Consider the following 54392-nt stretch of genomic DNA (forward strand, 5'->3'; position numbering starts at 1 on the left):
GCGTAGTCAGGATCGTCACGGTCGATGCCCAGTTGCGCGATCATCAGGTTGGTCTGCTTGGACGGAAACTCGATGTGGCCGACGCTGGCCTTGGGTTCAGCCGGTTGCGCGATTTTCGGCAGGGCGGGGCCTTTGGGCAGGGCAGCGGAAACCTGCGCTGCAATGGCTTCGGCTTCGGTGCGGGACAAGTCCCCCACCAGTGCGATCACTACGTTCCCGGCGGCGTAGGCTTTCTGATGGAACGCGCGCAGTTGCTCCAGGGTGATGGCGGGAATGGTGTCCGCCGTGCCGTCGCTGGAGTGCGCGTACGGGTGATTGCCGTACAGGCGATTCATCAACTCGACGCTGGCCAGTTTGCCGGGGTTCTGTTTCTGGTACTCGAAACCGGCGAGCAACTGGTTCTTGATGCGGGTAAAGGAATCAGCGGGGAACGTCGGTTTGCCAACGACTTCAGCGAACAGCTTTAAGGCCGGCTCGCGTTTGTCCGCGGCGCTGAGGCTGCGCAGGGAGGCGACCGCCATGTCTTTGTAGGCCCCGTTGCCGAAATCGGCGCCCAGGCCTTCGAAACCCTGGGCAATCGCGCTGACATCTTTACCGGCGACGCCCTCGTTGAGCATGGCATTGGTCAGCGTGGCCAGACCGGGTGCATCGCCATCCTGGCTGCTGCCGGCGGCAAAGATCAAGCGCATGTCGAACATCGGCAGCTCACGGGCTTCGACAAACAACACCTTGGCGCCTTCGGCGGTGTTCCAGCTCTGGACATCGAGTTTGCGATGGCTCGGCGCCTTGCCATTGAGCTCGGTCAGTGATTGCAGTTTCTGGCTGGCCTTGGCTTTATCCAGCGCTTCACTGGCAATGGAGTCATCAGTCTTGGCGAAATAGAACGCGGCAGAGCCGATTAACATGGCAGCGATCAGGCCCAGCAGGGCCCGGCGCGATTTTTTACGCTCACTCATGAGTCGTCTCCTCTGGCAGAACATGGGCGACGCTGAGACGTTCGCGGGTGAAATACAGCTTGGCGGCTTTCTGGATGTCTTGCGGGGTCACGCTTTCCAGTTCGGCGAGTTCGGTGTCCATCAATTTCCAGGACAGGCCGACGGTTTCGAGTTGGCCGATGGCGGTGGCCTGACTGGTGATTGAGTCACGCTCATAAACCAGGCCGGCGATGACCTGCGCCCGCACGCGTTCGAGTTCTTCGCTGGACGGCGCGGTGGTTTTCAACTGTTCGAGCAGCTTCCACAAACCGGCTTCTGCCTGCTCGATGGTTTTGTTTTTCTGGCTGTTGGGTGTTGCCGACAGCGTGAACAGGCTGTCGCCACGGGTGTAGGCGTCGTAGCTCGACGAAGCGCCGGACACCAGCTCTTCGCCACGCTCCAGTTGGGTCGGGATGCGTGCGCTATAGCCACCGTCGAGCAGGGCGGATATCAGGCGCAAGGCATTCACCGAGCGTTTGTCTTCGGCGGTGGCAATACTCGGTACGTTGAATGCCAGCATCAGGCTGGGCAGTTGGGTCTTCACGTGCAGGATGATCTGGCGCTCGCCGGGTTCGGCCAGTTCCAGCGGAATCTTCGCCGGCGGCACGTCGCGTTTGGCGATCGGGCCGAAGTAACGCTGGGCCAGGGCTTTGACTTCATCCGGGGTCACATCGCCGACCACTACCAGCGTGGCGTTGTTCGGCACGTACCAGGATTCATACCAGTGGCGCAGCTCTTGGACCTTCATGCGGTCCAGATCCGCCATCCAGCCGATGGTGGGCGTGTGATAGCCGCTGGCCGGGTAAGCCATGGCTTTGAAGCGCTCGTAGGCCTTGGACATCGGTTTGTCGTCGGTGCGCAGGCGGCGTTCTTCTTTAATGACTTCGATTTCCCGGGCGAACTCATCGGGCGGCAGACGCAGGCTGGCCATGCGGTCGGCTTCCAGTTCGAAGGCCACGCCCAGGCGATCGCGGGCCAGTACCTGGTAATAAGCGGTGAAGTCGTCGCTGGTAAAGGCGTTCTCCTCGGCGCCGAGGTCGCGCAGGATCAGCGAGGCTTCGCCGGGACCGACTTTCTCGCTGCCCTTGAACATCATGTGCTCCAGGGCGTGGGACAACCCGGTCTGACCCGGAGTCTCGTAGCTGGAGCCGACCTTGTACCAGACCTGTGAAACCACCACCGGCGCGCGATGATCTTCGCGCACGACGACCTTCAGACCATTGTCGAGGGTGAATTCGTGGGTGGGTTGCGGGTCGGCGGCCAGGGCCGAAAGGGGCAGGCAAACTGTGCTGAGCAGCAGGCCAGCAGCGCGGCGGGCTAGAGCATTCATTCGTTTTTAAACCTTTGGGGCTGTCCGCTTGGTCTTAGCCTAGGCGGGCGAGGAGGTGCTAGGATACTGATCCGTTTTAGCGGCGGCCACGCCTATCAGGCCTTTATGCTTGATCAGGTTGATTGGGTTTACGACGGAAGGTGGATATTTATCAACTGAATTCCGCTTTTTCGCCGATTTTGCTGCTTTAGTCCTATGAGAAGTCGATTTCATGAGGCGCCGATGAGCGCCTCGACAAAATGTTGCGCGTGAACAAGCTGGGTCAATCGCAGTCTGTTCTGCATCGAATATTTATTTGCCGGGGCGCCCGTTGGCGCGTCGCTACCGTGAGATAGCCGTCCCCCATGTTTGGTTCCAACGACGACAAGAAGACCCCAGCTGCGGCTGGCGAAAAGAAAAGCCTGTTCGGATGGCTGCGCAAAAAGCCGCAGGAACCCGCCGTCGAACAGCCACAGCCAATTCCTGAACCAACGCCAACGCCAGCGCCCGTTGTGTTGCCAATCGCCGAGCCAGTGCTGCAACCGGTTGCCGCGCCTGCTGACGAAGCCCCGACCGAATTGCCACAGACCCCGGTCGCTCAGCCCTGGCTGACGTTGCCGGTGGCGGAAGAGCCGGTGGCCCTGGTCGAAGATGAGCAGGCGCCACACGTGACGCCGCCGATTCCTGTGCACACGCCAGTGGCGCAAGAGCCGGTTCGGGCGCCAGTGATTGAGCCGGTGGTTGCCGCGCCGGTTGTCAAAGCGCCAGAGCCTGCACCTGCCGTCGTGCCGGTCGAGCCAGTCCGTACCGAAGAAACCAAGGCCGGTTTCTTCGCCCGCCTCAAGCAAGGCCTGTCCAAGACCAGCGCCAGCATCGGCGAAGGCATGGCCAGCCTGTTTCTGGGCAAGAAAGCCATCGACGATGAGCTGCTCGATGATCTCGAAACCCGTCTGCTGACCGCCGACGTCGGGGTCGAAGCCACTTCGGTGATCATTCAGCGCTTGACCCAGAAGGTCGCGCGCAAGGAGCTGGCTGATTCCGATGCCTTGTACAAGTCCCTGCAAGCCGAGCTGGCGGCCATGCTCAAGCCCGTCGAGCAGCCGCTGAAAATCACCTCGCAAAACAAGCCGTTCGTGATTCTGGTCGTCGGCGTCAACGGTGCCGGCAAGACCACCACCATCGGCAAGCTGGCGAAGAAACTGCAGCTGGAAGGCAAGAAAGTCATGCTCGCCGCCGGTGACACCTTCCGTGCCGCAGCGGTCGAGCAATTGCAGGTCTGGGGGGAGCGCAACAAGATTCCGGTGATTGCCCAGCACACCGGCGCCGACTCGGCTTCGGTGATCTTCGACGCCGTGCAGGCCGCCAAGGCCCGTGGCATCGATGTGTTGATCGCCGACACGGCCGGTCGTCTGCACACCAAAGACAACCTGATGGAAGAGCTGAAAAAAGTTCGCCGGGTGATCGGCAAGCTCGACGCCGATGCACCGCACGAAGTGTTGCTGGTGCTCGACGCCGGCACCGGCCAGAACGCCATCAACCAGGCCAAACAGTTCAACCAGACCGTCGAGCTGACGGGCCTGGCACTGACCAAGCTCGACGGAACCGCCAAGGGCGGGGTGATTTTTGCCCTGGCCAAGCAGTTCGGTCTGCCGATCCGCTACATCGGTGTCGGTGAAGGCATCGACGATTTGCGCACTTTTGAAGCTGAACCCTTTGTCCAGGCACTGTTTGCCGAGCGGGAGCGTTCATGATTCGTTTCGAACAGGTCGGTAAACGCTACCCGAACGGTCACGTCGGCTTGCATGAGCTGAGCTTTCGAGTGCGTCGCGGTGAGTTTTTGTTTGTAACCGGCCATTCCGGTGCCGGTAAAAGTACGTTGTTGCGCCTGCTGCTGGCCATGGAGCGACCCACCAGCGGCAAGTTGCTGTTGGCCGGGCAAGACCTGAGTACCATCAGCAACGCACAGATTCCATTCCTGCGCCGGCAGATCGGCGTGGTGTTCCAGAACCATCAATTGTTGTTTGATCGCACGGTGTTCAACAACGTCGCGCTGCCGCTGCAGATTCTTGGCCTGTCCAAGGCGGAAATCGCCAAGCGTGTGGATTCGGCCCTGGAGCGCGTGGCGCTGTCGGACAAGACCGATCTGTACCCCGGCGACCTCTCCACCGGTCAGCAACAACGCGTCGGCATTGCCCGCGCCATCGTTCACCGTCCGGCTTTGCTGCTGGCGGACGAACCGACCGGTAACCTCGACCCGCGGCTGGCGGCGGAAATCATGGGCGTGTTCGAAGACATCAACCGTCTGGGCACCAGCGTATTGATCGCCAGTCACGACCTGGCACTGATCGCGCGCATGCGCCACCGCATGCTGACCCTGCAGCGCGGTCGATTGATCGGCGACGGGGAGGCCGGCGTATGAGTGCGACTCGCAGTCCGAAGGTTTCAGAACGCGTGGCGCCGAAGGCCGCCGATCCGCAACCGACCAGGAAAAAAGGCGACGACGATGATGGCCCGGACTTCGCGACGCTGTTTCGCGCGTGGATCGAGAGCCATCGCGCCAGCCTGCTGGACAGTCTGCGCCGGCTGGGTAAACAGCCCATCGGCAGCTTTTTCACCTGCATGGTGATGGCGGTGGCCCTGAGTTTGCCCATGGGTCTGTCACTTTTGCTAAGTAACGTTGAGCGTCTGGGTGGTTCCTGGCAGCGTGCTGCGCAGATTTCACTGTACTTGCAGCTCGAAGCCAGCCCGGCTGAGGGCGAGGCGCTACGCGCGCAGATCAAGGGCATGCCGGGCGTGGCCGATGCCGAATACGTTGGCCGGGATCAGGCGCTGGAAGAGTTCCAGCAGCAGTCCGGCCTGGGCGACGCCCTCAAGGAGTTGCCGGAAAACCCGCTACCCGGCGTGGTCCTGGTGACACCGAAAGAAGTCGATAAGCCGACACTTGAAGCATTAAGACAAAAACTTTCCGATCTGCCGAAGGTACAGCAGGCGCAGCTTGATTTAGTCTGGGTGGAGCGTCTGGCAGCCATTCTCAAGCTGGGCGACCGTTTTGTCTTCGGTCTGACCGTGCTTCTGGTTTCTGCATTACTTTTGGTGATAGGCAATACCATTCGTCTTCATATTGAAAACCGCCGCACAGAGATCGAAGTGATTAAACTGGTCGGCGGCACTGACAGCTATGTGCGCAGGCCCTTTCTCTATATGGGCGCGCTTTATGGCTTCGGTGCGGGGATTTTTTCCTGGGGCGTATTGGCGTTTGGCCTTGACTGGCTGAATGACGCGGTAGTCGGACTGGCCGGTTTGTACGGCAGCAATTTCGCGCTGGCCGGAGTGCCGGTTGCCGACGGTCTGTCACTCTTGCTTGGCGCTGTGCTGTTGGGGTATATCGGTGCATGGATTGCAGTCGCACGCCACCTGAGGGAGCTTGCGCCTAAGTAGTATCATTTTGCTCGTATTGACCTTTCAGCGTTTATGGGAACTTGTTCTACGGTTTCTGGTCAATTTTCGCAGTGCTTAACTGCACGAGTTATGTAAGTCGGAGGTTTTTTCGTATGACCAATTCTTTGCAACCTGCATATGCTCTGGTCCCGGGTGCGAACCTGGAGGCCTATGTGCACACGGTGAACAGCATTCCGTTGCTGACGCCGGAGCAGGAGCGTGAACTGGCCGAGAGTCTCTACTATGAGCAGGATCTTGAGGCGGCTCGGCAGATGGTGCTCGCCCACCTGCGTTTTGTCGTTCATATCGCCCGTAGCTATTCCGGCTACGGTCTGGCTCAGGCTGACCTGATCCAGGAAGGCAACGTCGGCCTGATGAAGGCCGTGAAGCGCTTCAACCCGGAAATGGGCGTGCGCCTGGTGTCCTTTGCCGTGCACTGGATCAAGGCGGAAATCCACGAATTCATCCTGCGCAACTGGCGGATCGTGAAGGTCGCGACCACCAAGGCCCAGCGCAAGCTGTTCTTCAACCTGCGTAGTCAGAAGAAACGCCTGGCCTGGTTGAACAACGAGGAAGTCCATCGCGTGGCGGAAAGCCTCGGCGTAGAGCCGCGGGAAGTGCGCGAGATGGAAAGTCGCCTGACCGGCCATGACATGGCCTTCGACCCGGCTGCCGAAGCTGACGACGACAGTGCTTTTCAGTCGCCGGCCAACTACCTGGAAGACCACCGGTACGACCCGGCCCGTCAACTGGAAGATGCCGACTGGAGCGACAACTCCAATCACAACCTGCACGAAGCGCTGGAAGTGCTGGACGACCGCAGCCGAGACATCCTCTATCAGCGTTGGCTGGCAGAAGAAAAAGCCACGCTGCACGACCTGGCGCAGAAGTACAACGTGTCGGCCGAGCGTATTCGTCAGCTCGAGAAGAGCGCGATGAACAAACTCAAGTTGTCGATTGCCGCGTAACCGGCAAGCAGGCAATAAAAAACGCCCCGATCATTGATCGGGGCGTTTTTGTTTCTGGCCTCACACATACCCAATGCGGGAGCGAGCCTGCTCGCGATGGCGTCGGATCAGTCGACATCAATGTTTAATGTGATGACCTCATCGCGAGCAGGCTCACTCCCACAGGGGATACGCTTGTTACTGAGACCACGGCGCCCGGCGGGAATCGTTCAGTCCAATCAAATAGCTGTCCCCCCCCAACTGGCTCATCTGCTGCCGTATCCACCCCGCACGCCGCGAAACGTACGAAGTCGGATGGCTGGCGCTCCACACGCGCGGGTTTGGCAGCACGGCAGCCAATAGACTCGATTGCTGGCGGCTGAGGTTTTTCGCGCTGATGCCAAAATGATGTCGTGCAGCGGCCTCGGCACCAAATACCCCGTCATCCCACTCGACGCTGTTGAGATACACCTCAAGAATCCGCTGCTTGGGCCAGAACACTTCGATCAGTCCGGTAAACCAGGCCTCCAGGCCTTTGCGCAACCAGCTGCGACCTGACCACAGGAACAGGTTTTTCGAGACCTGCTGGCTCAGGGTGCTGGCGCCGCGAACCGTGCCGCCGAGCTCGTTATGGGCCAGTGCGGCCTGGATCGCCCCGAAGTCAAAGCCCCAGTGCTCCGGGAATTTCTGATCCTCCCCGGCGATTACCGCGACCTTCAGGTCGTCCGAGATTTCATCCCAGGGCTTCCAGGTGCGTTGCAGGTCAATGGGCTCGCCGTTGAACCACGATTCAATCTTGCGTTCGACCATCAATGCCGTACCCGGTGGTGGCACTACGCGAAATATCAGCACCAGCAATACGCTGCCGCCCATGAACCAGAGCACGGCCTTCGTGAAACGACGGAAATATATACGCAGCATAGAGATGGCTTGGCCGAACCCGTTGAGCGGGCCATTATACAGACCCTGTTGATTGCGTCTGACTGGAGTTCTTCATGCTGCGTGGCTTTCTGATGCTGGCCGCTTTTTTCGGTTTCACCGGTGTCGGCCTTGGCGCGTTCGCCGCCCACGGTCTGAAAAATCGCCTGAGTGCCGAGTACCTGGCCATTTTCCACACCGGCGTTACTTATCAGCTGGTGCATACCCTGGCGTTGCTGGGTGTGGCGCTGCTGGCCACGCAGATTCCCGGTCGGCTGATCACTTGGGCCGGAGCGTCCTTTGCCATCGGTATCCTGCTGTTCTCCGGCAGCCTGTACGTGCTGACGCTCACCGGTTTCAGCAAGCTCGGCATCATCACCCCGTTCGGCGGGCTGGCGTTTCTGGTGGGCTGGTTTTGCCTGGGCCTTGCCGCCTGGCGCTTGCAGCTTACCGCTTGACGCTTGTTGCTGACCTTTAGGTCACGATCGGGCTAGAATGCCAGCCCCTAAAAATGATGGCGGCATCCGGCATGCGCATTCAGTTGAACGGCGAATCCTTTGAACTGCCCGACGGTGAAACCGTTGCGGCCCTGCTGACCCGTCTGGACCTGACCGGACGCCGGGTGGCGGTGGAACTCAATCTGGATATCGTTCCGCGCAGCCAGCATGCCGATACCACGCTCAACGACGGCGACAGCGTCGAAGTCGTGCATGCCATCGGCGGCGGCTAGCCGTCTGGCCTGCATGGGCCAACAATTCTGCAAGACCCTCACTCCTACAGAGGATTTCCCATGAGCATCGTTCGTAGCGACAAGCCTTTCGTCCTGGCCGGTCGTACTTACCAGTCGCGTTTGCTGGTGGGTACCGGCAAATACCGTGACATGGAAGAAACCCGCCTGGCCATCGAGGCCTCGGGTGCCGAGATCGTCACTTTCGCCGTGCGCCGTACCAACCTTGGTCAGAACGAGGGCGAACCGAACCTGCTGGATTTCCTGTCGCCGGATCGCTACACCTTTCTGCCGAACACCGCCGGTTGCTACGACGCCGTCGAGGCCGTGCGCACCTGCCGCCTGGCTCGTGAGCTGCTCGATGGCCACAACCTGGTGAAACTGGAAGTGCTGGCGGACCAGAAAACCCTGTTTCCCAACGTGATCGAAACCCTCAAGGCCGCCGAGTCGCTGGTCAAGGAGGGCTTCGACGTGATGGTTTACACCAGCGACGACCCGATCATCGCCCGGCAACTGGCGGAAATCGGCTGCATCGCGGTGATGCCGCTGGCCGGTCTGATCGGTTCGGGCCTGGGGATCTGCAACCCGTACAACCTGCAGATCATCCTTGAAGAAGCCAAAATCCCGGTGCTGGTGGATGCCGGGGTCGGTACCGCTTCCGACGCTACCATCTCCATGGAACTGGGTTGTGACGCTGTGCTGATGAACTCGGCGATCGCCCACGCCCAACAGCCGATCATGATGGCTGAAGCCATGAAACACGCCATCGTTGCGGGCCGTTTGGCTTACCTCGCTGGCCGCATGCCGAAAAAACTCTATGCCAGCGCCTCTTCGCCGCTGGATGGTCTGATCAAGTAAGAGCCATTGATGACTGAATCGAACGACACGCCTATCCAGACGGGAGAAGGCGACGAGCGCCAACACCGCCGCATCAAGAGTTTCGTGATGCGTGCCGGGCGCATGACCGAAGGCCAGCAACGTGGCCTGGAGCAGGGCACGCCGCTGTTCGTGCTGCCCCTGGCCGGCGCGCCGGTGGACTTCGACCAGGTGTTCGGTCGCTCGGCACCGCGCTCGCTGGAAATCGGTTTCGGCATGGGCCATTCGCTGCTGGAAATGGCGGCAGCTTCGCCGGAGCAGGATTTCATCGGCGTCGAAGTGCACCGTCCGGGCGTTGGTGCGTTGCTCAACGGCGTGCTGACCCAGGGTTTGACCAACCTGCGGGTTTACGACTGCGATGCGATCGAAGTGCTCAACCGTTGCGTGGCCGACAACAGCCTCGATCGCCTGATGCTGTTTTTCCCGGACCCGTGGCACAAGAGCCGTCATCACAAGCGTCGTATCGTTCAGGCGTCGTTCGCCGAGCTGGTACGCAGCAAGTTGAAGGTCGGCGGCATTCTGCACATGGCCACCGACTGGGAGCCGTACGCTGAATACATGCTGGAAGTGATGAACGTCGCGCCGGGTTATCGCAACCTGGCCGAGGACGGCAAGTGTGTACCACGCCCGGCCGAGCGGCCGATCACCAAGTTCGAACGCCGTGGCGAGCGTCTTGGGCATGGTGTGTGGGATTTGAAGTTCGAGAAGCAGTCGTAGGAGCGAGCCTGCTCGCGAAAAACCAGAGAGCAACGCGGGGCCCCAGATGCCCCGCGTTTTCGTTAACGATCATCGCGAGCAGGCTCGCTCCTACAGTGGATGTTTGGTACAGCTGAAATCAGCGGCGGTCAGCGACGACGCCGATCAGCACCAGCACCACCAGCAACACCGGCGCCAGGCTGTAGTTGTTGAATTGGCTCAAGCCCCGAACGATCCACGGCGTGGCGTAGATCAGGGCGGCGCCGCTGCCGATCATGCACAGCAGGGCCATCAGCGGCACGCGCAAGGCGCCGGCGATGCTGCCCAGTCGTTGGTCGACCCAGCCTTTGAAGTCCGCGCCAAACAGCACCAGCAGACAGCCCATCAAAGCCAGGGCGATCTCCGAGAGATTGCTGCGGCTCCAGCGAGAAACGGTGGCGAGCAGGTCGAGTACCAGATCCATTCGATTTCCTTATGTCAGAAACTTCTGCAGCAAGTCGTTGAGGAATAGCTGTCCGCGCTCGGTAGCCGCCAGACGTGACGGTTCGACCTGCAACAGGCCGCTTTGTTCTGCCTCGCGGCGAGCTTCAGCCAGGGTGTCCAGGGGCAGTCCGGTGCGTTCCGGGTACAGCCGTGACTCGACCCCTTCGGTCAGGCGCAGGGCATTCATCAGGAATTCGAACGGCATCTCGTCGTTGGTCAGGGCTTTCTCGCCCGCCTGGAAGCTTTTGGCCGGGTTGAGGTAGTCCTTCGGCAGGCGAGTCTTCCAGGTGCGCACGATGCGCCCGTCCGGGTGGCTGAGCTTGCCATGGGCGCCGGCACCGATGCCAATGAAGTCGCCGAAACTCCAGTAATTGAGGTTGTGCCGTGCCGGGCGGCCCGGTTGGGCGTAGGCCGAGACCTCGTACTGCGCGTAACCGTGCTCGGCCAGCAGCGCCTGGCCGGCTTCCTGAATGTCCCACAACGTGTCGTCTTCCGGCAGCGTCGGCGGCTGGTTCCAGAACACGGTGTTCGGCTCCAGGGTCAGCTGATACCAGGAAAGGTGGGTCGGCTTCAGGGCGATGGCCTGGCGCAGGTCGCTCAGGGCGTCCTCCAGGGACTGGTCCGGCAGACCGTGCATCAGGTCCAGATTGAAGTTGTCGAACCCGGCCTGACGCGCCATGCCTGCGGCTCGCACCGCTTCGTTGCCGTTGTGAATCCGCCCCAGGGCCTCGAGTTTTGCCTGCTGGAAGCTCTGGATGCCGATCGACAGGCGATTGATGCCGAGCGCCCGGTAGGCGACGAATTTCTCTTGTTCGAAGGTGCCGGGGTTGGCTTCCAGGGTGATTTCGATGTCGTGGGCAAACGGGATGCGCTGTTCAACGCCTTTGAGCAGTCGGCCCAACGCCGCGGCGCTGAACAGGCTCGGCGTGCCGCCACCGAAGAAAATCGAGCTCAACTCCCGACCGTAGACGGCGTGCAGGTCCTGATCAAGATCGGCCAGCAAGGCGTCGACGTACTCTTCTTCCGGCAGCACCGGGCTGGCGGTATGGGAGTTGAAGTCGCAGTAAGGGCATTTGCGCACACACCACGGGATGTGGATGTACAGCGCCAGGGGCGGCAAGACCGGCAGGGCCGCCCGAGGCGATTGCGCGGCACCGCCGAAGATCAGCGGTGACGCGGAGCGGTCGTGGGTCATTTCAGGCCCAGACGCTGGCGCAGCAGATCCATTGCGCGGGCGCGGTGACTGATCTGGTTCTTGTCGCCCGGGCTCAGCTCGGCGCTGGAGCAATCGCGCTCCGGCACCCAGAACAGCGGGTCGTAGCCAAAGCCGTGCTCGCCGCTGGCCTCAGTCAGGATGCGACCGTGCCACAGGCCTTCGCAGAGAATCGGCAGCGGATCGTCGGCATGCCTCACCAGCGCCAATACACAGACGAACTGCGCGCCGCGCTCGGCCTCGGGCACGTCCTTGAGGACGTCCAGCAGTTTGGCGTTGTTGGCCGCATCGCCCTTGCCGTCGGCATAGCGCGCCGAGTAGATGCCCGGCGCGCCACCGAGGAAGTCCACCGCCAACCCGGAATCGTCGGCCAGCGCCGGCAGGCCGGAAATGCGCGCGGCGTTGCGGGCCTTGAGAATGGCGTTCTCGACGAACGACAGGCCGGTTTCTTCAGGCTCGACCTGGCTGAACTCGCCGATCGAGCGCAGTTGCACCGATTCGCCGAGCATGGCCTGGAGTTCCTTGAGTTTGCCGGCGTTGTGGCTGGCCAGTACGAGTTGCGTGAAGTTGATCATTCGCCGGGGAAGAGCTCTTGGTTGAAATTGATGGTGTTGATTTTGTCACCGGTCTGCACCTTGATTTCGAAGGTGCGGGTTTCCTGTTGAGGCACAGGGTACTGGGCGATGTAGTAAATGGCGCCCTGCTCGGTGACCTGTTTGAAGCTCAATGGCACGCTCTGGCTGGTCAGGTCTTTGACCGTGCCGGAGACTTGCGCCATCTGCGGCTTGCCGTCCTTGATCACCGAAATATTGATCACGCCTTGAGTCTTGCTGCGAATAAGTTCGGCCGACTTGGCGATGTCCGGCGTCAGGTACGTGGAGTTGAAGGTGTTGTAGTGCACCGTCACGTCGCCAAAGGTTTCCTGGCGCTCGCTCTTGATGACGTCGGCGGCCATGGCCGTGACGCTCAGGCAGGCGGTGAGTAGAAACAGCGCTAGACGACCCATGATTTTCTCCTCGGAATGTGGTGATTCAGACCGCGACCTTATGGTCTGCAAGCCCCGGGCTGCTGACGCGGTAGATACCGATCTCACCTAACAGATTAGGCCATAGCTTACTGGCCCACCCGTGCCGATGCTGTTGATCCACGGCAAGCCGATCAATGACCTTGGCTTCACGTTCGCGACACAAGGCTTCAAAGTCTTCGAAAGTGCAGAAGTGGATGTTCGGCGTGTTGTACCAGGTGTACGGCAGGAACTCGGAAACCGGCATCCGTCCCTTGCTGGCCAGGTACCAGCGGCAGCGCCAGTGACCGAAGTTGGGGAAGGTGATGATGCACTGGCGACCGACCCGCAGCATTTCGTCGAGGATCTTGTCCGGGTAATGCACCGCCTGCAGCGCCTGGGTCATGACCACGACGTCGAAGCTGTTGCTGGCAAAGTTGCCCAGGCCCTTGTCCAGGTCCTGTTCGATGACATTGATGCCCTTGGCCACGCATTGGGCGATGTTGTCCGCGTCGTTTTCCAGGCCATAACCGGTGACCTGCTTGTTGTCGCGCAGCCAGGTCAGCAGCTCGCCATCGCCGCAACCGAGGTCGAGCACGCGGCTACCGGCGGGGATCCATTCCTGGATGATTTCCAGATCAGCTCTCATGGCTATCTCACAACGTTATGCGGTTCATGTAATTGCCGAACGCCTGCAAGTAGCGCGGGATCGGAATCAGGAAGGCGTCGTGGCCCTGCGGTGCGTCGATCTCCAGGTAGCAGACGTCCTTGCGCGCGGCCATCAGCGCGTCCACCAGTTCCCGCGAGCGGGCAGGGGAGAAGCGCCAGTCGGTGGTGAACGACATCACGCAGAACCTGGCGGTGGCACCGGCGAAGGTCTTGGCCAGGTCATCATCGAAATTGGCGGCCGGATCGAAGTAGTCCAGGGCCTTGGTCATCAGCAGGTACGTGTTGGCGTCGAACCGCCCGGAGAATTCTTCCCCCTGGTAGCGCAGGTAGCTTTCGACCTGGAACTCGACGCTGTGGAAGTCGTAGTTGAGCTTCTCGCTTTTCAGGCCGCGACCGAATTTTTCGCCCATGGAGTCGTCGGACAGGTAGGTAATGTGCCCGACCATCCGCGCCAGCATCAGCCCGCGCTTGGGGATCACGCCGTGTTCCTGGAACGAACCGCCATGGAAGTCCGGGTCGGTGAGGATCGCCTGACGTGCCACTTCGTTGAAGGCGATGTTCTGCGCCGACAATTTCGGTGCCGAGGCGATGGCCAGGCAGTGCCGTACGCGGTCCGGGTAAGTGATGGTCCACTGCAGGGCCTGCATGCCGCCCAGGCTGCCGCCGATGACGGCTGCCCATTGGCCGATGCCGAGCACGTCGGCGAGGCGCGCCTGGCTGTGCACCCAGTCTTCCACGGTCAGCACCGGAAAGTCGGCGCCAAACGGCTTGCCGCTCTCGGGATTGATACTGCTTGGGCCGGTGGAGCCGTTGCAGCCACCGAGGTTGTTCAGGCTGACCACAAAGAACTTGTTGGTGTCGATGGGCTTGCCGGGGCCGATGCAGCTGTCCCACCAACCGGGTTTGCGGTCGTCGGGGCTGTGATAGCCGGCCGCGTGGTGGTGCCCGGACAAGGCGTGACAGATCAGCACGGCGTTGCTCGCCGTGGCGTTCAGCGTGCCGTAGGTCTCGTAAATCAGGTCATAGGCCGGTAGCGAACGACCGCAGGCCAACGCCAGGGGTTCGCTGAAGTGCGCCATTTGCGGCGTCACCAGACCAACAGAATCGGGGGGGAAGGCAGCTGGCATCGACCCTGCTCTCGTTGAAATGAGGCGTAAGTCTAAAGACCAGTGGGGTTAGCGGCAAGCAAAGGGCGGGCCTGATTTTTCCTGAAAGACCGAGGTGCGGCCATCGCGGGCAAGTCCCGCTCCCACAGGAGTACAGATTCCCATGTGGTGTGCAGGGCTTGCCCGCGATGAGCGATGACTCGCTCAACTAGGCCGCCGCATCAGTGTCAGATCAGCCCGAACAGCTCTTTTGGCATCAGGGCGTAGTACGCCAGGCGCGGAATCAGCCAGCTCTGCAGCAACTGCAGCGCGATAAAGGCGAAGATGGGCGAGATGTCGAGGCCGCCCAGGTTCGGAATGATCCGGCGGAACGGCGCGAGTACCGGTTCAGTGATCTGCTGCACCAGCTCTGCGCCAGGGTTATGGCTGCCCGGAGCGACCCAGGACAGGATCACGCTGATAATCATCGCCCAGAACAGGATTTTCAAAAACAGCGCGAAAATGCCGATCAAACCCCATGGCACCAGGAACAGCACGTCCACCTTGTAGCCGCTGAGCAGCAGGATGACGGCGAACAGCACCATTTGCACGATCAGCGCCAACACCAGCGACGACATGTCCAGCCCGAACATGCTCGGGATGACCCGGCGCAGTGGCTTGAGCAACGGTTGAGTGGCCTTCACGGCGAACTGGCAGAGCGGGTTGTAGAAGTTGGCCCGCACCAGTTGCAGGATAAAGCGCAACAGCACGACCAGCAGATACAGGCTGCCCAGGGTTTGAATCACGAAAATGGCAGCGTCATTGAGTCCGAGCATCATTTATTCCTTTGTAAGAGCTGATTAGCGACCGAGTTGCTCTGCCATTTCGGCCGAGCGGTGCGCGGCGGCGCCCAATGCTTTTTCTACCAGCGCTTCGAAGCCGCCGGCCTGGAACGATTTGATCGCCGCTTCCGTGGTGCCCGCCGGCGAGGTGACGCGGCGACGCAGTTCAGCGGCGTCGACGTCGCTGGAGACCGCCATGTGAGCAGCGCCCAGTGCGGTTTGCAGGGTCAGTTGAGCGGCGATGTCGGCTGGCAGGCCGAGTTTCACGCCCGCGGCGGTCATGGCTTCGATCAGCAGGAAGAAGTACGCCGGGCCGGAACCGGATACCGCGGTGACCGCGTCCAGTTGCTGCTCCTCGTCCAGCCAGAGGGCGATACCGACGGCCGACAGCAGCTCTTGCGCCTGTTGGCGTTGTTCGGCGGTCACCTGGGCGGTGGCGAACAAGCCGCTCACGCCCTGGCGCAGGAGTGCCGGGGTGTTGGGCATGCAGCGCACGATCGGTTGGGCGCCGAGCCAGTTATTCATGCTGGCGCAGGTGATGCCGGCGGCAATCGAAACCACCAGTTGCTCAGGCTTCAGGCTTGGACGGATCGCTTCGCAGACCGCTTTCATTGCTTGAGGCTTGACCGCCAGCACGACCACATCGGCACCGTCGATGGCCTGTGCGTTGTCGGCAAAGGTTTCGATGCCGTGTTCGGCGCTCACGCGGGCGCGGGTTTCTTCACCCGGATCGCTGGCGCGGATCTGCGCGGCGTCCAGGCCTTTGGCCCGCAGGCCGCCGATCAGACTGGCGGCCATGTTGCCGGCACCGATAAAGGCAATACGCGTCTTGCTCATGTCAGGTCCTTATAAAAAGTGTGTAAGCCATGGATCAAGGCTGTGAGTAGTCGCGAGCGCCAAACAGGGCCGTACCAATGCGGACCCAGGTGGCGCCTTGAGCGATGGCCGATTCGAGATCGTGGCTCATGCCCATGGAAAGTGTGTCGAGCGGCAGATTCAGGCTGGCTTGCAGATTCTGCACGGCAGCAAAGGCGGCATCCTGGGCGGCGCGATCTTCAGTCGGCTCGGGAATCGCCATCAATCCGCGCAACTTGAGGCGAGGCAGGGCGCTGATGGCATTGGCCAGGGCCGGCAGGTCGGCCGGGGTGCAGCCGGATTTGCTGGCCTCACCGCTGACGTTGACCTGGATGCAGATGTTCAACGGTGGCAGATCGGCAGGTCGCTGTTCCGACAAGCGTTGTGCGATTTTCAGGCGATCCACGGAATGCACCCAGGCGAAATGCTCGGCGATTGCGCGAGTCTTGTTCGATTGAATGGGGCCGATGAAGTGCCAGATCAAGGGCAGGTCGGCCAATTCGAGCTGCTTGCCCAGGGCTTCCTGCAAGTAGTTTTCGCCAAAGTCGCGCAGGCCGGCGGCATAGGCTTCGCGCAGGGCTTGTGCGGGTTTGGTCTTGCTCACGGCCAGCAGCTGGACGCTGTGTTCGTCCCGGTTGGCGGCGAGGGCGGCAGCGCGGATGCGCGAACTAACCAGTGCAATGTTGTCTGCTATCGTGGACATTCAAGGGGCGCCAGCGGGTCTGAGGTTGGCGGCATTCTACTGGAATTGAGGCGTGCTATGGATATCACTGAGCTGCTGGCGTTCAGCGCCAAACAAGGCGCATCCGACCTGCATCTGTCCGCAGGCCTGCCGCCGATGATTCGAGTCGATGGCGATGTGCGGCGCATCAACCTGCCACCCCTGGACCACAAGGAAGTGCAGGCGCTGATCTACGACATCATGAACGACACCCAGCGGGTGGATTTCGAAAAGCACCTGGAAACCGACTTTTCCTTTGATCTGCCTGGTGTGGCCCGTTTTCGGGTCAATGCGTTCAACCAGAGTCGTGGTGCCGGCGCCGTGTTTCGCACCATCCCCTCCAGGGTCTTGAGCATGGAGGCGTTGGGCATGGGCGATGTGTTTCGCAAAATGACCGACGCTCCCCGTGGCCTGGTGCTGGTCACCGGCCCGACCGGCTCCGGCAAGTCCACGACGCTGGCGGCGATGATCGATTACCTGAACAACCATCGTCACCACCATATCCTTACCATCGAAGACCCTGTCGAGTTCGTCCACGAATCGCGCAAATGCCTGATCAATCAGCGTGAAGTCCATCGCGACACCCGCAGCTTCCCCGCGGCCTTGCGTTCAGCCCTGCGCGAAGACCCGGATGTCATTCTGGTGGGCGAGATGCGCGACCTGGAAACCATTCGCCTGGCGTTGACGGCAGCCGAGACCGGCCATCTGGTGTTTGGCACGCTGCATACCACCTCGGCGGCGAAGACCATCGACCGGATCATCGACGTGTTTCCGGGGGATGAGAAGCCGATGGTGCGTTCGATGTTGTCCGAGTCGTTGCTGGCAGTGGTTTCCCAGACCCTGGTCAAGAAGATTGGCGGCGGACGTATGGCGGCCCACGAGATCATGCTCGGCACGTCGGCGATCCGGAACCTGATCCGCGAAGACAAGGTGGCGCAGATGTATTCATCGATTCAGGCAGGTGGGTCGCTGGGCATGCAGACGCTGGACATGAGCCTGAAGGAGCTGGTGACCAAGGGCCTGGTCACTCGCGACCATGCGCGGGAGAAGGCGCGGTCACCGGATAATTTCTGAGGGGAAGCTGTAGCGCTTTACAGGAGGCTTCGCGAGCAAGCTCGCTCTCACAGGGGAATGCATTCCAATGTGGGAGCGAGCGTTCTCGCGAAGAGGTCGTTACATTCGAAGCAGGTTCCAGCGGATGTAATCAGCGCTGAACAACCCGCATCTGATGCGGTTCTTTCGGCAGAACCCGTTTGGCCACGGCGTAGTGGTTTTCCCAGTACGGCTTCTTCAGTGTGTCGATGGTCACCGACTTGCCACGACGCGGTGCGTGGATGAAGCGGTCGTTGCCCAGGTAGATGGCAACGTGATTGACTCGACGGCTCTTGATGTTGAAGAAAATCAGGTCGCCTGGCTTCAGGTCGTTGCGATTGACCTTCTCGCCGTGACCGCTGGCCATGGCATTGGAGGTGCGTGGCAGGTCAAACGTGGCGTCGTTGAACGCGTATTTCACCAGACCGCTGCAGTCGAAGCCTTTGCTAGGGCTGCTGCCGCCCCAACGATACGGGGTACCGAGGACGTTGACCGCACGGCTCAGCACATTGCTGCTTTCCTTGTTCGCCATCGGCGGAACCAGGCCTTTTTTGTTGCTGGCCAGCTGTGGAGCGTGTTTGACTGATTTTTTGCTTTTGTTCGAAGGAGCAGAAGCATGGGATTTCGGGGTGTAACCATTAACGTTCGGAAGACGTTGCTCACGATTGGTGGCGTGGGCGGCCAGTGGCAATAATAGGCAAATGGTTAGCCATGTCTTTATAAATGGACGCATTAGGCAGGGCTCGTATGGGTTAGCGCGCAACTTTATAACAGCTTTTTTGTCCCTTCCGAGGCCGTTGGTCGATTCAACCTGGGGGTCAACGGAACCAAATGAGCGGCAAAAAGACGCCATTGTCGGACAGAAGTCAGGTGTTATAAGGCTTTGACGGGAGACAACGTACCATTTGCCATACGTCGGGTGCTCGTAAAAAAGTCACAAAGAATTCAAGAATATTTATCTATCGTGTGAATCGAGGTCATCCATGAACACCTATCAACAACCCGTACCCCATCAAGATACCCACAGCAAAGTGATCGGTTACCTGCTGTGGATTTTCGGTTTCACCGGCGCTCACCGCTTTTATTACGGCAAACCGGTCACGGGGACGATCTGGTTCTTCACCTTCGGTTTGTTGGGGATTGGCTGGTTGATCGACCTGTTTCTGATCCCGTCCATGGACCGTGAAGCCGACCTGCGGTTCACCGCCGGCCCGATCGAATACAACGTCGCGTGGATTCTGCTGACGTTTCTCGGGGTGTTCGGTGTGCACCGGATGTACCAGGGGAAATGGATCAGCGGGTTGATCTACCTGCTGACGGGCGGACTGTTCTTCGTGGGAGTGCTGTATGACTTCTGGACGCTGAATGATCAGGTTTCGATTCGCAACGCGCAGAATCGAGCTGCCTTTCAGTAAGCCATCGCTAGCAGGCTAGCTCCCACACGGGATCTGTGAACCACACAAATCCCCGTGGGAGCTAGCCCTGCTAGCGATTGGGGTGACACGGTCTTACGCCTGGTGACTGATCCGTCCATCCACCAAGGTGTAACGCACCAGGCCCGGCAGGCTGTGCCCGATGAACGGGCAGTTCTCGCCTTTGGACAGCCAGGTTTCCCCGGCCACGGTCGAAGCCGCAGGGTCGAACAGTACGATATCCGCCGCGCCACCCACCGCCAGTTTGCCGGCCGGCAGGCGCAAGGCCTCGGCAGGACCGGCGCCAAGGCGCGCCAGCAGGGTCGGCAAGTCCAGCAAACCGTCTTCCACCAGCGTCATCGCCAATGGCAGCAGCAGTTCGACGCTGCTGATGCCGGGCTCGGTGGCACCGAACGGCGCCAGTTTGGCGTCGCGTTCGTGGGGTTGGTGGTGGCTGGAAATCGCCGACACCACACCTGACTTCACTGCCGCACGCAGACCCTCGCGGTCGGCGCGGGTGCGGAGCGGAGGCTGGACGTGATACAGACTGCTGAAGTCGATCAGCGCTTCGTCAGTCAGGATCAACTGGTACAGGGCGACATCCGCGGTGACCTTCAGGCCACGGGCCTGGGCCTGGGCGATCAGGGCCACACCGCGAGCGCTGGTGAGCTGGCTGAAGTGCGCGCGCACGCCGGTTTGCTCGACCAGCAGCAGGTCCCGGGCCAGGGCCACGGTCTCGGCGGTTTCCGGAATACCCGGCAAGCCGAGGAAACTGGCGGTCGGGCCTTCGTGGGCCAAACCGCCTTCGGCCAGGTCATGGTCCTGGGAGTTGAAAATCACCGTCAGGTCGAAGGTTGCCGCGTACTCCAGCGCCCGGCACAGGGTGCGGGTGTTGCGGAAACTCTCCAGACCGTTGCCGAAGGCCACGCAGCCGGCATCGCGCAACGCGACCAGCTCGGCCAGCTGTTCGCCGTCCAGGCCTTTGCTCAGGGCGCCGATCGGGAAGACTTTGGTGTTGCCGGCCTCGCGGGCGCGATCGAGGATCAGTTCGGCCACCGCCGAAGTGTCCAGTACCGGTTTGGTTTTGGGCGGGCAGCACAGGCTGGTCACGCCACCGGCCGCGGCCGCGCGGGTTTCGCTGACGATCGAGCCTTTACGGCTGTAGCCCGGTTCGCGCAGGGCAACGTTGAGGTCGACCAGGCCAGGGGCGGCCACCAGGCCTTTGGCGTCAAGGGTGTCGACGGCGACGAAACCGGCCGGTGCGGCGCCAATGGCGACGATCTTGCAGGCTTCAATGTGGATATCGGTAACTTGATCCAGGCCGCTGGCTGGATCGATCACGCGGGCGCCGAGAATGCTGAGCTTCACTGGGCGTTCTCCTGCTCGAATTGGCGCTGGGCAGTCTGCCCGCTCATGGCCATGGACAAAACGGCCATACGAATGGCGATGCCGTAGGTCACCTGGTTGAGGATCACCGAGTGCGGGCCGTCGGCCACCGCCGACTCAATCTCCACGCCACGGTTGATCGGCCCCGGGTGCATCACGATGGCATCGGGCTTGGCGCCGGCCAGGCGCGCAGTGGTCAGGCCGAACAGGCGGTAGAACTCACCTTCGCTCGGCAGCAGGCCGCCGGTCATGCGCTCGCGCTGTAGACGCAACATGATCACCACGTCGACGTCTTTCAGGCCTTCGGCCAGGTCGGTGTAGACCTTCACGCCGTATTGCTCGATGCCGATCGGCAGCAAGGTTTTCGGCGCGATCACGCGGATGTCCGGGCAGCCCAGGGTTTTCAGCGCCAGCATGTTCGAGCGGGCCACCCGCGAGTGCAGGATGTCGCCGACGATGGCCACCGAGAGGTTCTCGAAGCCGCCCTTGTGCCGGCGGATGGTGAGCATGTCGAGCATGCCCTGGGTCGGGTGGGCGTGACGGCCGTCGCCGCCGTTGATGATCGCCACCTGCGGGCACACGTGTTCGGCGATGAAGTGCGCGGCGCCGGAATCACCGTGACGCACGACAAACATGTCGGCCGCCATGGCTTCCAGGTTGCGCAAGGTGTCGAGCAGGGTTTCACCCTTGCTCGCCGAAGACGTGGACACGTTCAGGGTAATCACGTCCGCCGACAGGCGCTGGGCCGCCAGTTCGAAGGTGGTGCGGGTGCGGGTGGAGTTCTCGAAGAACACGTTGCACACGGTCTTGCCGCGCAGCAGCGGGACCTTCTTCACCGCGCGGGCGCCGACTTCGAGGAACGAGTCGGCGGTGTCGAGGATTTCCGTCAGCAGCTCGCGGCGCAAACCGTCGAGCGAGAGGAAGTGGCGCAGCTGGCCCTGATCATTGAGCTGCAGCGGGCGCTTGGTTTCTAGAGGCGTCATCGCAAGGGGGACTCTCAATAGGGCGAATTAAAGGGCGAGGTCTTGCACTTCGAGTTTGAGCTCCGGGCCGGACAGCTTCACGCGCTCGTGGGCGGCGAGTGACAGCGTGGCGCCAACCACGTTCGGGCGGATCGGCAGTTCGCCGGCATCCAGGTCCAGCAGGCACACCAGCGTCACGCTGGCCGGACGCCCGTAGTCGAAGAGTTCGTTCATGGCCGCGCGGATGGTCCGACCGCTCATCAGTACGTCGTCGATCAGCACCAGGTGCTGGCCTTCGATTTCGAACGGCAGGGCAGACGGACGCACTTGCGGGTGCAAGCCGTTCTGGCTGAAGTCGTCGCGGTAGAAGGAAACGTCGAGCGTGCCGAGGGGCTCATGGCTGCCCAGCTCTTTGAGCAGGGCCTGGGCGACCCAGACGCCGCCGGTGCGAATGCCGATGTAACGCGGTTCGCTGATGCCACGGTGTTCCAGGTGTGCCTTGAGACGGATCGCCATCTGGCTGATCAGTTCGGTGGGATTGGGCAGGCTCATGGTTGCTCCTTCTTGGGCCCGAGTCGGGTTGTGCTTGGGTTGGCTCGGGTTGTTACTAAAAGAGCCGCATGGCGACTCTTCAGGATTGGGTGCATCAGGATTCGAACAATGCGCTGTTTTCGTCGAGCCAGCCTTGCAGCAGCAGGGCGGCGGCGATGGCATCGACCGGGTTGTCGCGGTAACTGCCTTTCTGGCCGCCACGATCACGGCGTTCGCCCTTGGCCTCGAACGTGGTCAGGCGTTCGTCGTGGGTATAGAAGGGCAGGTTGAAGCGGCCATTCAGGCGACGGGCGAACTTTTCCGCGCGGACGCACATGTCGCTGGGCGTGCCGTCCATGTTCAGCGGCAGGCCGACCACCACGGCGTCAGGTTTCCATTCCTTGATCAGGGCTTCGACCTGATCCCAGTCGGGAATGCCGTTCTGCGCTTTCAGGGTACACAGCTCGCGGGCCTGGCCGGTAATCACCTGGCCGACCGCAACGCCGATCTGTTTGGTGCCGTAGTCGAATCCCAGGATCAGCCGCAGGGCCATCAGGCGTGCCCCGCCTGACTGGTCAGCAGGCTGAGGTTGATGCCCAGGTGCTTGGCGGCTGCTTCGAGGCGCAATTCACAGCTGGTGTTGAACAGGATGTCGGCGTCGAACGGGCAGGTCAGCCAGGCGTTCTGCGCCAGTTCGGCTTCCAGTTGCCCGGCTTCCCAGCCCGCATAACCGAGGGCGATCAGGCTTTTCGCCGGGCCGACGCCGTCGGCGATGGCGAACAGGACGTCCTGGGAGGTCGACAGGGATAAATCGCCTTCCAGATCAACGGTCGCCTGATAGCTCTGCCCCGAAGGATGCAGGACAAACCCGCGATCGGTCTGCACCGGGCCACCGATGAAAATCGGCACATGCTGGCAGAGTGCAGGTGGTTCGATATCCGGGCGCAATTGCTCGAGGATATCGGCCAGATTCAGGTCTTGCGGACGGTTGACCACCAGCCCCATGGCACCGTTGGCCGTGTGCTCGACGATGTAGGTCAAGGTGTGCGCAAAGTTCGGGTCGACCATGTGCGGCATGGCGATCAGGAATTGATGCTTGAGGTAGCTGGGGCTGACGTTTTTCATGAGCGCTAGTGTGGCGTTGGAGGGGCAAACTGACAAGCTGGGGATGCGCAGGAAATGCCGCAAATTGCTGTTGGCGACACAATCCCTGTAGGAGCGAGCCTGCTCGCGATGGTCGTCAACGATAACGCTGCAAGGTTGACACTACGCGGTGCTCTCAGGTTTATCGCGAGCAGGCTCGCTCCTACAGGGGGATTTGTGTTGGTATCAGTTGCTTGAGAGTCTGTCCCCACGGGCAAACTTCCAGGTGCGAATGATTTCCAGCCGGTCAATATCCGACAGATCCCCGGTAAATGGAGCGAAGGGCGCGGCCAGGCGCACGATGCGCTGTGCCGCCTGATCCAGCAACGGTTGCCCGGAGGACTCCAGCACCAGCACCTCATACAGCGAGCCGTCACGGTTGATCGACACCATCAGCCGCAAACTGCCGTAAATCTGTTGGCGCCGGGCTTCTTCGGGGTAATTGAGGTTGCCGATGCGCTCGATTTTCTTGCGCCAATCTTCCTTGTACCAGGCGCCCTTGTCTTTCATGGTCGAGGCAGCGCTCAGGCGGTGGATGCGCGGGCGCTTGGCGTACAACTGTTGTTCATTGGCCAGTTCCGCTTCCAGGCTGGCGATGTCGCTGGACAACTGTTCAGTGTCAAACGTCGGCGCGGCCACGGCGGGTTTGGTGTCGGTCTTGGGCTCTTCGGTCTTGGCTGGGGCTTTTTTTGGCTTCGGCGCGACGGTGGTCACGGCCGCCTTGGGCGGTGCCTCCCGCACTTCAGGCTTGGCCGCTGGCGGTGGCGTGACTTTCTGAACCTTGTTGTCCTGGAACGGCGCGACCTCGGTGGTCTTGGGGATCGCCTTTTTATCCAGAGTGCCGCTGCCTTGTTGATTTTCCTGGGCGAGGAAGTCGGCTTTCTCAGGCTTCTTTTCGCTTTTGAAAGTGGCGAGGGTGATTTCCAGGGTTTTGCTGATTTGCTTGGGCTCGACCATCGTGAAGCCGACGCCCAGCAGCAAGGCCAGGTGAATCAGCGCCGCGAGAAACAGGGTAAAACCGAGGCGATCAGCCGGGCGCACGCCACGGTGGGCGAGTTCGGCGGGCAGATCGGACGGGAGGGTCATGGGGCAAAAAACCAACATCGCGTTTTCGTGGGCTGGGCATGATAACGCAATGTTGGTTTTTAGCTTCAAGCTTCAAGTGTCGAGCGACAAGATGTAGAGGTGCAGTCTCAAGCCTCAAGCCTCAAGCCTCAAGCTACAAGGGAGAGGCAAGCTCGCGTGCGCTTCAAGCTTGGAGCTTGGAGCTTGCAGCTTGCAGCTTCTTGTCGATAGCCTCCATCAGCAGGCCGCCAATGTCGGTACCGAACGCATTATCGATCTCGCGAATGCAGGTCGGGCTGGTGACGTTGATTTCCGTCAGGTGCTCGCCAATGACGTCCAGACCCACGAACAGCAGGCCTTTTTCCCGCAGGGTCGGGCCGACTTGCGCGGCGATCCAGCGATCTTTCTCGGTCAGCGGACGCGCTTCGCCACGGCCACCGGCGGCCAGGTTGCCACGGGTTTCACCCGCGGCGGGAATGCGCGCCAGGCAGTAGTCCACCGGTTCGCCGTCGATCATCAGGATACGTTTGTCACCATCGATGATGGCGGGCAGGTAGCCCTGGATCATGATCTGCTGCTGACCGTGCAGGGTCAGGGTCTCGAGGATCACCGACAGGTTCGGGTGGCCCGCGGTGTGGCGGAAAATGGACGAGCCGCCCATGCCGTCCAGCGGCTTGAGGATCACGTCCCCGTGGTGGTCGGCAAATTCGCGCAGCACATCCGGGCGACGGCTGACGATGGTCGGCGGCGTGCACTGCGGGAACAACGTGGCGAACAGTTTTTCGTTGCAGTCACGCAGGCTCTGCGGCTTGTTGACCACCAGCACGCCAGCACGCTCGGCCTGCTCCAGCAGATAGGTGGAGTAGACGAACTCCATGTCGAACGGAGGATCCTTGCGCATCAGGATCACGTCCAGATCACTCAGCAGGTTGTCCTGCTCGGCGTCCAGTTCGAACCACTTTTCCGGGTTGGCGAAGACCTTCAAAGGACGCATCCGCGCCCGGGCCTGGCCTTCTGCCTGGTACAGGTCGCGCTGTTCCATATAGAACAGTTCCCAGCCGCGCTTCTGCGCGGCCAACAGCATGGCCAGCGAGCTATCCTTTTTATAGGAAATGCTGGCAATAGGGTCCATGACAATCCCGACGCGAACGCTCATGGGTGTTTCCTCGAAAGTAGGGGCGTATGTGTGATCTGTAGGAGCGAGCCTGCTCCGGGCGGCGTTCCGACGATGGGCTTGAGGGCACCGCGTTTTTCCAGCCAGCCTGCGTCATCGTTGACGACCATCGTCGGAACGCCGCCCGGAGCCGGCTCGCTCCTACAAAAGATCAGGCCGTAAAGTGGCGTCAGAGTGGCGCTGAGTGTGTTCCCGGTCAAGGAAAAACCACTGCGAAGGCTGGCCGATAGATTGGTGTTGGAGACTGTGCTAAAAAGGCTGCCAAGTGGTACTGGCCCTTGAACATCAAGGGTTTCGAGCCCTCCGGTTACCGGAAATGGACAATTTGATTCGCAAAGGCGACGGCAGAGCATTTATGGAACAGCATTCCAGCGCCTTGAAGGTCATGGTGATCGACGACTCGAAGACGATTCGTCGCACCGCCGAAACGCTGTTGAAAAACGTGGGCTGTGAAGTGATCACCGCCATCGACGGTTTCGATGCCCTGGCCAAGATCGCCGACAATCACCCCGGAATCATCTTTGTCGACATCATGATGCCGCGCCTGGATGGCTATCAGACCTGCGCTTTGATCAAGAACAACCAAGCGTTCAAGTCCACGCCAGTGATTATGTTGTCGTCCAAGGACGGGCTGTTCGACAAGGCCAAGGGGCGTATCGTCGGCTCCGACCAGTTTTTGACCAAGCCTTTCAGCAAGGAAGAACTGCTGAACGCGATCCAGGCCCATGTTCCGGGCTTTGCCGCCGTTTTGCCGCAGTAAGACACCTACAGTGACGCTCGGCCAACGGGCCTGGCGCCGACAAGAATGGGGAAGACCATGGCACGTATTCTGATCGTCGATGATTCGCCGACTGAGATGTACAAACTGACCGGTATGCTGGAAAAGCATGGTCATGAAGTATTGAAAGCCGAAAACGGCGCCGACGGCGTGGCCCTGGCCCGCCAGGAAAAGCCTGACGCCGTGTTGATGGACATCGTCATGCCCGGCCTCAACGGGTTTCAGGCGACCCGTCAGTTGACCAAGGACCCGGAAACCGGGCATATCCCGGTGATCATCATCACCACCAAAGATCAGGAAACCGACAAGGTCTGGGGGACGCGCCAAGGGGCCAGGGACTACCTGACCAAACCCGTCGACGAAGAAACCCTGATCAAGACCCTGAACAACGTATTGCCCGGTTGATCGTCCAGCCATGAGCGAGTCACTGACCGCCTTCGAGCTCCTGCTGCAGATCGACCAGCGTTGTCGTCTGCTGGCCGCGGACTTGCCGTCCCAGCCGCCCCGGCAGGACAGCTGGAGTGGCATCGGCTTTCGTGTGGGCGAACACTGGTATGTCGCGCCCATGGGCGAAGTCGGCGAAGTGCTGCACGAACCGCGCTTCACGCAACTGCCCGGGGTCAAGCCCTGGGTCAAGGGTGTGGCCAACTTGCGCGGGCGGTTATTGCCGATCATGGACCTGTGTGGCTTTTTTGGTTACGAGCTGTCGACCGCGCGAAGGCAGCGACGGGTATTGGTGGTGGAGCACGACGATGTGTTTGCCGGCTTGATGGTCGACGAAGTCTTCGGCCTCCAGCACTTCGCTCGGGACAGCCTGGAGGCCCTACCCGCTGACGAATTGCAGGGGCCGGTGGCGGCGTTCGTCGAAGGCTGTTTTCAGGGCGAGCAGCATTGGCGGGTGTTCAGCCCGTTTGCATTGGCGCGATCCCAGGGATTCATGAACGTCGCCCTGTAAACCCTGTGGGAGCGAGCCTGCTCGCGATTGAACGATAACGCGGTTTTCCTGATGCGCCGCGGCGCCTGGATGAGCAAACTCGCTCCCGCAGGGACTTCGGCAAGCTTTAAAGGGTGTTGGTGACCGATGATAAAAGCAAAAACAGGCAAGCCAATGGAAGGGTCGCGCAGTCGGTCGCAGATCATCGTGCTGTTCATCGCACTGATCATCTTCATCATGCTGCTGTTCGCCAACTTCGCGTATCTCAACACCCAGGCCACCTACGATAAACAGTACATCGGCCACGCTGGCGAATTGCGCGTGCTGTCCCAGCGCATTGCCAAAAACGCCACCGAGGCCGCCGCCGGCAAGGCCGCGGCATTCAAGCTGCTCAGCGATGCGCGCAATGATTTTGCCCAGCGCTGGGGCTATCTGAAGAAAGGCGACCCGGCGACCGGCCTGCCGCCAGCGCCGGCTACCGTGCGCCCGGAAATGCGCGCCGTGCAACTGGATTGGGAACGCCTGCTGAAGAACACCGACGCCATTCTTTCCAGCGAGCAGACCGTGTTGTCGTTGCATCAGGTGGCCGCCACCCTCGCCGAAACCGTGCCGCAGTTGCAGGTCGAATACGAAAAAGTGGTGGAGATCCTGCTGCAACGCGGCGCCCCGGCGGGGCAGGTGGCGATGGCCCAGCGTCAATCGCTGCTGGCCGAGCGGATTCTCGGCGCGGTGAACACGGTATTGTCCGGCGACGAAAACTCGCAACAGGCCGCCGACGCTTTCGGTCGTGACGCGGCGCGTTTCGGTCTGGTGCTCAACGGCATGCTTCAGGGCAACGTGTCGCAGAGGATAAGCCAGGTCGAAGACCGCGATGCGCGCGCGCGACTGACCGAGATTTCCGAGCTGTTCGAGTTCGTCTCCGGCTCAGTGGACGAAATCCTCGAAACCTCGCCCGAACTGCTCAAGGTGCGCGAATCGGCCACCAGCATTTTCAGCCTGTCGCAAACCCTGCTCGATGAAGCCTCGCACCTGGCCAGCGGTTTCGAAAACCTGGCGGGTGGGCGCACGACCGATACCATCGGCGGTTACGTGCTGGGTTTGTTGGCGTTAACCTCGATCATCCTCATCGGTTTGGTGATGGTGCGTGAAACCAATCGCCAACTGCGGGAAACCGCCGAGAAAAACGAGCGCAACCAGAACGCGATCATGCGTCTGCTCGATGAGATCGAGGACCTGGCCGATGGCGACCTGACAGTCACGGCATCGGTTACCGAAGATTTCACCGGCACCATCGCCGATTCGATCAACTATTCCGTGGACCAACTGCGCGACCTGGTGGCGACCATCAACCTGACGGCCGGCCAGGTCGCGGCCGCCGTGCAGGAAACCCAGGCCACCGCGATGCATCTGGCACAGGCGTCGGAGCATCAGGCGCAGCAGATCGCCGAAGCGTCTACCGCCATCAACGAGATGGCCGAGTCCATCGACCAGGTGTCGGCCAACGCCGCCGAATCTTCGGCGGTGGCCGAGCGTTCGGTGGAAATCGCCAACAAGGGCAACGAGGTGGTGCACAACACCATCCACGGCATGGACAACATCCGCGAACAAATTCAGGACACCGCCAAGCGAATCAAGCGTCTTGGCGAGTCATCCCAGGAAATCGGCGACATTGTCAGCCTGATCGATGACATTGCCGATCAAACCAACATCCTCGCGCTCAATGCGGCGATCCAGGCGTCCATGGCCGGTGATGCCGGGCGCGGCTTCGCGGTGGTCGCCGATGAAGTGCAACGTCTGGCCGAGCGTTCATCTGCCGCGACCCGGCAGATCGAAACCCTGGTGCGGGCGATTCAGACCGACACCAATGAAGCCGTGATTTCCATGGAGCAGACCACCACCGAAGTGGTGCGAGGGGCGCGGCTGGCGCAGGATGCCGGTGTGGCCCTGGAAGAAATCGAAGGGGTTTCCAAGACACTGGCGGCGCTGATCCAGAGTATTTCCAATGCCGCACAACAACAGACGTCGTCTGCCGGTCAGATTTCCCTGACGATGAATGTGATCCAGCAAATCACGACGCAGACCTCGTCAGGTTCCACCGCCACCGCCGAGAGCATTGGCAACCTGGCGAAAATGGCCAGCCAGTTGCGGCGGTCGGTGTCCGGTTTCACCTTGCCGGCCGCCCAGGCGCAGGCGACGGACAACGCTTGAACCGCCTTCGGGCGTTGGCATTTTGACTGAAGTGGTAACTGGAGTGGTTATGGGTGATCGGCACGACTATGTGGCCCTCGAATGGGTCAAAGGCGAGATTGCCGAAACGCTGAAGCAGGCTCATCACGCCATCGAAACCCTGCTGGATGATCCGCAGGCGACGCATGCGCTGAGTGATTGCCTGGCGTGCATCCATCAGGTTCACGGCAGTTTGCAGATGGTCGAATTCTACGGCGCGGCCCTGCTCGCCGAAGAGATGGAGCAGCTTGTGTGCGCCATGCAACAGGACCGCGTCAGCCACCGTGACGAGGCACTGCACCTGTTGATGCAAGCCTTGGGGCAATTGCCGATTTACCTCGACCGGGTCCAGGGCGCGCGTCGCGACTTGCCGCTGGTGGTGCTGCCGCTGATCAACGATCTGCGCAGCGCCCGTGGTGAAGGCCTGTTGTCCGAGACCAGCCTGTTCAGCCCACAGTTGCCTGATCTGCCGCCCCTGGATGAGGAATCGCTGGCGCTGCTGGAGCCGGCGGAGCTGCCGAGCGTGCTGCGCAAATTGCGGCAAATGTTGCAGATGGCCCTGGTTGGCTTGCTCCGTGAGCAGGATGACGAGACTAACCTCGGTTATCTGGCCAAGGTATTCAGTCGCCTCGAAAGCCTGTGCGGTAACGCACCCTTGAGCCCGTTGTGGCAGGTCGCTTCGGCGCTGGTCGAAGGCATGCGCGGCGGTGCGATTGCCAACAGCCCCGCCTTGCGCAGCCTGTTCAAGGACGCCGACAAGGAACTCAAGCGTCTGCTCGAACAAGGCATGCCCGCGATCAATCAACCGGCGCCGCCGGAGCTGCTCAAGAGTTTGCTGTTTTACATTGCCAAAGCCGAACACCCCACCGGGCAGATGCTGACCATGAAAGATCGCTACGGACTGGACGATGCGCTGCCTGACAGCGCGATGGTCGATGAAGAACGCGCACGGCTGGCCGGTCCCGACCGCGACGCCATGCGTTCGGTACTGGCGGCGCTCTGCGAGGAGCTGGTGCGGGTCAAGGAGCGCCTGGACCTGTTCGTGCGCAGCGACCGTCAACACACCTCGGATCTCGACAGCCTGTTGGCGCCGCTGCGGCAAATCGCCGACACTCTGGCGGTGCTGGGTTTCGGTCAGCCGCGCAAGGTCATCATTGACCAATTGGCGGTGGTGCTGAGTCTCGCCCAGGGCCAGCGTGCGCCCGATGACGCGATCCTCATGGATGTGGCCGGGGCCTTGCTCTATGTCGAAGCGACGCTGGCCGGCATGGTCGGCACCGTGGAACCGGAGAGTCAGGAAGACAGCCGTCTGCCGACCACCGACCTGACGCAGATTCACCAGATCGTGATCAAGGAAGCGCGCATCTGCCTGCAGCAGGCCAAGGACATGATCGTCGACTACATCGACGCCGACTGGGACCGCCAACATTTACAGGCGCTGCCGGCCCTGTTGACCCAGGTTCGCGGTGCGCTGGCGATGATTCCGTTGAGCCGCGCGGCCAGCCTGGTCGAAACCTGCAATCACTTCATCCGCGAGCACCTGCTGCTCGATCCCGGCCAGCCCGACTGGCAGGAACTGGACAGCCTGGCCGACGTTATCGCCAGCCTCGAATACTACCTGGAGCGCCTCAACGATGACCCGGAAGCCCCCGGTGAGTCATTGCTCGATATCGCCGAAAAAAGCCTGGCGTCACTCGGTTTCTTCCCCCGCGAACAGCATGTGCCGGTGCTCGAGGACGTACTGAGTCCGAGCGAGGCGCAGGTCATCCAACAGATGCAGGAACTGGACGATCCGACCATCGTCCAGACCCTGGCGGATGTGATGGCCAGCCCGGTGTCGGCGCTGAACCCGCCCGCCCTGACCACGCCAGGCAGCCTATTGCCGCCGCCTGCCGGTGAAGAGCCGGTGGATGACGAACTGCGCGAAGTGTTCCTCGAAGAGGCCGACGAGGTGCTGCAAATCCTTCGGGAATACTTACCGCGCAGGTCGGCCGCCCCCGATGACCCGTCAGCCCTGGGGGACGTGCGGCGCGCGTTCCATACGCTGAAGGGCAGTGGTCGAATGGTCCGTGCGCTGGTGCTCGGCGAACTGGCCTGGGCCGTGGAAAACCTGCTCAACCGCGTGCTGGAGCACAGCGTCGCACCGTGCGCTGCCGTGCAACAACTGTTGGCTGATGTGGTGGCGCTGCTGCCGGAACTGGTGGCCGAATTTGCCGCCGGTGCACAACGCCAGCGCAACGACGTCGACCAATTGGCCGCCCGCGCCCATGCCCTGGCCAAGGGCGAGGAATGGGCCGCCGATGAAGATACCCAGGACGTCGCGGCCCTTGATCCCTTGCTGCTGGAGATCTTCCGCAAAGAAGCCGAAACCCATTTGAACAGCCTCAACCGCTTCCTGGATCAGGCGGCCGAACACGTGCCGCTGCAGGCCAGCGATGAGTTGCAGCGCGCCTTGCACACCCTCAAGGGCAGTGCGTCGATGGCCGGGGTGTTGCCGATTGCCGAGCTGGCCGCGCCGCTGGATCAACTGGCCCGGGAATACAAGGCCCACCAGATCGCCCTGGATCTGGACGAAGTCGAATTGCTGTTGGAAGCCGAAGGTTTGTTCCGCCTCGGCTTGCGCCAACTCAAGACGGACCCGTTGGCCGGGATCCCTGACGCTGTGGCCTTGATCCAACGCACCCAGGCATTGTTGGCCGAACGTCTGGCCAGCCTGTCGAACACCCCGAGCACAGGGCTGCGCATCAAGCGCGACCCGCAATTGATCAACAACTTTCTGGCCCAGGGCATGGACATCCTGCTGGACGCCGAAAGCCTGTTGCAACGCTGGCAGCAACACCCTGGCGAACGCCAGGAACTCAGTGCGCTGCTGGATGAATTGACCACCCTCGGCGAAGGTGCGCACCTGGCCGATCTGCATCCTGTCGATGAGCTGTGCGAAGCCTTGCTCGACCTTTACGGTGCGGTGGAAGAAAGCAGTCTGGCGGTCAGCGAGGCGTTTTTCCAGGAAGCGCAAAGTGCCCACGAAGCGCTGATCAACATGCTTGATGAACTGGCTGCCGGCCAGGAAGTCAGCCCGCGCCCGGAACGGATTCGCGCCTTGCACGGTCTGCTCGATCAGAGCCTGGACCCATCGGCCATGGGCCTTATTCGTAGTGACGGCAGCCGCACCCTGAGCATCCGCGAACTGTCCGATGCCACCGCCGAACTCGAAAACAGCCTGCCCCCTGTGGGCGCTGGCTTGCCCGCGATGGTCGTCAACGATGACGCGTTTTTATTGGAAAAACGCGGTGTCGGTGAGTCCTTCGCGGGCAAGCCAGCTCCTACAGAGAACCGTGGTAAGGACCTGGACGACGAGATCGTTTCGATCTTCCTCGAAGAAGCGGTGGATATCCTCGAAAGCGCCGGCCAGGCCTTGCAGCGCTGGTTGGGCGAGCCGCAGAACGTCGCGCCGCTGTCGTCCTTGCAAAGGGACATGCACACCCTCAAGGGCGGTGCGCGCATGGCCGAGGTCGAGCCGGTCGGTGACCTGGCCCATGAACTGGAACACCTCTACGAAGGCCTGGTCGACCGTCGTTACAGCTACAGCGTCGGGTTGACCGATTTGCTGCAACGCAGCCATGAGCGGTTGGCGCAATTGCTTGAGCAACTGAAACAGCACCAGCCCCTGGGCGACTCGAGCGAGTTGATCGACGCGATCCGGGTGTTGCGCCAAGGGCAAACGGGCCACGCCGATGTGATCGAACCTGCGGCCAGCCATGACTCGGCCCATCACGACAGCGAGCTGCTGGACATCTTCCTCGAAGAAGGTTTCGACATTATCGAAAGCTCCGGTGCGGCGCTGGTGCGCTGGCAGGCCGAGCCGTCGAATCGTCAGGAAGTGGAAACCCTGCTGCGCGACCTGCACACGCTCAAGGGCGGCGCCCGTATGGTGGAAATCGCCCCGATCGGCGATTTGGCCCATGAGCTGGAGTTTCTCTACGAAGATTTATCCACCGGAGTGCTGAAACCCACGTCGGCGTTGTTCGAGCTGCTGCAACGCAGCCATGACCGTCTGGCGCAAATGCTCGACGCGACCCGCGCCGGCGAACCCTTGCCGCCGGCCGATCGGCTGATCGACGCGATCAAGAACTTCAGCCACCCGACACTGCCTGAAGCGCCAGCGCCAATCTCGCTGCCCGTCACTGCAAAAAACGAAGCCCCGCAGCAGCCCGATGCCGGGGCCGACATGGTCAAGGTTTCGGCGGAACTGCTCGATGACCTGGTCAACCTGGCCGGCGAGACATCGATCTTTCGCGGCCGCATCGAGCAGCAGGTCAGCGATGCGCAAATCGCCCTGAACGAGATGGAAACCACCATCGAGCGGATGCGCGATCAACTGCGTCGACTCGATATCGAAACCCAGGGCCGGATCCTCAGTCGCCAGCAAGTCGACGCCGAACGCCTGGGTTACGAGGAGTTCGATCCACTGGAGATGGACCGTCACTCGCAATTGCAGCAACTGTCGCGGGCGCTGTTCGAATCGGCCTCCGACCTGCTTGACCTCAAGGAAACCCTCGACCGGCGCAATCAGGACGCGGAAAACCTGCTGCAACAGCAAGGCCGCATCAACACCGAACTGCAGGAAGGCCTGATGCATACGCGCATGGTGCCGTTCGAGCGGATGCTGCCGCGCTTGAAGCGCATCGTTCGTCAGGTGTCCGAAGAGTTGGGCAAGGACGTCGAGTTCATCGTCGAAAACGCTGAAGGCGAGATGGATCGCAACGTGCTCGAACGCATGGCCGCACCGCTTGAGCACATGCTGCGCAACGCCGTGGACCATGGCCTGGAATCTGCCGAGGCGCGGATAGCGGCGGGTAAACCGGCACAGGGACGGATCACCCTCGATCTGTTGCGCGAGGGCGGCGACATCATTTTCGATATTCGCGACGACGGTGCCGGCGTGCCCCTGGAGGCGGTGCGGCGCAAGGCGATCAAGCGCGGTTTGCTCGACCCGAACAGCGAGATCAGCGACCGCGACGTGCTGCAATTCATCCTGCAGCCGGGGTTCTCCACGGCCGAGAAAATCACCCAGATTTCCGGGCGGGGCGTCGGCATGGATGTCGTGCATGAAGAAGTCCGGCAACTGGGCGGCAGCATGAGCATCGATTCCGTGCGGGGGCAGGGCGTGCACTTCCGCATTCGCCTGCCGTTCACGGTGTCGGTCAACCGCGCGCTGATGGTGCAATGTGGCGAGGATCAGTACGCGATCCCGCTGAACACCATCGACGGGATCGTCCGCGTATTGCCCAACGAGCTCGAAGGGCATTTCCGCCTCGACCCGCCGACCTATGAATACGCCGGGCAACGCTATGAACTGTGCTACCTGGGCGAACTGTTGAAAACCAGTCCACGGCCAAAACTGCTGGGCCAGAACCTGCCGCTGCCGGTGCTGCTGGTGCAGTGCAACGAGCGGCACATCGCGGTGCTGGTCGATGCCATGGCCGGCACTCGCGAGATCGTGGTCAAGAGCCTTGGCCCGCAGTTCGCGGCGGTGCAGGGCGTGTCCGGCGCGACGATCCTGGGGGATGGCCGGGTGGTGCTGATCCTGGATTTGCTGGCGCCGATCCGCGCCCTGCAAGCGCATGTGCCACAGCGTCCGGCGAATCCCGATACCGAGAGCGAGCCGCAACGGCCGTTGCTGATCATGGTGGTCGATGACTCGGTCACCGTGCGCAAGGTCACCAGCCGCTTGCTCGAACGCCACGGCATGAATGTGCTGACGGCCAAGGACGGGGTCGACGCCATGCTGCTGCTTGAAGAACACATGCCCGACGTATTGCTGCTCGACATCGAAATGCCGCGCATGGACGGTTTCGAAGTGGCAACGCTGGTGCGCAGCGACGAGCGTTTGAAGCACCTGCCGATCATCATGATCACCTCGCGTACCGGGCAGAAACACCGCGACCGCGCCATGGCCATCGGCGTCAACGACTACCTCGGCAAGCCGTACCAGGAATCGGTACTGCTCGAAAGCATCGCCCTATGGAGCAAAACCCATGCTTGAGCGGCTGATCGACCAGCGCACCAGCCACCTCACCGGCCTCTTGCTGCCACTGGCCGACCGCAACCTGATCCTGCCCAACGTCGCGGTCGCCGAACTGATCGACTACCAGCCCGCGGCATTCGACCTCGACACGCCGCCCTGGTATCTGGGGCGAGTACCGTGGCGCAACCGGCAAATCCCGCTGCTCAGTTTCGAGTCGGCGTGCGGCAGTAAAATCGTCATCGGTGAGCGCGCCCGGATCGTCATCCTCAACGCCCTCGGCGGCCGCCCCGAGCTGAAATTCATCGCCATGCTGGTCCAGGGCATTCCCCGCTCGTACAAGCTCGACAGTCAGTTGAGCTATGTCGACGTGCCGTTGTGCTCGCTGGAAAAAGCGGCGGTGCAGGTGGGTGATCAGGTTGCGAAGGTGCCGGATTTGTTGGCGTTGGAGGAATTGTTGATCGGGGCGGGGTTGGCCGGTTGATCCTGATTTTTCGATGAATGCACTGCCGCTCCCACCGCTTTATGAATGTCGCAAATCCAATGTGGGAGGGAGCTTGCTCGCGATAGCGTCAGCACGGTCAACCATTACCCTGACCGTAATAATCCACCACGCTGCTTGATTGATACCCCCCACCCAACGCTCTTAAGGTGACTCCACGACAGCGAACCCGTGGAGTGGTCATGACAACAACAATATCCCCCGACTCGCGATGGACGCGGCGGCGCAGCGAAAAGCAGCGGCGTCTTGCACTGGTGCGGGGCCTTGCCGACGGTGTGGTGTTGCCCACCGACAAGATAGTCGCGGCGCTGGAGGCGTTGATTCTGCCCGGCGACCGTGTGGTGCTGGAGGGCAACAACCAGAAGCAGGCGGATTTTCTCTCCCGCTCGTTGGTCAAGGCCGACCCCGGCAAGCTGCATGATTTGCACATGATCATGCCCAGCGTCGGACGCGCCGAGCATCTGGACCTGTTCGAACGCGGCATCGCCAGCAAGCTCGACTTCGCCTTCGCCGGTGCGCAAAGCTTGCGCATCAGCCAGTTGCTCGAAGACGGTCTGCTGGAAATCGGCGCGATCCACACCTACATCGAACTCTATGCTCGGCTGGTGGTGGACCTGATTCCCAACGTCGTGCTCTCGGCCGGTTTCATGGCCGACCGCGCCGGCAACATCTACACGGGGGCGAGTACCGAAGACACTCCGGCCCTGATCGAGCCGGCCGCGTTCAGCGACGGCATCGTCATCGTCCAGGTCAATCAGCTGGTGGACGACGTCAGCGAGTTGCCCCGCGTCGACATTCCCGCATCCTGGGTCGATTTCGTGGTGGTGGCCGACAAGCCGTTCTATATAGAACCGCTGTTCACCCGCGACCCCCGGCACATCAAGCCTGTGCATGTGCTGATGGCGATGATGGCGATCCGCGGCATCTACGAAAAACACAATGTTCAGTCGCTCAATCACGGCATCGGTTTCAACACCGCCGCCATCGAGCTGATCCTCCCGACCTACGGCGAATCCCTTGGATTGAAGGGCAAGATCTGCCGCAACTGGACGCTCAACCCGCACCCGACGTTGATCCCGGCAATCGAAAGCGGTTGGGTCGAAAGCGTGCATTGCTTCGGCACCGAACTGGGCATGGAAAACTACATCGCCGCCCGGCCTGACGTGTTCTTCACCGGGCGTGACGGTTCCATGCGTTCCAACCGCATGTTCAGCCAACTCGCCGGGCAATACGCGGTGGATCTGTTCATCGGTGCCACCCTGCAAGTCGATGGCGACGGCCATTCTTCGACCGTGACCCGAGGACGCCTGGCCGGTTTCGGCGGCGCACCGAACATGGGCCACGACCCGCGCGGCCGGCGCCACGGTACGCCGGCCTGGCTCGACATGCGCCACAGCGACGCGGCCGAACCCATGCTCGAACGCGGCAAGAAACTCGTGGTGCAGATGGTCGAGACCTTCCAGGAGGGCGGCAAACCGACCTTCGTCGAAACCCTCGATGCGATCGACGTGGCGAAGAAAAGTGGCATGCCGCTGGCGCCGATCATGATCTACGGCGACGACGTCACCCACCTGCTCACCGAAGAGGGCATTGCCTACCTGTACAAGGCCCGTTCGCTGGAAGAGCGCCAGGCCATGATCGCCGCCGTCGCGGGGGTGACCGCCATCGGCCTGCGTCATAACCCCAAAGACACGGCGCGCATGCGCCGCGAGGGCCTGATCGCCCTGCCCGAAGACCTCGGCATCCGCCGCACCGACGCCACCCGCGAATTGCTCGCCGCCAAAAGCGTGGCCGATCTGGTGGAGTGGTCCGGTGGCCTCTACAACCCGCCCGCCAAATTCAGGAGCTGGTAATGCACGCATTCAACCTGCACGCGAAAACCCTGACCCTGGCCGAACGCCTGGCGGACCTGGCGGTGGACGCGCTGATCGACGAAGCGGATCTGTCGCCGAAACCGGCGCTGGTCGATCGACGCGGCAGCGGTGCCCATACCGATTTGCACCTGGGGCTGATGCACGCCTCGGCGCTGGCGTTGTGGCCAGCGTTCAAGGAAATGGCTGAGGTCGCCATCGAGATCGGCGAGATCGGTTTGCCCCTGCGTGAGGCCATCGGGCTGATCGGTCGGGAAGGCGAGCAAGCGATGCTCGCCACCACCCACGGAGTGAATACCCATCGCGGAGCCATCTGGGCGTTAGGCCTGTTGGTCGCGGCCTCCGCGCTGGAGCCTGAATCCACTGCCGCAGGTTCCATCGCTTTGCGCGCCGCACGCCTGGCCTTGCTCAACGACCGCCATGCACCACGGCCGCTGAGCCATGGTGCCCAGGTCGCCCAGCGCTACGGCGCTCGCGGTGCGCGGGAAGAAGCGCAGTTGGGCTTCCCCGCGGTCACCCAGCGCGCCCTGCCGCAACTCAAGCGCAGCCGCGCCGCCAGTCATGGCGAACAGAACGCCCGGCTCGATGCGCTGCTGGCAATCATGACCAGTCTGGCGGACACCTGCGTGCTCTACCGCGCCGGCGAGCAAGGCCTGCAAACCATGCAGCGCGGCGCCCAGGCGGTACTCGACGCGGGTGGCAGTGCCAGCCTGGCCGGTCGCCGTCGCCTGCATGAGCTGGACCAACAATTAATCGCGCTGAATGCCTCGCCTGGCGGTGCTGCCGACCTGCTCGCCGCCTGCCTGTTCATCGACCGCATCGAGTCCGGCGACGGCATCAATCAGGGAGCTTTTTGATGGAAACCTTATCCTTTGAATTCCCCGCCGGGCAGCCGCCACGCGGCCGCACACTGGTGGGCTGTGTCGGCTCGGGCGATCTGGAAGTGCTGATCGAGCCGGGTCAGGCCGGCAAGCTGACCATCACCGTGCAGACCTCGGTCAATGGCAGCGAGCAACGCTGGCAGCACCTGTTTGCACGGATGTTCGACGGGCAGACACCGCCGGCGATGGACATCGACATTCACGATTTCGGCGCCACCCCCGGCGTGGTGCGTTTGCGCCTGGAGCAGGGTTTCGAGGAGATCGGCCATGACTGACAACGCAGAACTGCTGCACAAGCACAGCTTCGTCGAACTCGGCGCCCGCCAACGGGCGAAGGCCTTGCTCGATGCCGGTACCTTTCGCGAATTGCTCGACCCGTTTCAACGGGTCATGTCGCCCTGGTTGTCGCGTCAGGGCGTGGTGCCACAGGCCGATGACGGCGTGATTATTGCCAAGGGCAGCATTGACGGTTTGCCGGTGGTGATCGGGGCTATCGAAGGGGCGTTCCAGGGCGGCAGCCTCGGTGAAGTCGGCGGGGCGAAGCTTGCCGGGGCACTGGAGCTGGCGGCCGAAGACAACCGCAACGGCATCCCGACCCGTGCCGTGCTGCTGCTGGAAACCGGTGGCGTACGTTTGCAGGAGGCCAACCTCGGCCTGGCGGCGATTGCCGATGTTCATGCGGCGATTGTCGACCTGCGCCAGTACCAACCGGTGATTGGCGTGGTGGCCGGCAGCGTGGGCTGCTTCGGCGGCATGTCGATTGCCGCTGGCTTGTGCAGCTACTTGCTGGTCACTCAGGAAGCGCGTCTCGGCCTGAACGGCCCGCAAGTGATCGAACAGGAGGCCGGACTTGAGGAATACGACTCACGGGATCGTCCGTTCATCTGGAGCCTGACCGGCGGCGAGCAACGGTTTGCCACCGGCCTGGTGGATCGCTACGCCGATGACGACGTGGCGCAGATCCGCCAGCAGGTCAGCGCGTTGCTCAAGCAGGGTTTGCCCGCGCAGCAACGCAGCACTCAGGCCGAACTGTTCCTGCAACGGCTGGCGCGTCTGGACGCCGGGCCGCAAATCGAGCCTTCAGTGGTTCGCGATCTGTATCAAGGAGAGCGCTCATGAGTGCGTATTCCCTGAGGGGCTTGAACTGGTTCAACGCCTTGAGTGCTGGCACCAAAGCGGTCGAAGGTTTACCGGCCTCGCTGAAGGTGGCGGATGGCGTTCTAGGTGAACAAGCCGTTCGTTTTATCGCGGTGGTGGCCGATCCGGATAACCGTTTCGTTCGTGCCCGTCATGGTGAAGTGGGCTTGCTCGAAGGCTGGGGCCTGGCCAAGGCGGTGGATGAAGTCATCACGGCCGATCAGGACAAACCGCAAAAACGCGCCTTGATCGCCATCGTTGATGTACCGAGCCAGGCTTATGGCCGGCGCGAAGAAGCGCTCGGTATTCATCAGGCCCTGGCCGGTGCCGCCGACAGTTATGCCCGTGCCCGACTGGCTGGCCACGCCGTGATCGGCTTGTTAGTGGGCAAGGCCATGTCCGGGGCCTTTCTCGCCCACGGCTATCAAGCCAACCGACTGATTGCCTTGCGTGATCCTGGGGTGATGGTGCATGCCATGGGCAAGGCATCGGCGGCGCGGGTGACGCTGCGCAGTGTCGAAGAACTGGAAACCCTGGCCGCCAGCGTGCCACCGATGGCCTATGACATCGACAGTTATGCCAGCCTCGGTTTGCTCTGGGAAACCTTGTCGGTGGAGCGGATCGAACAACCGTCGGCGAACGATCTGGCGCGGGTGACCGAGTGCCTGGCATTGGCGATCGGCGATGTCGCTGCCAAGGGACGCGACCTGAGTGGCCGCCTCGGTGCCACCAATCGCACGGCCTCCAGCCTGGTTCGCCAACTGCTGAGGGCGCAGTGGTGAACACGCTGTTGGCCCACGACCTGCTCTGGGGCATGACCCCGGAGCAGTTGCCAGCGGATGCGCCGGCGTGGGTGATTGAGTCTGTCCGCGCCGGGCAACCGGTGGTGGTGCGGCGTGCCTTGTCAGCGGCCGGGCAGGTGGCGGTCGGTGTGCGTGGCCGTCTGCGTGAGCAGCGTTACGCGGCGTCGATGGCGATTGCTTCGATCACCCGTCGGGTGTCGCCGGAGGCGCTCTGTCATGTCGATATCGATCGGGACTTGCCGGTGCTTCAGGCCCTGGCTCAATTGCGGCCGATGCTGGAGGGTTGCGGTCGGGTCTGGGGTGTCAGCGGCAGTGCCGGGTTTGAACTGGCCAGCGGGTTTGCAGCCTTGCATGAGGGCAGTGACCTCGACCTGATACTTCGTACACCGCAGCCGCTAAGCCGTGCTGAATCCCGGGCGCTGGTGGCGATTCTGGACCGCGCCATCTGTGTAGTGGACATGCAATTGCAGACGCCATGCGGCGCCGTCGCGTTGCGTGAATGGGCCGGTTCTTCGAATCGCGTGCTGCTCAAGAACGCAAGCCAGGCTTGTCTGGTGCTCGATCCATGGAACCCGCAGGAGCAGGCAGCGTGAGCAGCTTGTTGGTGTTCCCCGGTCAGGGCGCGCAGCAGCCGGGCATGCTCCAGCGCTTGCCTCGGGAAACCCTGAACGAGGCCAGCGACGTGCTCGGTGAGGATGTCTTGCGACTGGATTCTGCCGAAGCCTTGCAGTCGACTCGGGCGGTGCAATTGTGCCTGTTGATCGCGGGTGTGGCGGCCTCACGTCAACTGTCAGTGGCTGCGGATTATGTCGCCGGTTTGTCCATCGGCGCCTACCCGGCAGCGGTGGTGGCCGGAGCCCTGAGTTTCAGCGATGCGTTGCATCTGGTCAGCCTGCGCGGTGAGTTGATGCAGCAGGCTTATCCTCTGGGCTACGGCATGACCGCGATCATCGGTCTGGATCTGGCGACGGTCGAAGGTTTGCTGGCCCAGGTTCACGGCGACGACACGCCGGTTTACCTGGCCAACATCAACGCCGATAACCAGGTGGTGATCGCCGGCAGCGATGGCGCGATGAAAGCGGTCGCCGGGTTGGCGAAAGGCCGTGGTGCCGGGCTGGCCAAGCGTCTGGCGGTGAGCGTGCCGTCGCACTGCCCGCTGCTGGATGCACCGGCGAAGGTCCTGGCCGAAGCCTTCGCCACGGTGCCACTGAAAACGCCGGTCCTGGGTTATCTCAGCGGTAGCCGCGCGCGGATGGTGACCAACATCGAAGCGTTGCGCGACGACCTCGCTTTCAACATGTGCCGCGTGGTGGACTGGCGCGGCACGGTACAAAGCGCTTATGAGCGTGGCGTACGTCTACAGATCGAACTGCCGCCCGGTGCGGTGCTGACCGGGCTGGCGCGCCGGGTGTTCGAGCAGGGGACCGTGATGGCTTTCGACGGTGCCCGGCTCGATACCCTGCAGGCGCTGTTGCGTGAGGAGGGAAGCCGCCAATCCTAGATCACTGACTCAGGCTTCGAACAACAAAAACAATATTCGACGATGCAATTTGAGGACTACAACAATGATTATTTACGGTGTGGCGTTTCTCGCCTTTTGTACCCTGACGGGTATTTTCATCGGTGAACTGCTTGGCAAGCTGATAGGCATACCGGCCAACGTCGGCGGTGTCGGTATTGCGATGTTGTTGTTGATCGGGCTCGGCAGTTGTCTCAACAAAAGCGGTTGGTTCAAGGGTAAAACCGAACAGGGCGTAGAGTTCTGGAGCGCAATTTACATCCCGATTGTCGTTGCCATGGCGGCACAGCAGAACGTTTATGGCGCGCTCAAGGGAGGGCCAATGGCGATTCTGGCGGGTGTAGCTGCAGTTACCATCGCTTTTGCGCTGGTGCCAGTCCTGGTTCGAATTGGTAACAAAGAACCGGCCTCGGTCATTCCACCCAAGACTGTAGGGTAATCGCCATGTACGAATCGATGATGAAGGTGATTACCGGTTACGGCATGATCAGTGGCTTTGCGATTGTCGGCGTGACCATGTGGGTGTCCTACTGGATTTCCAATACGTTCACCAAAGGCCGCTTGCACGGCTCGGCCATCGCCATTTTGCTCGGTCTGTTGTTGTCGTACATCGGTGGTGCGTTGACCGGTGGCCAGAAAGGCGTGGTGGACATCCCGTTGCTGTCCGGGATCGGTCTGCTGGGCGGTGCAATGTTGCGTGATTTCGCCATTGTGGCCACGGCATTCGGCGTCAGCGTCGATGAGCTCAAACGTGCCGGTTTTGTCGGAGTACTGGCATTGTTCGTCGGCGTCGGGACGTCGTTCATCGCTGGTGTCGCGGTGGCTATGGCCTTCGGATATACCGATGCGGTGAGCCTGACCACCATTGGTGCCGGGGCCGTGACGTATATCGTCGGACCGGTAACCGGGGCTGCCATTGGCGCCAGTTCCGAGGTTATGGCGCTGTCGATTGCGGCCGGGTTGATCAAAGCCATTCTGGTGATGGTCATGACGCCGTTCGTGGCGCCAGTAATTGGTCTGAACAATCCACGTAGTGCGGTGATCTTTGGTGGCTTGATGGGCACTTCCAGTGGCGTGGCGGGCGGGTTGGCGGCTACGGATCCGAAGCTGGTGCCTTATGGTTGCCTGACCGCCGCGTTCTACACGGCGTTAGGCTGTTTGCTCGGGCCTTCGGTGCTGTTTCTGGTCATGCGCGGATTAATGGGCTGATGCCTTAGAGGGTAAGCCTTGCGCCTCAGGGGATTGCGTAATCCCTGTAGGCGCGAGGCTTGCTCGCCAAAGACGTGCGGCGGCTCTCAAACCTGCCGATTGGCATACATCCGACACTCTGCCAATAGCGCCAACAGATTCGGGTCACGCTCCTTGGCCTTGAGAAACACCACGCCGATGTGCTGCTGCAACCGGTATTTTTCCTGCAACGGGATCAGCTTCACCCGGTTCTCGTACACCGCCGCAATCCTGCCCGGCAGCAACGCATAACCCACCCCCGAACTGACCATGCTCAGCAAGGTGAAGATGTCGTTGACCTGCATCGCCACCTTCGGCTCGAACCCCGCCTGCTCGAATACCCGCTTGCCGTCCTGATGGGTGGCGAAGCCCTGGCTCAGGGTGATGAAGGTTTCGTCGCGCACTTCGGCGAGGTCGACTTCGGTGCGTTGGGCGAACTTCGAATCGGCCGGCGTGGCGAGGAAGATATCGTCGGAAAACAGTTGGATCTGCTCGCAATCCGGGTCGTTGATGCTGTCGTCCAGGGACACCAGGATCGCATCCACTTCCATGTTCTTGAGCTTGTAGAGCAGGTCGAAATTCGAACCAAGGATCAGGTCGATGTTGAGTTCGCTGCGGCGGATTTTCAGGCCCATGATCAACTGCGGCACGGTTTTCACGGTCAGCGAATACAGCGAGCCCAGTTTGAAGCGTTCAGCGGAAAATCCGGCGGCCTCGCGCGTCAGGCGTACGCTCTCGACCACGTCCTGAATCAGCTTCTGCGCCCGTTCTTCCAGCACGTAGGCGCTTTCCAGCGGGGTCAGGTTGCGGCCTTCGTGTTTGAACAACGGGCAGCGCAAGGCGCTTTCCAGGGAGTGGATCGCCCGGTGCACGCTGACGTTGCTGGTCTGTAACTCGGCCGCGGCCCGGGACAGATTGCCGGTACGCATGAAGGCCAGGAACACCTCGAGTTTTTTCAGGGTCAACTCTTCGTCAATCAGCATGGCGCGGACTCTTGTTCGAATGGCTCGATTGTACGGGCCTTTACGGGAGCTGGCTTGCCAGCGATGGCGCCATGACGATCAACGTAAAACTTGAGGCGCTGACACCGGCAAACCGGCCATTGTGTTCTGAAACATTGCGCTCTTAAGCTTCAGGCCTAAGCCTTGTACGTTGGGCTAATGATTTTCGAGGTGAATGACCGATGTATCACGGGGAAAGACTCAATGCCTGGACGCATCTGATTGGGGCGGTGGCGGCGTTTGTCGGGGGTGTCTGGCTGATCGTCGTCGCCAGTCTGGACGGCAGTCCGTGGAAGATTGTCAGCATGGCGATCTACGCCTTCACCTTGCTGGTGTTGTACAGCGCGTCGACCGTGTACCACAGCGTGCGCGGGCGCAAGAAAGTGATCATGCAGAAGGTCGATCACTTTTCGATCTACCTGCTGATCGCCGGCAGCTATACGCCGTTTTGCCTGGTGACCTTGCGCGGGCCCTGGGGCTGGACGTTGTTCGGGATTGTCTGGGGGCTGGCGCTGATCGGCATTTTGCAGGAGATCAAGCCGCGCTCGGAAGCGCGGATTCTGTCGATCGTGATTTACGCGGTGATGGGCTGGATCGTGCTGGTGGCGGTCAAGCCATTGCTGGCGGCACTGGGTGTCGCCGGTTTTGCGTGGTTGGCCTCGGGCGGGGTGTTGTACACCGTGGGCATTATCTTTTTTGCCCTCGATCATCGCCTGCGCCATGCCCACGGGATCTGGCATCTGTTCGTGATTGCCGGGAGCCTGCTGCACTTCGTGGCGATTTTCTTTTATGTCCTGTGATCGCTCCTACAGGTCCGGTGCAAGACCAGCAATGCGATCGAGTTGTGCCTGGGCCTGTCGACTGAACACCTGCAACAGGTCGCTCAAAGTGTGGGGCGGCGGTTCCGTGGCGCGGGTCACCGCGTACAGGGTGATGGGCAGCGGTGGCGCGAGAGGGCGAATAGTCGTTGTGACGGGGGAGGCGCCCAGGGCCGTGAACGGATCGATCACCGCCAGCCCGGCACCGGACTCCACCATCGCCCGGGCCAGCGAATAGGTCTGCACCGCGATGCGCACCCGGGGCGGCGGTTCGACCGCTTCGAGGTAGGTGTCGAGCCGGGCGGCCAGCGGGTCGGCACTGGACAAGCCAATCAGCGGCGCATCGGCCAGGGCCATCAATGACAATGGCATGCCGGCCTGCGCCGATGGCCAGTAACCCGCCGGTGCCAGCACCACCAATACACCGCCCGCCAAGGCTTGGGCCTTGAGCCCCGGATGATCCGGTCTTTGCAGCGTCAGGGCGACATCCACTTCCCGCATCAGCAGGTTCTGCACCAGCTCACGGCTATGGGCGCTGGACAATTCGCAGGCGATGTCCGGGTAGCGTGCGGTCCACTCGTGAATGGCCGGCGGCAACAACGACAGGGCCAGCGCCGGCGTGGCGCCGATCCGCAGGCTGTGGCCCGGTTCGCGACGCAGGCTCTGGGCCAGGCGCCGCACGCCTTGCAAGCTTTCACTGACCTTGTCGACCTCGCGCTCCAGCTCCAGCGCTTCGGGCGTCGCTTGCAACTTGCCGCGAACCCGCAAGAACAACGGGAACCCCAACTGCTGCTCGGCGTGCTGTAGCACCTTGGTCACCGCCGGTTGCGAGACGTGCAGCAATTGCGCGGCGGCGCTGATCGATCCGGTTTGGCGGATGGCCTGGAATATCTCGATGTGACGGAGGCGCATGGCGAGTCCATAACCTTTGTTTATGGGTTAAGCATCTTTATTCATTGTTCGCCGCCTGTCACCTGGCCCTAACCTCGGCTTCGTCATCACAACGGTTTTAAGGACGGACATGGCTCAGCGTGTGTGCATCATCGGCGGCGGCGTGATTGGTCTGGCAACGGCCTATGCGCTGGTGCGCGACGGCTTTGAGGTCACCGTCATCGAGGCGCGGGACGCGTTGGGCAGCGAAACCAGTTTCGCCAATGGTGGGCAACTCTCCTATCGCTACGTCGCACCTTTGGCTGACGCCGGTGTGCCGTTGCAAGCCATTGGCTGGATGCTGCGCGGCGATTCCCCCTTGAAGCTGCGCCCGCGGTTCGACGCTGCGCAGTGGCGCTGGATGGCGTCCTTTCTCGGCGCTTGCCGCCGCTCGGTCAACCGTGAGAACGCCGCACACTTGCTGCGGCTGGCGCTGTTCAGTCAAGGCACATTGAAGGCATGGCGCGAAGACGATGGGCTGGCAGGCTTCCAATGGCGGCGCAACGGCAAACTGGTGACCTTCCGGGAGCGTGCCAGCTTCGAGCATGCATGCCAGCGGCTGGCCGACCCTCAGCAGCAACAGGTGCTGTCGGCGGCCGAGTGCGCTCAACTTGAGCCGGCCCTGGCCGATGCACCCTTTGTCGGTGCGATTTATACGCCGGACGAAGAAGTGGGCGATTGCCATGCTTTCTGCCGGCTCTTGGCTACACGGTTGCAAGCGTCCGGGCGTTGCGAGTTACGCCTGGGGCAAGCGGTGACCGGCATTCGCCACGCCAACGGCAGCGTCAGCGCCATCGATCTGGGCGAGCAAGTGTTGCCGGTCGATCAATTGGTGATCGCCGCCGGCCACCGCAGTCCGCTGTTGGCATTGCCCGGTCTGCAATTGCCGTTGTACCCGCTCAAGGGCTACAGCCTGACGGTGCCCATCGGCCCCGACCACCAGGCCCCGGATGTGAGCATCACCGACTATGACCGCAAGATCGTATACGCACGAATCGGCGAGCAGTTGCGGGTGGCTGCGATGGTCGACATCGTTGGCTTTGATCCTGCTATAGACCCCAAGCGACTGGCGCTGATCAAGCGTCAGGCCCGTGACACCTTCCCCAATGCCGGGGCCTATGACGCGGCCACCGAATGGGCCGGGATGCGCCCGGCCACGCCGAGCGGCGTGCCGTTGCTGGGCGCCACGGCCTATCGCAACCTGTGGCTCAACATCGGTCATGGCGCGTTGGGTTTCACCCTGGCCTGTGGCAGTGGGCGGTTGCTCAGTGAACTGATCGGCCAGCGCCGGCCCTCCATCGATATGCACGGTTTCAACCACCGGGCCGCCTGATCTTTTATTTGCCAAGAGGACACTGCAATGACCATTACCCGACTCCACAGCAACCCGAGGTTGTCTGGCGCCGTGACGTTTGGCGATCTGGTATTTCTCTCTGGCCAAGTGCCGGGTGAAGCCTCGGACGTGGGCGGTCAGACCCGCGAAGTGCTGGCCAGGATTGATGCGTTGCTGGCCGAAGCCGGCAGCCACAAGGATCAAATGCTCAGCGCGACCATTTACCTGAAAAATATCACCGACGATTTTGCCGCCATGAATGAGGTCTGGTCGAACTGGCTATCGCCAGGGCAGGCCCCGAGCCGCACGACCGTGCAGGCCGAGCTGGCGAGACCGCAGGTACTGGTGGAAATCACTGTCATCGCTGCTCGTTTGAAATGACCCTCATCCAACACCCACAACGGAGAATAACAATGCAAAAAATCACGTTGCTCGGCTGCACCCTCGGACTGTTGCTCGCGAGTCAGGTCCAGGCCAACGAGGCCCCACTGACCGGCACCCTGAGCAAGATCGCCAACGCCAAGAGCATTACCCTGGGCTATCGCGATGCGTCAGTGCCGTTCTCATACGTGGGTGATCAAACCGGCAAACCGATGGGCTATTCGGTGGATCTGGCGGGCAAGATTGTCGAGCGTATCCAGCAGCAATTGGCGTTGCCGGACCTGAAGGTGAGTTACAACCTGGTGACCTCGCAAACACGCATTCCTCTGGTGCAGAACGGTACCGTGGACCTGGAGTGTGGCTCCACGGGCGTGACCGCCGAGCGGCAGAAGCAAGTGGCGTTTTCCTATGGCTTCATCTATGTAAAAGGCCAATTGCTGACCGCCAGGGACAGCGGTATCAAAAGCTTCGCCGACTTGCGTGGCAAGAACGTGGTGACGACTGCCGGTACGACCAACGAGCGCTTCCTGAAGAGCTACAACGTCGACCACAAGATCGACATGTTCGTGATCAGCGCCAAGGACCACGGCGAAGCCTTTCAGATGCTGCAATCGGGTCGTGCCGCCGCTTTCTATATGGACGATGCGCTTCTCTACGGCGAGCGCGCCAAGGCCCATGACCCACACAAGTGGGTGGTGGTGGGAGAGGAACAATCGCGGGAAATCTACAGCTGCATGGTGCGCAAGGACGACCCGCAGTTCCTGGCACTGGTCAACGGCGCACTGGGGGACCTGTACAGTTCGGGGGAAATCAACGGCATCTACCAGCGCTGGTTCGAACAGCCGATTCCGCCGAAGGGTTTGAACCTTGAGTTTCCGATGACCAGCGAACTCAAGGCGATCATTGCCAGGCCGGTGAGCGATCCGGTGCAATAGTGATCGGTGCTGTTCCCGTAGACCGCGTCGCGGCCATCGCGAGCAGGCTCCCACAGTGGAACGCATTTGAACTGTGGGAGCCTGCTCGCGACAGGGGCCTAGAAATCGCCCCAAAGCTGCTGGGCCACCGCCAAGGCAACCACCGGCGCAGTCTCTGTACGCAATACCCGAGGCCCCAGCCTGGCTGCATGAAAACCAGCGCCCTTGGCCTGATCCACTTCCGCATCCGATAACCCGCCTTCCGGGCCGATCAGAAAGGCCAGCGTCGCAGGCTTGGCATGACTGACCAGCGGTTCGGCCACCGGGTGCAGCACCAGCTTCAATTCAGCCTGAGTCTGCTTCAACCAATCGGCCAACAGCACCGGCGGATGAATCACCGGCACCCGTGAGCGCCCGCATTGCTCGCAGGCGCTGATCGCGACCTGGCGCCAGTGCAGCAGGCGTTTGTCGGCGCGCTCGTCCTTGAGCCGGACTTCGCAGCGCTCGCTGAAGATCGGGGTGATTTCGCTGACACCCAATTCAGTGGCTTTCTGGATCGCCCAGTCCATGCGCTCGCCACGGGACAGGCCCTGACCGAGATGGATCTGCAGTGGCGATTCGACCTGGCCGGCGAACTGCTCGTCGATCTGAACCACGACACGCTTCTTGCCGACCTCAACCAGAGTGGCGCGGAACTCCTGGCCCGAGCCATCGAACAGTTGCAGCAGATCGCCCTCGGCCATGCGCAACACGCGGCTGATGTAATGGGCCTGGGCTTCGGGCAATTCGTGTTCGCCGGTACTCAGGGGGGCGTCGATAAAGAAACGGGACAGTCTCATTGGGGGTCTCTACTAAATTCGATCGGAGTCGCTTTTGGGGCGAGGGCGCTTGCTCCCACGCCACAGGGTCGTGCAGTGACGGTCAGCCCGGATCACGGAACCCCGGATGGAAGTCCTTCGGCACCGAAACACTGACGCTGTCGCGAGTCGCGATGTCGATGCCTTCGCTGGCCACTTCGGCCAGAAAGTCGATCTGCTCCGGCGTGATCACATACGGCGGCAGGAAATACACCACGCTGCCCAGAGGTCGAAGTAAAGCACCGCGCTCCAGCGCATGCTGGAACACCTTCAGGCCACGGCGCTCCTGCCACGGATAGGCCTCTTTGCTGGCCTTGTCCTTGACCATTTCGATGGCCAGGACCATGCCGGTCTGGCGCACTTCGCTGACGTTAGGGTGATCCACCAGGTGCGCGGTGGAGGAGGCCATGCGCCGCGCCAGGGCCTTGTTGTTCTCGATGACGTTGTCTTCTTCGAAGATATCCAGCGTTGCCAGCGCCGCCGCACAGGCCAGCGGGTTGCCGGTGTAGCTGTGTGAGTGCAGGAAGGCGCGAAGGGTAGGGTAGTCGTCGTAGAAGGCGCTATAGACGTCTTCGGTGGTCAGGCAGGCGGCCAGCGGCAGATAACCACCGGTCAGGGCCTTGGACAGGCAGAGGAAATCCGGACGGATGCCGGCCTGTTCGCAGGCGAACATGGTGCCGGTGCGGCCGAAGCCGACGGCGATTTCGTCATGGATCAGGTGTACGCCATAGCGGTCGCAAGCTTCGCGCAGCAGCTTGAGGTACACCGGGTGGTACATGCGCATGCCGCCGGCACCCTGGATCAGCGGCTCGACAATCACTGCCGCGACCGTGTCGTGGTTCTCGGCCAGGGTCTGTTCCATGGCGGCGAACATGGTGCGCGAGTGTTCTTCCCAGCTCATGCCTTCGGGGCGCAGGTAGCAATCCGGGCTTGGCACCTTGATGGTGTCGAGCAGCAGGGCTTTGTACGTTTCGGTGAACAGCGGCACGTCGCCCACCGACATCGCCGCCATGGTTTCGCCGTGGTAGCTGTTGGTCAGGGTCACGAAGCGCTTCTTGTTCGGCTGACCGCGGTTGAGCCAGTAATGAAAGCTCATCTTCAGCGCCACTTCGATGCAGGACGACCCGTTATCGGCGTAGAAGCATCGCGTCAGGCCTTCCGGCGTCATCTTCACCAGGCGCTCGGACAGCTCGATCACGGGCTGATGGCTGAAACCGGCGAGGATCACGTGTTCGAGTTGATCGACCTGATCCTTGATGCGCTGGTTGATGCGCGGGTTGGCATGGCCGAACACATTGACCCACCAGGAGCTGACGGCATCGAGGTAGCGTTTGCCTTCGAAGTCTTCCAGCCAGACGCCTTCGCCGCGCTTGATCGGGATCAGTGGCAGTTGTTCGTGATCTTTCATCTGGGTGCAGGGATGCCACAACACCGCGAGATCGCGTTCCATCCACTGTTTATTCAGGCCCATTTTCACTCTCCTGGAGGCGGTCCGTGACAAGCGCGGACCTACAATCGCGCAAGCCTATGCAATGGATCGCGTGGGGACAACCCATTGTGTCGATTGAGCTACTTTGTATAGGGCGATCAGACGCTGCTGGCAGGCGTCTGGCGGCTGACGTATCCTTCGCGGTTCTTGAGCCGACTGGCTCGCAAAAACCGCTATTTTTTCGTGTATTTCCGGAGTTCGCTGAATGTCTGTCGGTTGGCTGCGCGCCTGTGCGCTGGTGATGTTGGGGCTGTTCAGCGTGTCTGCGCTGGCCAAGGATAAAACCGCGATCGTGATCGGCGGTGGGGTTTCGGGCCTCACGGCGGCTTACGAACTGCAGAACAAGGGCTGGCAGGTCACGCTGCTGGAAGCCAAACCGAGCCTGGGCGGTCGCTCCGGCATGGCCACCAGCGAGTGGATCGGCAACGACAAGACCCAGCCGGTTTTGAACAAGTACGTCTCGACCTTCAAGCTGAGCACCACACCAGCGCCTGAGTTTGTGCGTACCCCGGGCTATCTGATCGACGGCGTGTATTACAGCGCTGCCGACCTGGCGATCAAGGAGCCGGCCACCGCCGACGCACTCAAGCGCTACGAAAAGACCGTGGACGACCTGGCGCGTTCGATCGACGACCCGCAGAACCCGGCCGCCACCAACACGTTGCACGCCCTGGATCAGATCAACGTGTCCAGCTGGCTCGACAAGCAAAACCTGCCGGCCACCGCGCGTCAGTTGATCAACCAGCAAATTCGTACTCGCTACGACGAACCTTCGCGCCTGTCGCTGCTGTACTACGCGCAGCAGAGCCGTGTTTATCGTGGCGTGTCGGACCGTGACCTGCGCGCTTCGCGTCTGGTCGGGGGCAGCCCGGTGCTGGCCCAGGCCTTGGTCAAGCAGCTGAAAATCATCAAGACCAACTCCCCGGTCTCGGCCATCACCCAGGAAAAGGACAGCGTCACCGTCAAGGTCGGCAGTGTCGGCTATCAAGCTGACTACGTCGTGCTGGCCGTGCCGTTGCGCGCCCTGAACAAGATTCAGATGACCCCGGCGCTGGACGCCCAGCATCAGGCGGCGATCAAAGGCACTAACTACGGTTGGCGCGACCAGATCATGCTCAAGTTCAAGACGCCTGTGTGGGAAAGCAAGGCGCGCATGTCCGGCGAGATCTACAGCAACACCGGTCTGGGCATGCTGTGGGTCGAGCCGGCGTTGAAGGGCGGTGCCAACGTGGTGATCAACCTGTCCGGCGACAACGCCCGGGTGATGCAGGCGTTCGGCGACAAGCAAATGGTCGATCAGGTGCTGATTCGCCTGCATGCGTTTTATCCGCAGGCCCGTGGTGCGTTTACCGGTTATGAAATCCGTCGCTACAGCACCGACCCATCGATGGGCGGCGCTTACCTGGCGTTCGGTCCCGGCCAGATCAGCAAGTTCTGGCGCCTGTGGGAACGTCCGGTCCAGCGCGTAGCCTTTGCCGGCGAACACACCGACACCTTGTACCCCGGCACCCTGGAAGGCGCATTGCGCACCGGTCAGCGTGCGGCCAGTCAGGTAGAAGACCTGGCGGCGGGCAAATCGTTTGAGCCGGAGAAAGTGCTTCCGGTGGCGGCTGCGGCAGCAGGTGCTGGCGCGGTGGCGGCGAAGAAGGGCAACTTCTTCACCAATCTGTTTGGTGGCTCGGATGACGAGAAGAAACCGGCACCGGTCAAGGCCCCTGAGCCTGTCGCGCCACCAGCGCCGGCTCCTGCTCCTGCACCAGCGCCGGCCGCTGCGCCAGCCCCGGTCGAAGCAGCGAAGCCTGCAACACCGGTGAAAGCCGAGCCGGCCAAGAAAGCTCCGGCGAAGAAACCGGCAGCCAAGACCGAGGCGAAAAAAGCCCCGGCCAAGGCACCGGTCAAGAAAGCCGAACCGGCTAAGAAGCCAGCGGCCAAACCGGCAGCCACCCCGGCTCCGGCAACGGAGGCGAAGGCTCAGTAACCTTCAGGTGTAAAAAAAGCGCGGCCCATGGGTCGCGCTTTTTTTTGCCATAAATTCCGCTTTCAACTACGCGGCCCTACACGCCTCAACGATGTGTCAGATGCGTCCCACAATCGAATCAGAGCGAAATGATAGATGGCGGCTGCTCTTGAACCCCAGGATCTTCAAAACCTGGAGGTCCCATGAAAGCACTCGCACTGACCGTTTTATTGATGGCCCTTTCTGGCTGTGCAAACGGCCATTTTTTTCCCAAAGGACATGGTTATGAATCGGACTTCAAATGTCAGATGAACCCTTACGATCCTGTATGCCTAGAGATACGTCAGGTCTACCACAATTAGGGAAACGGGTAAGCCGTGCTATCCAGCGGGAGTGATCACTCCTCTCCACAGGTTCACGCCGATCAGTCAAGAGAATGCGAGCCACCGCAAGCGCGAGCTTGCTCGCGACAGTCATTAACGATAACGCGCTTTCGTCTAACTGATCGGCATTGGGCCCCAGGGCCCCGTGCTTTGCTTGAGGAAAAACCGTAAGCAGAAATCGAATAAATCGTTCAGTACAGGTGTTCTCAGATTTGTATTCACTTTTACTGACAATTTGGCCTTTAATCTTTTCTTAACTCAGCGATTTCACACTCTTGATCGTATTTCTCGATATTTCAAAGCAAAATTTTCCGCTTTAATTCGATAGATAACTCGATAGTCTTGGGCCAGCACTTACAGGGATCTAGGCAATGCAGCTACGTAACTCCACTTCTCGCTATGGCTGGGTCAGCATCTTCCTGCACTGGGGGGTAGCGCTGGCGGTGTTCGGTTTGTTCGCCCTGGGTCTGTGGATGGTCGATCTGGGTTACTACGACCCCTGGCGTAAAGCCGGGCCGGACATCCACAAGAGCATCGGGCTGATACTGCTGGCGTTCATGGTGTTGCGTGTGTTGTGGCGTTTCATCAGCCCGCCACCGCCGACGTTGACCAGCTACAGCCCCATGACGCGTCTGGGCGCCAAGTTGGGCCATGTCTTTCTGTATCTCTGTTTGTTTGCCGTGATGATTGCCGGTTACCTGATTTCCACCGCAGAAGGTGTCGGGATTCCGGTGTTTGACTGGTTTGAAGTGCCTGCACTGGTTTCCGGACTTCCGGACCAGGCAGATAACGCCGGTGCGATTCACCTCTACCTGGCATGGGCGCTGGTCATTTTTTCCGGCCTCCATGCGTTGGCAGCTTTGAAACACCACTTTATCGATCGTGATGTGACCCTCAAGCGAATG

At 61.4% G+C, this 54392-nt stretch carries 56 protein-coding genes and 1 pseudogene (2 of these 57 cut by a window edge); 33 read left to right on the forward strand and 24 right to left on the reverse strand.

What is annotated here, in order from left to right:
- Nucleotides 1-956, reverse strand: the 5' portion of a protein-coding gene (locus ACX3YD_RS00810; protein WP_103402819.1) for a M16 family metallopeptidase. It extends 535 nt beyond the left edge of the window; only the first 956 of its 1491 coding nucleotides appear in the window; the start codon lies at nt 954-956; the stop codon falls past the left edge of the window.
- A complete protein-coding gene (locus ACX3YD_RS00815; protein WP_103402818.1) occupies nt 949-2304 on the reverse strand; it encodes a M16 family metallopeptidase in 1356 nt (451 codons plus the stop codon). Before ACX3YD_RS00815 ends, ACX3YD_RS00810 begins: the two co-directional genes overlap by 8 nt.
- A 344-nt stretch (nt 2305-2648) precedes the next feature.
- On the opposite strand from ACX3YD_RS00815, the gene ftsY reads away from it, so the two are divergent.
- The 4 genes from ftsY (at nt 2649) to rpoH (ending at nt 6689) form a co-directional block, all read left to right on the forward strand.
- Nucleotides 2649-4034, forward strand: coding sequence for a signal recognition particle-docking protein FtsY (gene ftsY / locus ACX3YD_RS00820; RefSeq protein WP_458959081.1), 1386 nt, complete (start codon nt 2649-2651; stop codon nt 4032-4034).
- Nucleotides 4031-4702, forward strand: coding sequence for a cell division ATP-binding protein FtsE (gene ftsE, locus ACX3YD_RS00825; protein WP_003229148.1), 672 nt, complete (start codon nt 4031-4033; stop codon nt 4700-4702). The genes ftsY and ftsE overlap by 4 nt, the downstream gene beginning before the upstream one ends.
- The gene (gene ftsX / locus ACX3YD_RS00830; protein WP_103402816.1) at nt 4699-5721 is read left to right on the forward strand and encodes a permease-like cell division protein FtsX; all 1023 of its coding nucleotides are present in this window, start codon (nt 4699-4701) and stop codon (nt 5719-5721) included. The genes ftsE and ftsX overlap by 4 nt, the downstream gene beginning before the upstream one ends.
- Before the next feature lie 113 nt (nt 5722-5834).
- Entirely contained in the window at nt 5835-6689 is an 855-nt protein-coding gene (gene rpoH, locus ACX3YD_RS00835; RefSeq protein ID WP_047534555.1) for an RNA polymerase sigma factor RpoH, read from the forward strand.
- 177 nt (nt 6690-6866) lie between these two features.
- On the opposite strand, the gene mtgA is transcribed toward rpoH, so the two are convergent.
- Nucleotides 6867-7589 (reverse strand): monofunctional biosynthetic peptidoglycan transglycosylase, encoded by a 723-nt coding sequence (mtgA, locus tag ACX3YD_RS00840; protein WP_047534552.1) that lies wholly within the window; start codon nt 7587-7589, stop codon nt 6867-6869.
- Nucleotides 7590-7663: 74 nt separating this feature from the next.
- Here mtgA and ACX3YD_RS00845 point away from each other — a divergent pair, with 74 nt between their 5' ends.
- From ACX3YD_RS00845 to trmB, 4 genes are all read left to right on the forward strand, one after another.
- Nucleotides 7664-8044: a DUF423 domain-containing protein gene (locus ACX3YD_RS00845; RefSeq protein WP_047534549.1), complete on the forward strand. Its 381-nt coding sequence runs from the start codon at nt 7664-7666 to the stop codon at nt 8042-8044.
- 71 nt (nt 8045-8115) lie between these two features.
- Entirely contained in the window at nt 8116-8316 is a 201-nt protein-coding gene (thiS, locus tag ACX3YD_RS00850) for a sulfur carrier protein ThiS (RefSeq protein ID WP_161793944.1), read from the forward strand.
- A gap of 60 nt (nt 8317-8376) precedes the next feature.
- On the forward strand, nt 8377-9171 hold the full coding sequence (locus tag ACX3YD_RS00855; protein ID WP_103402814.1) for a thiazole synthase: 795 nt from the start codon (nt 8377-8379) through the stop codon (nt 9169-9171).
- Between the two features lie 9 nt (nt 9172-9180).
- Nucleotides 9181-9906, forward strand: a complete 726-nt coding sequence (trmB, locus tag ACX3YD_RS00860; protein ID WP_458959082.1) for a tRNA (guanosine(46)-N7)-methyltransferase TrmB — start codon at nt 9181-9183, stop codon at nt 9904-9906.
- A 118-nt stretch (nt 9907-10024) separates the two neighbouring features.
- Here the strand turns inward: trmB and ACX3YD_RS00865 are convergent, their stop codons facing one another.
- The 9 genes from ACX3YD_RS00865 to ACX3YD_RS00905 form a co-directional block, all read right to left on the reverse strand.
- Nucleotides 10025-10348, reverse strand: a complete 324-nt coding sequence (locus ACX3YD_RS00865) for a DUF3392 domain-containing protein (protein ID WP_047534544.1) — start codon at nt 10346-10348, stop codon at nt 10025-10027.
- A gap of 9 nt (nt 10349-10357) precedes the next feature.
- Entirely contained in the window at nt 10358-11563 is a 1206-nt protein-coding gene (hemW, locus tag ACX3YD_RS00870) for a radical SAM family heme chaperone HemW (RefSeq protein ID WP_458959083.1), read from the reverse strand.
- Nucleotides 11560-12156, reverse strand: coding sequence for an RdgB/HAM1 family non-canonical purine NTP pyrophosphatase (gene rdgB / locus ACX3YD_RS00875; RefSeq protein WP_047534541.1), 597 nt, complete (start codon nt 12154-12156; stop codon nt 11560-11562). Before rdgB ends, hemW begins: the two co-directional genes overlap by 4 nt.
- Nucleotides 12153-12587, reverse strand: a complete 435-nt coding sequence (locus ACX3YD_RS00880) for a DUF4426 domain-containing protein (RefSeq protein WP_103402810.1) — start codon at nt 12585-12587, stop codon at nt 12153-12155. The genes rdgB and ACX3YD_RS00880 overlap by 4 nt, the downstream gene beginning before the upstream one ends.
- 25 nt (nt 12588-12612) lie before the next feature.
- Nucleotides 12613-13233, reverse strand: a complete 621-nt coding sequence (gene metW, locus ACX3YD_RS00885) for a methionine biosynthesis protein MetW (protein WP_103402809.1) — start codon at nt 13231-13233, stop codon at nt 12613-12615.
- Between the two features lie 7 nt (nt 13234-13240).
- Nucleotides 13241-14380, reverse strand: coding sequence for a homoserine O-succinyltransferase MetX (metX, locus tag ACX3YD_RS00890; protein WP_458959084.1), 1140 nt, complete (start codon nt 14378-14380; stop codon nt 13241-13243).
- A gap of 206 nt (nt 14381-14586) precedes the next feature.
- Nucleotides 14587-15174, reverse strand: coding sequence for a YggT family protein (locus ACX3YD_RS00895; RefSeq protein WP_047534529.1), 588 nt, complete (start codon nt 15172-15174; stop codon nt 14587-14589).
- A gap of 24 nt (nt 15175-15198) precedes the next feature.
- On the reverse strand, nt 15199-16017 hold the full coding sequence (proC, locus tag ACX3YD_RS00900; protein ID WP_047534527.1) for a pyrroline-5-carboxylate reductase: 819 nt from the start codon (nt 16015-16017) through the stop codon (nt 15199-15201).
- A gap of 34 nt (nt 16018-16051) precedes the next feature.
- Nucleotides 16052-16738, reverse strand: a complete 687-nt coding sequence (locus tag ACX3YD_RS00905; protein WP_103402805.1) for a YggS family pyridoxal phosphate-dependent enzyme — start codon at nt 16736-16738, stop codon at nt 16052-16054.
- A 57-nt stretch (nt 16739-16795) separates the two neighbouring features.
- Here ACX3YD_RS00905 and ACX3YD_RS00910 point away from each other — a divergent pair, with 57 nt between their 5' ends.
- On the forward strand, nt 16796-17830 hold the full coding sequence (locus ACX3YD_RS00910) for a type IV pilus twitching motility protein PilT (protein ID WP_103402804.1): 1035 nt from the start codon (nt 16796-16798) through the stop codon (nt 17828-17830).
- A 130-nt stretch (nt 17831-17960) separates the two neighbouring features.
- On the opposite strand, the gene ACX3YD_RS00915 is transcribed toward ACX3YD_RS00910, so the two are convergent.
- Entirely contained in the window at nt 17961-18581 is a 621-nt protein-coding gene (locus ACX3YD_RS00915) for a C40 family peptidase (RefSeq protein WP_103402803.1), read from the reverse strand.
- A gap of 250 nt (nt 18582-18831) precedes the next feature.
- Between ACX3YD_RS00915 and ACX3YD_RS00920 the strand changes: the two genes are divergently transcribed.
- Nucleotides 18832-19263 (forward strand): NINE protein, encoded by a 432-nt coding sequence (locus tag ACX3YD_RS00920; RefSeq protein ID WP_103402802.1) that lies wholly within the window; start codon nt 18832-18834, stop codon nt 19261-19263.
- Between the two features lie 93 nt (nt 19264-19356).
- Here ACX3YD_RS00920 and ACX3YD_RS00925 read toward each other — a convergent pair whose 3' ends face one another.
- The 5 genes from ACX3YD_RS00925 to ACX3YD_RS00945 form a co-directional block, all read right to left on the reverse strand.
- A complete protein-coding gene (locus tag ACX3YD_RS00925) occupies nt 19357-20628 on the reverse strand; it encodes a dihydroorotase (RefSeq protein ID WP_047534516.1) in 1272 nt (423 codons plus the stop codon).
- Nucleotides 20625-21629, reverse strand: coding sequence for an aspartate carbamoyltransferase catalytic subunit (locus ACX3YD_RS00930; protein WP_047534513.1), 1005 nt, complete (start codon nt 21627-21629; stop codon nt 20625-20627). Before ACX3YD_RS00930 ends, ACX3YD_RS00925 begins: the two co-directional genes overlap by 4 nt.
- A gap of 27 nt (nt 21630-21656) precedes the next feature.
- On the reverse strand, nt 21657-22160 hold the full coding sequence (pyrR, locus tag ACX3YD_RS00935; RefSeq protein WP_047534509.1) for a bifunctional pyr operon transcriptional regulator/uracil phosphoribosyltransferase PyrR: 504 nt from the start codon (nt 22158-22160) through the stop codon (nt 21657-21659).
- A gap of 94 nt (nt 22161-22254) precedes the next feature.
- The gene (gene ruvX, locus ACX3YD_RS00940) at nt 22255-22692 is read right to left on the reverse strand and encodes a Holliday junction resolvase RuvX (RefSeq protein WP_047534506.1); all 438 of its coding nucleotides are present in this window, start codon (nt 22690-22692) and stop codon (nt 22255-22257) included.
- A complete protein-coding gene (locus tag ACX3YD_RS00945; RefSeq protein WP_458959085.1) occupies nt 22692-23264 on the reverse strand; it encodes a YqgE/AlgH family protein in 573 nt (190 codons plus the stop codon). Before ACX3YD_RS00945 ends, ruvX begins: the two co-directional genes overlap by 1 nt.
- A 108-nt stretch (nt 23265-23372) precedes the next feature.
- Here ACX3YD_RS00945 and ACX3YD_RS00950 point away from each other — a divergent pair.
- Nucleotides 23373-23474: pseudogene (locus ACX3YD_RS00950) on the forward strand (outer membrane lipoprotein carrier protein LolA); the annotation flags it as partial.
- Here ACX3YD_RS00950 and ACX3YD_RS00955 read toward each other — a convergent pair.
- Both ACX3YD_RS00955 and gshB read right to left on the reverse strand, forming a co-directional pair.
- On the reverse strand, nt 23469-24368 hold the full coding sequence (locus tag ACX3YD_RS00955) for an energy transducer TonB (RefSeq protein ID WP_103402797.1): 900 nt from the start codon (nt 24366-24368) through the stop codon (nt 23469-23471). The pseudogene ACX3YD_RS00950 and the gene ACX3YD_RS00955 sit on opposite strands and share 6 nt — an antisense overlap.
- A gap of 163 nt (nt 24369-24531) precedes the next feature.
- On the reverse strand, nt 24532-25503 hold the full coding sequence (gene gshB, locus ACX3YD_RS00960) for a glutathione synthase (RefSeq protein ID WP_458959086.1): 972 nt from the start codon (nt 25501-25503) through the stop codon (nt 24532-24534).
- A 373-nt stretch (nt 25504-25876) separates the two neighbouring features.
- On the opposite strand from gshB, the gene pilG reads away from it, so the two are divergent.
- The 15 genes from pilG to madM all read left to right on the forward strand — a co-directional run bounded on the left by pilG (nt 25877) and on the right by madM (nt 43406).
- A complete protein-coding gene (pilG, locus tag ACX3YD_RS00965; RefSeq protein ID WP_047539125.1) occupies nt 25877-26281 on the forward strand; it encodes a twitching motility response regulator PilG in 405 nt (134 codons plus the stop codon).
- Nucleotides 26282-26338: 57 nt separating this feature from the next.
- Nucleotides 26339-26704: a twitching motility response regulator PilH gene (gene pilH, locus ACX3YD_RS00970; protein ID WP_047539122.1), complete on the forward strand. Its 366-nt coding sequence runs from the start codon at nt 26339-26341 to the stop codon at nt 26702-26704.
- A gap of 10 nt (nt 26705-26714) precedes the next feature.
- Nucleotides 26715-27254 carry a chemotaxis protein CheW gene (locus ACX3YD_RS00975; protein ID WP_458959087.1) on the forward strand — a complete coding sequence of 180 codons (540 nt, stop codon included), beginning with the start codon at nt 26715-26717 and terminating at the stop codon, nt 27252-27254.
- Nucleotides 27255-27380: 126 nt separating this feature from the next.
- Nucleotides 27381-29441, forward strand: a complete 2061-nt coding sequence (locus tag ACX3YD_RS00980; RefSeq protein ID WP_103402794.1) for a methyl-accepting chemotaxis protein — start codon at nt 27381-27383, stop codon at nt 29439-29441.
- A gap of 49 nt (nt 29442-29490) precedes the next feature.
- Complete coding sequence (locus tag ACX3YD_RS00985; RefSeq protein WP_458959088.1) at nt 29491-35505, forward strand: Hpt domain-containing protein; 6015 nt, start codon at nt 29491-29493, stop codon at nt 35503-35505.
- The gene (locus ACX3YD_RS00990; RefSeq protein ID WP_371919874.1) at nt 35498-35968 is read left to right on the forward strand and encodes a chemotaxis protein CheW; all 471 of its coding nucleotides are present in this window, start codon (nt 35498-35500) and stop codon (nt 35966-35968) included. Before ACX3YD_RS00985 ends, ACX3YD_RS00990 begins: the two co-directional genes overlap by 8 nt.
- 200 nt (nt 35969-36168) lie before the next feature.
- Nucleotides 36169-37839 carry a malonate decarboxylase subunit alpha gene (gene mdcA / locus ACX3YD_RS00995; RefSeq protein ID WP_103402792.1) on the forward strand — a complete coding sequence of 557 codons (1671 nt, stop codon included), beginning with the start codon at nt 36169-36171 and terminating at the stop codon, nt 37837-37839.
- Nucleotides 37839-38714, forward strand: coding sequence for a triphosphoribosyl-dephospho-CoA synthase (locus tag ACX3YD_RS01000; RefSeq protein WP_458959089.1), 876 nt, complete (start codon nt 37839-37841; stop codon nt 38712-38714). The genes mdcA and ACX3YD_RS01000 overlap by 1 nt, the downstream gene beginning before the upstream one ends.
- Complete coding sequence (locus ACX3YD_RS01005) at nt 38714-39013, forward strand: malonate decarboxylase subunit delta (RefSeq protein WP_034147532.1); 300 nt, start codon at nt 38714-38716, stop codon at nt 39011-39013. The genes ACX3YD_RS01000 and ACX3YD_RS01005 overlap by 1 nt, the downstream gene beginning before the upstream one ends.
- Entirely contained in the window at nt 39006-39857 is an 852-nt protein-coding gene (locus ACX3YD_RS01010; protein ID WP_458959090.1) for a biotin-independent malonate decarboxylase subunit beta, read from the forward strand. The genes ACX3YD_RS01005 and ACX3YD_RS01010 overlap by 8 nt, the downstream gene beginning before the upstream one ends.
- Nucleotides 39854-40657: a biotin-independent malonate decarboxylase subunit gamma gene (mdcE, locus tag ACX3YD_RS01015; protein ID WP_103402789.1), complete on the forward strand. Its 804-nt coding sequence runs from the start codon at nt 39854-39856 to the stop codon at nt 40655-40657. Before ACX3YD_RS01010 ends, mdcE begins: the two co-directional genes overlap by 4 nt.
- The gene (locus tag ACX3YD_RS01020) at nt 40651-41271 is read left to right on the forward strand and encodes a malonate decarboxylase holo-ACP synthase (protein WP_103402788.1); all 621 of its coding nucleotides are present in this window, start codon (nt 40651-40653) and stop codon (nt 41269-41271) included. Before mdcE ends, ACX3YD_RS01020 begins: the two co-directional genes overlap by 7 nt.
- Complete coding sequence (mdcH, locus tag ACX3YD_RS01025; RefSeq protein ID WP_103402787.1) at nt 41268-42179, forward strand: malonate decarboxylase subunit epsilon; 912 nt, start codon at nt 41268-41270, stop codon at nt 42177-42179. The genes ACX3YD_RS01020 and mdcH overlap by 4 nt, the downstream gene beginning before the upstream one ends.
- A 64-nt stretch (nt 42180-42243) precedes the next feature.
- On the forward strand, nt 42244-42636 hold the full coding sequence (gene madL / locus ACX3YD_RS01030; RefSeq protein WP_103402786.1) for a malonate transporter subunit MadL: 393 nt from the start codon (nt 42244-42246) through the stop codon (nt 42634-42636).
- Nucleotides 42637-42641: 5 nt separating this feature from the next.
- Nucleotides 42642-43406 carry a malonate transporter subunit MadM gene (madM, locus tag ACX3YD_RS01035; protein ID WP_103402785.1) on the forward strand — a complete coding sequence of 255 codons (765 nt, stop codon included), beginning with the start codon at nt 42642-42644 and terminating at the stop codon, nt 43404-43406.
- Nucleotides 43407-43492: 86 nt separating this feature from the next.
- Here madM and ACX3YD_RS01040 read toward each other — a convergent pair whose 3' ends face one another.
- Nucleotides 43493-44407, reverse strand: coding sequence for a LysR family transcriptional regulator (locus tag ACX3YD_RS01040; RefSeq protein ID WP_103402784.1), 915 nt, complete (start codon nt 44405-44407; stop codon nt 43493-43495).
- Between the two features lie 200 nt (nt 44408-44607).
- On the opposite strand from ACX3YD_RS01040, the gene trhA reads away from it, so the two are divergent.
- Entirely contained in the window at nt 44608-45225 is a 618-nt protein-coding gene (trhA, locus tag ACX3YD_RS01045) for a PAQR family membrane homeostasis protein TrhA (RefSeq protein ID WP_103402783.1), read from the forward strand.
- 6 nt (nt 45226-45231) lie between these two features.
- Here trhA and ACX3YD_RS01050 read toward each other — a convergent pair whose 3' ends face one another.
- Nucleotides 45232-46155: a LysR family transcriptional regulator gene (locus ACX3YD_RS01050; protein ID WP_458959091.1), complete on the reverse strand. Its 924-nt coding sequence runs from the start codon at nt 46153-46155 to the stop codon at nt 45232-45234.
- Between the two features lie 109 nt (nt 46156-46264).
- Here ACX3YD_RS01050 and ACX3YD_RS01055 point away from each other — a divergent pair, with 109 nt between their 5' ends.
- The 3 genes from ACX3YD_RS01055 to ACX3YD_RS01065 are packed head-to-tail and all read left to right on the forward strand — an operon-like array spanning nt 46265 to nt 48822.
- Entirely contained in the window at nt 46265-47506 is a 1242-nt protein-coding gene (locus ACX3YD_RS01055; protein ID WP_103402781.1) for a D-amino acid dehydrogenase, read from the forward strand.
- A gap of 27 nt (nt 47507-47533) precedes the next feature.
- Nucleotides 47534-47887 carry a RidA family protein gene (locus ACX3YD_RS01060; protein WP_103402780.1) on the forward strand — a complete coding sequence of 118 codons (354 nt, stop codon included), beginning with the start codon at nt 47534-47536 and terminating at the stop codon, nt 47885-47887.
- Between the two features lie 32 nt (nt 47888-47919).
- Complete coding sequence (locus tag ACX3YD_RS01065; protein WP_458959092.1) at nt 47920-48822, forward strand: transporter substrate-binding domain-containing protein; 903 nt, start codon at nt 47920-47922, stop codon at nt 48820-48822.
- Between the two features lie 98 nt (nt 48823-48920).
- Here the strand turns inward: ACX3YD_RS01065 and ACX3YD_RS01070 are convergent, their stop codons facing one another.
- Nucleotides 48921-49640, reverse strand: coding sequence for a 16S rRNA (uracil(1498)-N(3))-methyltransferase (locus ACX3YD_RS01070; RefSeq protein WP_458959093.1), 720 nt, complete (start codon nt 49638-49640; stop codon nt 48921-48923).
- 82 nt (nt 49641-49722) lie between these two features.
- Nucleotides 49723-51129 (reverse strand): adenosylmethionine--8-amino-7-oxononanoate transaminase, encoded by a 1407-nt coding sequence (locus ACX3YD_RS01075; RefSeq protein ID WP_090466615.1) that lies wholly within the window; start codon nt 51127-51129, stop codon nt 49723-49725.
- Nucleotides 51130-51352: 223 nt separating this feature from the next.
- Here ACX3YD_RS01075 and ACX3YD_RS01080 point away from each other — a divergent pair, with 223 nt between their 5' ends.
- The 3 genes from ACX3YD_RS01080 to ACX3YD_RS01090 all read left to right on the forward strand — a co-directional run.
- Complete coding sequence (locus ACX3YD_RS01080) at nt 51353-53125, forward strand: flavin monoamine oxidase family protein (protein WP_458959094.1); 1773 nt, start codon at nt 51353-51355, stop codon at nt 53123-53125.
- A 182-nt stretch (nt 53126-53307) separates the two neighbouring features.
- Complete coding sequence (locus ACX3YD_RS01085) at nt 53308-53466, forward strand: hypothetical protein (protein WP_458959095.1); 159 nt, start codon at nt 53308-53310, stop codon at nt 53464-53466.
- A 392-nt stretch (nt 53467-53858) separates the two neighbouring features.
- Nucleotides 53859-54392, forward strand: the 5' portion of a protein-coding gene (locus tag ACX3YD_RS01090) for a cytochrome b (protein WP_458959096.1). 18 nt of this gene lie beyond the right edge of the window; 534 of the gene's 552 nt are visible here — the first part of the coding sequence; it begins with the start codon at nt 53859-53861; the stop codon falls past the right edge of the window.

It is taken from the genome of Pseudomonas fluorescens group sp. PF-1 (assembly GCF_054481335.1).

What these genes read in the sequence shown, in the direction of transcription:
- pilG (WP_047539125.1), top strand. Translation starts at nt 25,877, where the DNA reads ATGGAACAGCATTCCAGCGCCTTGAAGGTCATGGTGATCGACGACTCG.
- thiS (WP_161793944.1), top strand. Translation starts at nt 8,116, where the DNA reads ATGCGCATTCAGTTGAACGGCGAATCCTTTGAACTGCCCGACGGTGAA.
- ACX3YD_RS01060 (WP_103402780.1), top strand. Translation starts at nt 47,534, where the DNA reads ATGACCATTACCCGACTCCACAGCAACCCGAGGTTGTCTGGCGCCGTG.
- hemW (WP_458959083.1), bottom strand. Translation starts at nt 11,563, where the DNA reads ATGACCCACGACCGCTCCGCGTCACCGCTGATCTTCGGCGGTGCCGCG.
- proC (WP_047534527.1), bottom strand. Translation starts at nt 16,017, where the DNA reads ATGAGCAAGACGCGTATTGCCTTTATCGGTGCCGGCAACATGGCCGCC.
- trmB (WP_458959082.1), top strand. Translation starts at nt 9,181, where the DNA reads ATGACTGAATCGAACGACACGCCTATCCAGACGGGAGAAGGCGACGAG.
- pyrR (WP_047534509.1), bottom strand. Translation starts at nt 22,160, where the DNA reads ATGAGCCTGCCCAATCCCACCGAACTGATCAGCCAGATGGCGATCCGT.
- ACX3YD_RS01055 (WP_103402781.1), top strand. Translation starts at nt 46,265, where the DNA reads ATGGCTCAGCGTGTGTGCATCATCGGCGGCGGCGTGATTGGTCTGGCA.
- ACX3YD_RS00930 (WP_047534513.1), bottom strand. Translation starts at nt 21,629, where the DNA reads ATGACGCCTCTAGAAACCAAGCGCCCGCTGCAGCTCAATGATCAGGGC.
- ACX3YD_RS00975 (WP_458959087.1), top strand. Translation starts at nt 26,715, where the DNA reads ATGAGCGAGTCACTGACCGCCTTCGAGCTCCTGCTGCAGATCGACCAG.
- ACX3YD_RS00895 (WP_047534529.1), bottom strand. Translation starts at nt 15,174, where the DNA reads ATGCTCGGACTCAATGACGCTGCCATTTTCGTGATTCAAACCCTGGGC.
- ACX3YD_RS00990 (WP_371919874.1), top strand. Translation starts at nt 35,498, where the DNA reads ATGCTTGAGCGGCTGATCGACCAGCGCACCAGCCACCTCACCGGCCTC.
- ACX3YD_RS01040 (WP_103402784.1), bottom strand. Translation starts at nt 44,407, where the DNA reads ATGCTGATTGACGAAGAGTTGACCCTGAAAAAACTCGAGGTGTTCCTG.
- ftsY (WP_458959081.1), top strand. Translation starts at nt 2,649, where the DNA reads ATGTTTGGTTCCAACGACGACAAGAAGACCCCAGCTGCGGCTGGCGAA.
- ACX3YD_RS00955 (WP_103402797.1), bottom strand. Translation starts at nt 24,368, where the DNA reads ATGACCCTCCCGTCCGATCTGCCCGCCGAACTCGCCCACCGTGGCGTG.
- ACX3YD_RS00910 (WP_103402804.1), top strand. Translation starts at nt 16,796, where the DNA reads ATGGATATCACTGAGCTGCTGGCGTTCAGCGCCAAACAAGGCGCATCC.
- ftsX (WP_103402816.1), top strand. Translation starts at nt 4,699, where the DNA reads ATGAGTGCGACTCGCAGTCCGAAGGTTTCAGAACGCGTGGCGCCGAAG.
- ACX3YD_RS01005 (WP_034147532.1), top strand. Translation starts at nt 38,714, where the DNA reads ATGGAAACCTTATCCTTTGAATTCCCCGCCGGGCAGCCGCCACGCGGC.
- ACX3YD_RS00855 (WP_103402814.1), top strand. Translation starts at nt 8,377, where the DNA reads ATGAGCATCGTTCGTAGCGACAAGCCTTTCGTCCTGGCCGGTCGTACT.
- madM (WP_103402785.1), top strand. Translation starts at nt 42,642, where the DNA reads ATGTACGAATCGATGATGAAGGTGATTACCGGTTACGGCATGATCAGT.
- gshB (WP_458959086.1), bottom strand. Translation starts at nt 25,503, where the DNA reads ATGAGCGTTCGCGTCGGGATTGTCATGGACCCTATTGCCAGCATTTCC.
- ACX3YD_RS00980 (WP_103402794.1), top strand. Translation starts at nt 27,381, where the DNA reads ATGATAAAAGCAAAAACAGGCAAGCCAATGGAAGGGTCGCGCAGTCGG.
- mtgA (WP_047534552.1), bottom strand. Translation starts at nt 7,589, where the DNA reads ATGCTGCGTATATATTTCCGTCGTTTCACGAAGGCCGTGCTCTGGTTC.
- ACX3YD_RS00845 (WP_047534549.1), top strand. Translation starts at nt 7,664, where the DNA reads ATGCTGCGTGGCTTTCTGATGCTGGCCGCTTTTTTCGGTTTCACCGGT.
- ACX3YD_RS01065 (WP_458959092.1), top strand. Translation starts at nt 47,920, where the DNA reads ATGCAAAAAATCACGTTGCTCGGCTGCACCCTCGGACTGTTGCTCGCG.
- ACX3YD_RS01050 (WP_458959091.1), bottom strand. Translation starts at nt 46,155, where the DNA reads ATGCGCCTCCGTCACATCGAGATATTCCAGGCCATCCGCCAAACCGGA.
- ACX3YD_RS00985 (WP_458959088.1), top strand. Translation starts at nt 29,491, where the DNA reads ATGGGTGATCGGCACGACTATGTGGCCCTCGAATGGGTCAAAGGCGAG.
- ACX3YD_RS01080 (WP_458959094.1), top strand. Translation starts at nt 51,353, where the DNA reads ATGTCTGTCGGTTGGCTGCGCGCCTGTGCGCTGGTGATGTTGGGGCTG.
- ACX3YD_RS00905 (WP_103402805.1), bottom strand. Translation starts at nt 16,738, where the DNA reads ATGTCCACGATAGCAGACAACATTGCACTGGTTAGTTCGCGCATCCGC.
- ACX3YD_RS00915 (WP_103402803.1), bottom strand. Translation starts at nt 18,581, where the DNA reads ATGCGTCCATTTATAAAGACATGGCTAACCATTTGCCTATTATTGCCA.
- ACX3YD_RS00865 (WP_047534544.1), bottom strand. Translation starts at nt 10,348, where the DNA reads ATGGATCTGGTACTCGACCTGCTCGCCACCGTTTCTCGCTGGAGCCGC.
- ACX3YD_RS00815 (WP_103402818.1), bottom strand. Translation starts at nt 2,304, where the DNA reads ATGAATGCTCTAGCCCGCCGCGCTGCTGGCCTGCTGCTCAGCACAGTT.
- mdcA (WP_103402792.1), top strand. Translation starts at nt 36,169, where the DNA reads ATGACAACAACAATATCCCCCGACTCGCGATGGACGCGGCGGCGCAGC.
- ACX3YD_RS01010 (WP_458959090.1), top strand. Translation starts at nt 39,006, where the DNA reads ATGACTGACAACGCAGAACTGCTGCACAAGCACAGCTTCGTCGAACTC.
- metW (WP_103402809.1), bottom strand. Translation starts at nt 13,233, where the DNA reads ATGAGAGCTGATCTGGAAATCATCCAGGAATGGATCCCCGCCGGTAGC.
- ACX3YD_RS00945 (WP_458959085.1), bottom strand. Translation starts at nt 23,264, where the DNA reads ATGAAAAACGTCAGCCCCAGCTACCTCAAGCATCAATTCCTGATCGCC.
- metX (WP_458959084.1), bottom strand. Translation starts at nt 14,380, where the DNA reads ATGCCAGCTGCCTTCCCCCCCGATTCTGTTGGTCTGGTGACGCCGCAA.
- mdcE (WP_103402789.1), top strand. Translation starts at nt 39,854, where the DNA reads ATGAGTGCGTATTCCCTGAGGGGCTTGAACTGGTTCAACGCCTTGAGT.
- rdgB (WP_047534541.1), bottom strand. Translation starts at nt 12,156, where the DNA reads ATGATCAACTTCACGCAACTCGTACTGGCCAGCCACAACGCCGGCAAA.
- ACX3YD_RS01085 (WP_458959095.1), top strand. Translation starts at nt 53,308, where the DNA reads ATGAAAGCACTCGCACTGACCGTTTTATTGATGGCCCTTTCTGGCTGT.
- ACX3YD_RS01000 (WP_458959089.1), top strand. Translation starts at nt 37,839, where the DNA reads ATGCACGCATTCAACCTGCACGCGAAAACCCTGACCCTGGCCGAACGC.
- ACX3YD_RS01070 (WP_458959093.1), bottom strand. Translation starts at nt 49,640, where the DNA reads ATGAGACTGTCCCGTTTCTTTATCGACGCCCCCCTGAGTACCGGCGAA.
- pilH (WP_047539122.1), top strand. Translation starts at nt 26,339, where the DNA reads ATGGCACGTATTCTGATCGTCGATGATTCGCCGACTGAGATGTACAAA.
- ACX3YD_RS01075 (WP_090466615.1), bottom strand. Translation starts at nt 51,129, where the DNA reads ATGGGCCTGAATAAACAGTGGATGGAACGCGATCTCGCGGTGTTGTGG.
- ACX3YD_RS00920 (WP_103402802.1), top strand. Translation starts at nt 18,832, where the DNA reads ATGAACACCTATCAACAACCCGTACCCCATCAAGATACCCACAGCAAA.
- ftsE (WP_003229148.1), top strand. Translation starts at nt 4,031, where the DNA reads ATGATTCGTTTCGAACAGGTCGGTAAACGCTACCCGAACGGTCACGTC.
- ACX3YD_RS00880 (WP_103402810.1), bottom strand. Translation starts at nt 12,587, where the DNA reads ATGGGTCGTCTAGCGCTGTTTCTACTCACCGCCTGCCTGAGCGTCACG.
- trhA (WP_103402783.1), top strand. Translation starts at nt 44,608, where the DNA reads ATGTATCACGGGGAAAGACTCAATGCCTGGACGCATCTGATTGGGGCG.
- madL (WP_103402786.1), top strand. Translation starts at nt 42,244, where the DNA reads ATGATTATTTACGGTGTGGCGTTTCTCGCCTTTTGTACCCTGACGGGT.
- rpoH (WP_047534555.1), top strand. Translation starts at nt 5,835, where the DNA reads ATGACCAATTCTTTGCAACCTGCATATGCTCTGGTCCCGGGTGCGAAC.
- ruvX (WP_047534506.1), bottom strand. Translation starts at nt 22,692, where the DNA reads ATGGCCCTGCGGCTGATCCTGGGATTCGACTACGGCACCAAACAGATC.